Here is a 56952-nt window from a genome sequence, read left to right as displayed (position 1 = left end):
GACGGCCGCGGGGACCCTCGGGGACGCCTAGGGTTCGGGCGTGCGAGTGCTCCTGGTAGAAGACGACGAGTCGGTGGCGATGTCGTTGCAGCGCGGCCTGGTCCGGTACGGATACGAGGTCGAGTGGGTGGCGAGCGGCGCCGGGGCGCTGCGGGCGGGGCCGGTCGACGTCGTGCTGCTTGACCTGGGGTTGCCGGACACCGACGGGCTGGACGTGTGCCGGTCGCTGCGGGCCCGGAGCGACGTACCGATCATCGTCATCAGTGCGCGCAGCGACGAGGTCGACCGGGTTGCGGGCCTGGAGCTTGGGGCCGACGACTACGTCTCCAAGCCGTTCGGCGTGCGCGAGGTGATCGCCCGGATCAGAGCGGTGATGCGGCGGGTGAACCCCGGTCAGGGGTCGGCCGTCGCCGGCCGCTACGGTCGGGTCACCGTCGACCGAAGGTCGGCACGGGTGTTCCTCGACGGGGTCGAGGTGCCGCTCGCCCGCAAGGAGTACGAGCTCCTCGCCTTCCTGACCGAGCAGCCGGGCGCCCTCCTGACGCGGGAACGGATCATGGAGGCGGTCTGGGACGCGAACTGGTTCGGTCCCACGAAGACCCTCGACGTGCACGTCTCCGCGCTGCGGCGCAAGCTCGCGGGCGCGGTGACCATCGAGGCGGTGCGGGGCGTGGGCTTCCGTCTGGTCGTCGATGCGGCGGCCACGTCATGATCCGGCGCCTGACCATCAGCTACGCGGTCCTGGTCGCGGGGGCGCTCCTTGCCTTCAAGCTGCCGCTCTCGGTCCCCGTCGGCGCGCACCTGCGGGAGGACACGGAGGCGACCGTCCAGCGCGACGCCACGACGATGGCGCTCTTGCTCGCACACGGAGACGAGACGTCGCTCGATACCCTGGCCGATGCGATCCGGGCCTACGAGCTCCAGACACCTGGCAGCGTGGAGGTGCTCCCGTCGTGGAGCAGAGGCGCCGCGGCTGACTGGAGTGACGCCGCACTGGTCGTGACCGTCCCGGCTCACTCGAACGGTGCCGTCCAGATCAGCTACCCGACCAGCGCGCTGGACGAACAGGTCTGGGAGGTCTGGGGGCTGCGGGCCTTGCTGGCTGTCGGGATCCTCACGGTCGCGGCGGGACTCGGTGCGGTGGCGGTGCGCCGGCTGACCAGACCGCTGGCCGAGCTCTATGCCATGGCCAGCAGACTGAGCGACGGTGACCTCACGGCCCGCTGTGCCGTCACCGGCCCGTCGGAGACGCAGACGCTGGCTCGTGCACTGAACTCCGGCGCCGAGCGTCTGGAGACCCTGATCGCGGCCCAGCGGGTGTTCGTGGCCGACGCCTCCCACCAGCTGCGCACGCCGCTGACGGCGCTCCGGCTCTCACTGGACAACATCGCCGACGGCGCGGGTGACGTGACGATCCGGGAGGACGTCGAACGGGCGACCCGGGAGGTGGTCCGGATGAGCGGCCTGGTCAACGGGCTGCTCGTGCTCGCCCGCGCCGAGGCTCGGACCGGCGGCGCGGAGCCCGTGCACCTGGCGGACGCGGTCGAGCAGCGGCTCGCTCTCTGGCGCCTCGAGGCCGACGAACGCGGCATCCGTTTCCGGCAGACCGGAGCATGGGACGCCGAGCCGGTGATCCTGGCAGGCTTCGGGCAGGTCGAGCAGATCCTCGACAACGTGCTCTCGAACGCGCTCGCCGTCTCGCCCGACGGGGCAACCATCACCGTCGACGTGCAGGCCGGTGGCGACCGCGTGGTGCTCGAGGTGCGCGACGAGGGCCCGGGCATGACCGCGGCGGAGAAGGCGCGGGCGTTCGACCGGTTCTGGCGCGGGCCGGGCCACACGGGCCAGGCCGGCTCCGGCCTCGGCCTCGCGATCGTCAGGCAGCTCGCCGCCGACGCCGGCGGGGACGTAGTGCTCGACGACGCCCCCGCCGGCGGCCTGACCGTGCGGATCAGCTGGCGGCCGGCACCAGCGAGGAGTGGTGGTTGACGATCAGCCACCGGCCGTCCAGCTTCTCGTAGACGAAGGTGTAGCGCGCGTCCGCGAACGTCTGCGTACCGTCCGCAGCCGTGAAGGTGAACCGGTACAGGCCGGTGTCGATCGCCGTCGTCCCGTCGAGCACCTCCACGACGGAGCGGGTCCGCTCGCCGCTCGGGTTCTTTGCGAGGAAGTGCTCGAAGTAGTCCACGATCCCGTCGTGGTCCGTCCGGATCTCGGGCGAGAGCGTGGGCAGCAGCACGGCGTCCGGGGCGTAGAGGGCGGCCACCTTCTCCGGGTCACCGGTCTCGACCGCGGCGTTCCACCGGTCGAAGAGCGCGTCGATCTGAGCCTCGGTCGGCAGGGCGCCGTGGGTCGCCACCTGTGCATGGCGGGCGGTCTCGACGGTCGGCGCGGACGCCGAGGCCACCGCCGGTCCACCGAACGCGACGGCGGCCAGAGCGGCCCCTGCGCCGATGACCCAAAGCTTCTTCATGGATGTCTCCCTGGTCTGACGGAACCGGAACCATCACTGTCGCAATCGGTGGGTTAGCGGAGAGCCAGCACCGATCAAGCCGGCGGACAACGATGATCCGGCCTGAGCAGTGGGTGAAAAAACTTGCGTGTTCGGAAAAACTGCCAATCAGGCTTGACTTGCGTGTCACGCAGATGTCAGCCTCGAACAAGCCGAACCAGGGCGCTTTCACCCAGCTTCTGCCAGCCCCTGGCCTCCTTGGACAGGGGAAAGTCATGTCACACGCCGGAATCGGTCGCGCCCTGAAGCGACCCGACTCCACCCAGCGCGGCAGCTCTCCGACGCGCCGTCTGATGGTGGCCGTCGCGCTCGCGCTGGCCATCGTGACCCTGACCACGGCCGACGACGGCCTGGCTGCCCGGTCTCCGATCGCGGCGAGATACTTCGCGGTCATGGCCACGCCGTCGAGCACGCCCACCGCCGCCCCTTCGCCGACCGCCGTCCCGGCGGTCGAGGCCAGCGCCGAGGTCGCGACCGTGGTGGAGGCAGCCGGCGAGGCGCTCTCCGACTCCCAGTACCTGACCACCGAGGCAGCTGTGGACCGCGCCGACCGTGACCGGATCATGAAGGCGGCGTCCAAGCTGCGCACCCTGGTCCGCGAGGCCTTCACCGAGCCCGTCGCGCCCGAGCAGACGCGCGTCGCCCAGCGCGCCGGTGAGCGCTCACCCCGCCCAGAAGCCACCAGCCGCCCGAAAGCCACCAGCCAGAAGGAAGCCACCGGCCGGACGGCGGCCGATGCCCCGGCTGCGGTCGCCGATACGGCGGTTCCGTCCGGCAACGGCAGGACGTCGGCCGCCACAGGGGAGCCGGCCGACGTGCGAGACCGCCCCGTCGTGGAGCCGGCTGTTCCCGACGAGCCCGGCGAGGCGCCCGACCGGGTCCCCACGACAGCGACGCCGACTCCCGAGAAGGCCGGACCGGCGTCGGACAGCGCGCGGACGCCCGACGAGGCCGCAGCGGCGATCAAGAAGGCGACCGACGCGCTCCGCACGGTGCTCGATGCGACGCCCGCCGCCGCGGTGTCCGTGAAGCCCGCGCCTCCCACCCCGGAGGAGATCGCCGCCCAGGAAGCGGCCGCTGCGGCCGCCGCTGCCGCCGCCGACGCCGAACGCATCGCCCAGCTCGTAGCCGCCACCGCCGGCTACGGCAACGGACTCATTCCCCTCGAGCTCCTGTGCGAGCTCCGGTTCTCGCCCGGTCAGCGGCTGCGCTGCGACGCGGCCGCCCAGCTGGAGCACCTCAACGCGGCGTTTGCCGCCCAGTTCGGGCGAAACCTGGGCGTCAGCGACTCGTACCGGTCCTACGCGGCGCAGGTCGTGACCAAGGGGCTCAAGAAGGACCTGGCGGCCGCGCCGGGCACGTCCCAGCACGGGTGGGGTCTCGCCGTCGACCTCTCGGACGGGATCCAGAGCTATGGCACCGCCGAGTACGAGTGGATGCGCGCGAACGCGCCCGCGTTCGGTTGGGACAACCCCGGCTGGGCACGCCAGGGCGGGTCCAAGCCAGAGCCCTGGCACTGGGAGTACGACGCCCCGGCCTGAGGGAATGTCCTCGCCGGCCGAACGGCGGGGTCCTCGACCCACACCTAGCAGGGCGTGCCGGGCCGCTTCAGGCGAGCTCGCGGGGGTACGTGACGACGTCGACGAGGGCGCCGTGCCGCCACACGGTGACCTCGATGCGACGGTCGATCGCGCCCTCGACCATGGCCTTCTGCACAGCGGTCGTGGTGACCACCGGCACGCCGTCCAGCTCGACGACGATGTCGCCCGGGAGCAGGCCGGCCTCCGCCGCGGGGCTGCGGGGCGTCACCGCCGCGATCTGCAGGCCCGTGGGAGAGCCGAGACGCTCGGCGAGACGGGGAGGCAGCGGCGCCTGCGTCCCGGCGATGCCGAGCCATGCGCGCCGCACCCGGCCCGTGGTCATCAGGGTCGTCACGATCTCCCGCGTGGTCGCGTTGATCGGCACGGCCAGCCCGACGCCGATACCCGCCACGGCCGTGTTGACGCCGATCATCTGCCCGGTGCTGTCGGCCAGGACGCCGCCGCTGTTGCCGGGGTTGAGGGCGGCGTCGGTCTGGATGACCTCGTCGATCACGCGGCCGTTGCCCGTGGGCAGTGAACGGCCCAGCGCGGAGACGATGCCCGCCGTGACGCTGCCGGCGAGCCCGAGCGGGTTGCCGAGCGCGACGACGAGCTGGCCCACGCGCAGCCGCGCGGCGTCCCCGAGCGGCACGGGTGCGGGCACGTCGGCCCGGGCGTGCAGCACGGCGAGGTCCGACAGGGGGTCCCGGCCCACGACGTCGGCCCGCATGCGCGTCCCGTCGGCGAACGCGGCGTCGGCCACGTCGGCGCCGGCGACGACGTGCGCTGACGTGAGCAGGAACCCGTCGCCCGTGATCACGCTGGCGCTGCCGGCGCCCTCTCCCCGCCGGGTCGCGATGGTCAGGCTCGCGACGCTGGGCAGCACCGCGTCGGCGACCGCGACCACGGCGCGGGAGTACGCGTCGAGCGCCTCGGCGTCTACGGCGTCGGGGCCCGATGGCTCGGCGCCGTCGTCCGGCGGGGTATCGAGGGCCACACCTGTGCAGCGTCCGGGGCGCGGGCGTTGTGCCCGTGTTCGCCGAGGGCGGAGCCGAGCGCGGTGACCGGGTCGGCGTCAGGCCATCTCGGGGACGTGGAGGTGCGCGAACGCGATCTCCATCTCCTCGACGTTGTCGATGATGGCGCCGAGCTCGCCGGAGACTCGTTCGCGGAGGCGGGCCGCGGCGTCGCGGGTGGCCTCGAGGGCTTCCCGGCTGTCGAAGGCTGCCGTGCCGACGACCCGACCGGTCTCGCGGTCGACCATCAGGCTGGCGCTGCAGAATCCCCTCTGCTCCTGGAGCTGCGGCAGGATGACCATCCGGAACATGTCGATGGCGTTGTCGACCATGTGCAGGTCGCCGCCGCTCAGCCACGTGAGGCGGGCGCAGGCGCCGTCGGGCGTGGCGTGATCGCGGTGGACGACGGCCACCTCCCACTCGTGGACGTACCTGCCTCCGGTGCCACCCAGGGCGCTCTCTGCGCGGTCGCGCAGCGGTTGCACGGCGTCGGCGCTCGCCAGCATCGCGTCCTCGGACGACCACGCCGTCGTGGCGATGCAGCGGCCGCTCTGCCGGTCGACCAGCATCGACATCCCGATAGAGCCGTCCATTGCGGAAACTGCCGGGAAGATCTCTTCACGGACGAGCCTCAGCCCGCCGTCGATCATGGAGGGATCTCCTCGGAACTCAGTGGTGCGTATGTACATGGCGAACTCCCCGTGGTCGGGCAGCGTCCCGGCGGCGCTGCCGTCCCTACTCACACTCCGCCGCTGGGCGACCCAGGTCAAGTCGAGCGCCGTCGCCACGTCCGGAGCACCGGGGCACGGTCGTGACGCGAGGACGGTTCCCGTGAACGCCATCTTCACGGCTAGGCTGGATACATCGGATGTTTCCACCTAATGTCCTGAAGGGGGCAACGGTGCTGCACGACGTCGTGGACGCGCACCATCATCTGTGGGTGCGTGCGCGCACGCCCCAGGGCTGGATCGACCCCGTGACCATGGCCGCCATCGACGCCGACTTCACGCCCGCGGACCTGCCGGCGGCGGCGCAGGGTGTGAGCGCGACGGTGGTGGTTCAGTCCGCGAACCTGTGGTCCGAGAGCCGCGAGCTCCTGGCGATCGCCGCGTCCGACGAAGGACGCGCGGCCCGGATCCGAGGCGTCGTCGCCTGGGCGGACATCCTCGACCCCGGCGTGGGCGACCATGTCGCAGCGCTGCGGTCGGGGCCCGGGGGCGGCGCGCTGGTCGGCATCCGCACGCAGGTGCAGGCCGAGCCCGACCCCGCGTACCTGGACCGCGACGACGTGCGGCGCGGCATCGCCGCGGCCTGCTCGGCCGGCGCGGCGGGCACCGGCGGGCTCGTCTTCGACCTGGTGGTGCGGGCCGACCAGCTCCCGGCGTGCGCGCGGCTCGCCGCGGCGCTGCCCGAGGTCTCCTTCGTGCTCGACCACCTGGGCAAGCCGCGCCTCGGCGGCGCCGCGGACGCCGGTACCGACCTCGCCGCATGGAAGCGGGGCCTGACCGCGCTCGCCGCCCGGCCGAACGTGACGGCAAAGCTGTCCGGGCTCGTCACCGAGGCCCGCTGGGACGCCTGGGAGGCGGACGACCTGCGGCCCGCCGTGGACCACGCGCTCGAGGTGTTCGGGCCGGAACGGCTCATGTTCGGCTCCGACTGGCCCGTGTGCCTGCTCGCGAGCGACTACGGCGGGTGGCTCGACACGCTCGGCGACCTGCTCGCCGGGCTGGGCCCGGACGATTCCGCCGCCGTGTGGGCCGGGACCGCAAGACGTGTTTACCAACTGGAGGAGGACCACGCATGACTTCTGAGAACACAGCACCGACCGCTGTCGAGGCCACGCCGGCAGCGGAGCTCGCCGGCGTCCGCGCGATCGTCACCGGCGGCGCGTCGGGCATCGGTGCCGCCATCGTGCGCGGCATGCTCGCGCGTGGCGCGCAGGTGACGTCGATCGACCGCGTGACCGAGGGCGTCCCGCTGGGCGCCGGGGCCCAGGTGGCCGACGTGACCGACGACGCCGCCGTGCGCGCCGCCGTGACAGCCGCGGCCGAGGCCATGGGCGGCATCGACGTCGTCGCCAACAACGCCGGGATCGGCGCGCAGGGCACCGTCGCGGACAACGACGACGCGGAGTGGCTGCGGGTCCTCGACGTGAACGTGCTCGGGATCGTCCGCGTGACCCGCGCCGCGCTGCCGTACCTGCGCGAGTCGCAGCACGCCGCCGTCGTGAACACCTGCTCGATCGCCGCGTGGACCGGCCTGCCGAACCGGGCCGTGTACTCGGCGTCCAAGGGCGCGGTCCAGGCGCTCACGCTCGCCATGGCCGCGGACCACGTGAGCGAGGGCATCCGCGTCAACTGCGTCAACCCCGGCACGGCCGACACGCCGTGGGTGAGCCGGCTGCTCGACGTCGCCGACGACCCGGCCGCCGAGCGGGCCGCGCTGGAGGCCCGCCAGCCCTCGGGCCGGCTCGTCAGCGCCGACGAGGTGGCGCACGCCGTCTGCTACCTCGCCAGCCCGCTCGCCGCGGCGACGACCGGTGCGATGCTCGCCGTCGACGGCGGCTCGCACTCCCTGCGCACCCGTGCTCCCGAGCAGGGCTGAGGCCGGAACGGGGCGGGGCGACACGATGGACACGACGACGGTGCGCGCCACCGGGGTCCGCCTGACCTCGCTCGGCCTCGGCGCCGCACCCGCGGGCAACCTGTACCGGGCGACGACCGACGAGGAGGCGTACGCGACGTTCGAGACGGCCTGGGACGCCGGGGTGCGGTACTTCGACACCGCCCCGCACTACGGCCTCGGGCTCTCCGAACGCCGGCTCGGCGCGTTCCTGCGCACGCGGCCGCGCGACGAGCTGGTGGTGTCCACAAAGGTCGGACGACTGCTCGTCCCGTCGCCGGAGACCGCCCACCGGTCCGACCCCGACCTGTTCGAGGTGCCGGCCGCCGCGCGCCGGGTCTGGGACTTCTCCCGCGACGGCGTGCTGCGGTCGCTCGAGTCCAGCCTGGAGCGCACCGGCCTGGACCGGGTCGACGTCGTCTACCTGCACGACCCCGACGACCACTGGGAGCAGGCGGCGCACGAGGCCCTGCCCGCGCTCACGGAGCTGCGGGACCAGGGCGTGGTCGGCGCGGTCGGCGCCGGGATGAACCAGTCGGCCATGCTCACCCGGTTCGTGCGCGAGACCGACGTGGACGTGGTCATGTGCGCCGGGCGGTTCACGCTCCTGGAGCAGCCCGCGCTGGCCGACCTGCTGCCCGCTGCCGCGGAGCGGGGCGTGGCCGTCGTGGCCGCCGCCGTCTACAACTCGGGCATCCTCGCTTACGACGACCCGCCGCCGGACGCGACGTACAACTACGCCCCCGCCGCCGCGGACCTGCTCGACCGCGCCCGCCGGATCGCCGCCCTGTGCGCCGACCACGGCGTCACGCTGCCGCAGGCGGCGCTCGCCTACGTGCGCACGCACCCCGCGGTCGCGAGCACCGTCGTCGGGCTCGGGAACCCCGAGCACGTACGGCAGGCCGCGGACCGCGCCGCGGCGCGGGTTCCGGCCGGCCTGTGGCGTGCGCTGGCCGACGCCGGCCTGCTCGCCGAGGCCGCCGTCCCACCGTTCGACGGCCCCGCGAACCCGTTGCACCTGGACCACACCGAGAACCCGCACCACCCCGAGAACCCGCACCACCCCGAGAGAAGGTCATGATGCGTCTGCTCCGACTGGGCCCCGTCGGCCAGGAGATCCCCGCGGTCGAGGAGGGTGGCACCGTCCACGACCTGCGGCCGCTCACCGCCGACATCGACGGCGGATTCCTGGCGTCCGACGGGATCGCCCGTGCCCGGGCCGCCCTCGCCGCGGGCGAGCTGCCCGTGCTCGACGACGCCGACCGGCTGCGCCGCGGGGCGCCGATGGCGCGGCCGGCCGCGGTGATCTGCATCGGGCAGAACTACGCGGCACACGCCGCCGAGTCGGGCGCCGAACCGCCGACGTCCCCGATCATCTTCCTCAAGCACCCCAACACCGTGGTGGGTCCGGACGACGACGTCGCCATCCCGCCCGGCGCGGACAAGGTGGACTGGGAGGTCGAGCTCGGCGTCGTGATCGGCAGGCGGGCCTGGCGGCTGCCGTCGGCGGACGCCGCGCGGGAGCACGTCGCCGGCTACACGATCGTCGACGACCTCAGCGAGCGCGCCTGGCAGATCGAGGAGTCCGGCGGGCAGTGGTCCAAGGGCAAGTGCGGTCCTGGGTTCGCGCCCACCGGCCCGTACCTGGTACCAGGGGACGACGTCGACTCGACCGGCCTGCGCCTGCGGTCCTCGGTGAACGGCGAACCGCGGCAGGACTCGGTGACTGCCGACATGATCTTCGGCGTCGACCACCTGGTGCACCACCTGTCGCAGTACATGGCGCTCGAACCGGGCGACCTGATCTGCACGGGCACCCCGGAGGGCGTCGCGCTCTCCGGGCGGTTCCCGTACCTGCGCGCCGGCGACGTCGTCGAGCTCGAGATCGACGGACTGGGCCGCCAGCGGCACGCGCTCGTGCCCGAGGCCGTCGAGGGCTGAGGGGCGGACCCATGCTGAGCTACGAGCTGATCCACCCCGACCTGCTGCGGGCCCTGGCCGCCGCCGGGCACGGGTCGCGCATCCTGCTGGCGGACGCCAACTACCCGCACTCCACGGGCGCGCACCCCGCGGCGGCCCGCGTGCACCTGAACCTGCGGCCCGGGCTGGTGACCGTGGAGCAGGTGCTCGAGGTGCTGCTCGACGCCGTACCCCTGGAGAGCGCGGCGGTCATGGTCCCGGGCGGTGTCCCGGGCGACGTCGTCGCGGCCGACGAGGCGATCCCGGTGCACGCGGTCTACCGGGCCGCCCTGGGGGACGGCGTCGCCTGGGAGACGATGGACCGGTTCGCCTTCTACGCCGCTGCCCGCGGCGACGACGTCGCCCTGGTCGTGGCCACGGGCGAGCAGCGCGTGTACGCCAACCTGCTGCTGACGATCGGGGTGCGGCAGGCCGAGGGAGTCATCTGACCTATCGTCGTCAGAAGCCGGTCCGACGGGACCGATCATGCCGATACAGCGTCGATATGGCCCGGGATCTTGAGATGCATCGGATGTCTGGGGTATGAATGCGACTACACGTAGGCAAGGGAGCATCACGTGTCGGACAGTCCAACCCTTCTTCTTCGCGCCATGGGGATCAGCAAGTCCTTCCCCGGGGTCCGCGCGCTCGACGACGTCCACATCGACCTGCGGCACGGTGAGGTGCTGGCGCTCGTCGGCGAGAACGGGGCGGGCAAGTCGACCCTGATGAAGCTTCTCGCCGGCATCTACCAGCCGGACGCGGGGACCATGGAGCTGGAGGGGGCTCCGATGAGCCCCGCCGGCCCCCGGCAGGCGAACGAGCTCGGCATCAGCGTGATCCACCAGGAGTTCCACCTGATGCCCGACCTGACGGTCGCGCAGAACATCTTCATCGGCCGCGAGCCCCGGCGGGCGTCCCTCATCCGGGACGACGAGCTCGAACGCCGGGCGGGCCTCCTCTTCGAACGCCTCGGGATCCCGCTGGACCCGCGGCAGCCGGTGTCGCACCTGAGCGTGGCCGGCCAGCAGATGGTCGAGATCGCCAAGGCGCTCTCGTTCGACGCCCGGGTGCTGATCATGGACGAGCCGACGGCGGCGCTCACGGAGACCGAGGTCGCCACGCTGTTCCGCATCGTCCGCGACTTCGTCTCCCCGCGCACCGGCGTCATCTACGTCTCGCACCGCATGGAGGAGGTCAAGGAGATCTCCGACCGCATCACGGTCCTGCGGGACGGCCACTACGTGGACACGATGCCGACGGCGGAGACCGCTACCCGGCAGGTCATCGCGGCCATGGTGGGCCGGCAGCTCGAGGTCGGCGTGCGGCCCGATCCCGCGGCGCCCGACCCGGCCGAGCGCGAGGTGGTGCTCTCGGTACGCGGGCTGACCACCCGGAAGCTCCTGAAGGACGTGTCCTTCGACCTGCACCGCGGCGAGATCCTCGGCTTCGCGGGCCTCATGGGCGCGGGACGCACGGAGGTCGCCCGGGCCATCATCGGGGCGGACCGGTCGACCGGCGTCGTCGAGGTGAAGGGCAAGCGGGTCGCGGTGCGCAACCCCGCCGACGCGGTGCGGAACGGCATCGGCTACCTGTCGGAGGACCGTAAGCGGTACGGCCTGCTCCTGGACCAGGACGTGGTGCGCAACGTCATGCTGTCCTCGCTGCCCGGCATGACCCGGGCGGGCTTCGTCCGCGACCTCGACGGGCGCCGTGTCGCGCGGCAGATGGTGGACCAGCTGGCGATCAGGACGCCGTCGGTCACCCAGACGACCAAGAACCTCTCGGGCGGCAACCAGCAGAAGGTGGTCCTCGCCAAGTGGCTCGTGCGCGACTGCGACGTCCTGATCGTCGACGAGCCGACGCGCGGGATCGACGTCGGCGCCAAGGACGAGATCTACGGCCTGCTCACGAGCCTGGCCGCGCAGGGCAAGTCGATCATCGTGATCTCGTCCGAGCTGCCCGAGGTGCTGCGGCTGGCCGACCGGATAGTCGTCATGTGCGAGGGCCGGATCACCGGGACCCTCGCCAACGCCGACGCCACCCAGCACGACATCATGGAGCTCGCGACGCGGTTCGGTGCCGACCATCTCATCACGACCGGAGACGCAGAATGACTACAAAGACCACGGCGACCAAGAGGACCCCAACGCGGTTCGGCAACCGGCAGCAGCTGCAACAGATCCTCGCCTTCGCGGGGCTGGTCGTCATCTTCGGGTTCTTCTCCTTCGCCAGCCCGTACTTCCTCGACTGGGCCAACGTGAAGGGCATCCTGCTCGCCACCGCGGTCACCGGGATCATGGCGCTGGGCGCCACGTTCGTCATCGCAACGGGCGGCATCGACCTGTCGGTCGGCACGGGCATGACCCTGTGCTCGGTGATGACCGGCGTGTTCCTGGCGAACCTCGGCCTGCCGCTCGTCGTCGGCGTGCTGGGCGGCCTCGCGGTCGGCGCACTCATCGGCCTCCTGAACGGCCTGAACGTCTCGTACCTGCGGCTGCCGCCGTTCATCGCGACGCTGGCGATGATGATGGTGGCGCAGGGGCTCTCGCTCGTGATCTCCGGGACCAAGCCCATCTACTTCAGCGACGTGGCCGGGTTCGACGAGCTCGCTGGCGGCGAGCTGATCCCGGGGCTGCCCAACGCCGTCCTGATCTTCTTCGCCGCCGCCGCCATCGCGGGCGTCGTGCTGAGCAAGACGCTCACCGGCCGCTACGCGCTGTCGATCGGCTCCAACGAGGAGGCGACGGCGATCTCCGGCGTCGACGTGCGGCGCTGGAAGGTGGTCATCTACGTCGTGGCCGGGCTGTTCACCGGCCTCGCCGGCGTCGTCATGGCCTCCCGGCTCAATTCGGCGCAGCCCGGTCTGGGGCTCGGGTACGAGCTCGAGGCCATCGCCGCCGTCGTCATCGGCGGCACCTCGCTGCGCGGCGGCAAGGCAACGATCCTCGGCACCGTGATCGGTGCGCTCATCATGGCGACTCTCACCAACGGCCTGCGGATCATGTCGATCCCGCAGGAGTGGCAGAAGGTCGCCGTCGGCATCGTGATCGTGCTGGCCGTGTACGCGGACATCCTGCGCCGCGGCAAGGAAGCCTGATGTGACCACCGAAGGAGATGGACTTGCATGAACGTCAAAACCACCAACACCCGCAGACGGTTCGCCGCAGCCGCGGCGGCCACCACGTCCGTAGTCATGATGCTCGCCCTCGCCGCATGCGGCGAGGGTGACGGCGGCGGCGAGCCCGGGGGAGCGGGGGGCGAAAAGCCCTACGTCGCCCTGGTCTCCAAGGGCTTCCAGCACCAGTTCTGGCAGGCGGTCAAGCAGGGGGCCGACGACGCCGCGGCCGAGCTCGACGTGGAGGTCACGTTCGAGGGGCCCGAGACGGAGACCGAGGTCGAGAAGCAGCTCACCATGCTGCAGACCGCCCTGGACAAGAACCCGGACGCCATCGGCTACGCCGCCCTCGACTCCGAGGCGTCCATCCCGATGATGACGGACGCCGAGTCGCGCGGGATCCCGGTCATCGCCTTCGACTCCGGCGTGGAGTCCGAGGTGCCGGTGACCACCGTGTCCACCGACAACCTCGCAGCTTCGGCCGAGGCGGCCAAGCACATGGCCGAGCTGGTCGGCAGCGGCAAGATCGCCATCATCGGGCACGACCAGACGTCGCAGACCGGGCAGCAGCGGGTCGAGGGGTTCACCCAGTACATCGAGGAGAACGCGCCGGAGATCGAGATCGTCGACACGCAGTACGCGGCCGGCGACCAGCTCAAGTCCGCCGACGCCGCGAAGGCGATCCTGCAGGCCCACCCCGACCTCAAGGGCATCTACGGCACCAACGAGGGCTCCGCCATCGGCGTGGTCAAGGCGGTGCAGGAGACCGGCAAGTCGGGCAAGCTCACGGTGATCGGCTTCGACTCCGGCAAGGCGCAGACCGACGCGATCCGCGACGGGCTGATGGCCGGGGCGATCACGCAGGACCCGATCAAGATGGGCTACGAGACGGTCAAGGCCGCCGTGGCTGCCATCAACGGCGAGGAGGTCGAGCCGGTCATCGACTCGGGCTTCTACTGGTACGACAAGACGAACATCGACGACCCGGAGATCGCCGCGGTCCTCTACGAGTAGGTCTTTGGTTGTGGGCGCGATCATTGCGCCTAAAGCGGACGCTAAGTCGCAAAGATCGCGCCCACAACCAAGCCTTTCCGCGCAGGCGGGTCAGGACTCCTCGTCCAGGCTCCCCCGGCGGGGGAGCGAGTCCTCCACGCCCAGCAGGTGGCTCGCCATCCGGATCCGGGCCGCCGCGGGGTCACGCGCGGCGAGCGCGCGCCAGATGGCCTCGTGCTCGCCGTGCGTCCGCTCCTCGATGCCCTCGGTGTGCAGGGTGCGCCACAGCCGCGCCCGGACGGTGCGGGCGGCGAACGACTCTATGAGGGCCTCCAGCACCGGGTTGCCGGTGTGCGCCGCGATGACGCGGTGGAACGCGATGTCGATCTCGATGAACCTGTCGTGGTCCACCGGCGCGACGTGCAGGACCTCCGTGACCTGGTCCAGGATCGCCCGCGCCTCGGCGACCGCGCCGTCGGGCATCCGGGTGGCCGCCAGGCCGGCGGCCTCCGTCTCGAGCACGCGGCGCACGCTGTGGAACGCGGGCATGGCGCCGTCGTCCTGCAGGTCCAGGACCAGCGCCATGGGGGAGAGCAGCCGGGCTGGGTCGAGGCTGGTGACGTAGGTGCCGTCGCCCTGCCGGGTGTGCACGACGCCGAGGATCGACAGCGCGCGTACTCCCTCCCGGAGGGAGCCGCGGGAGACCTGGAGCGTGTCGGCCAGGTCCTTCTCGACCGGCAGGCGGTCGCCGGGCCGGAGCCGTCCGTCGAGGATCATCCTGCGGATGCCGTCGACGACCTCGTCAGTGCGGGACATGGACGGCATTATGGCGCAACCAGTACGTTCCGTGCGGAAACCTGAACTCCCCCAGGGACTCCTCGTACATCTGCGTGGAGTAGCCCGGCCGGGACGGCAGCACGTACGCGGTGCCCGCGCCGCGGTCCGCGACGATGCACGGGTCGGTGAAGTGCTCGTGCAGGTGGTCCACGTACTCGGTCACGCGGCCGGTGAGGTCGCCGCCGATCGCCACGTAGTCGAGCACAGAGACGTGCTGCACCATCTCGCACAGGCCGACGCCGCCCGCGTGCGGGCACACCGGGACGCCGAACTTCGCCGCGAGCAGCAGGACGGCGACTATCTCGTTGATGCTCGCGAGCCGCCCGGTGTCGAGCTGGCAGTAGTCGATGGCGTCTGCCTGGAAGAGCTGCTTGAACATCACGCGGTTGTGGCAGTGCTCGCCCGTCGCCACCCCGATCGGCGCGACGGCGCGGCGCACGGCCGCGTGCCCGAGGATGTCGTCGGGCGACGTGGGTTCCTCGATCCACAGCGGGTCGAACTTGGCCAGCTCGCCCATCCACTCGATCGCCTGCGGCACGTCCCAGACCTGGTTGGCGTCGATCATCAGCGCGCGGTCGGGGCCCAGCACCTCCCGCGCGATCGCCAGGCGGCGGACGTCCTCGTCGAGATTCGCCCCGACCTTGAGCTTCACGTGGTGGTACCCGGCGTCGACGGCCTCCTGGCACAGTCGCCGGAGCTTGGCGTCGCTGTAGCCGAGCCAGCCGGCCGACGTCGTGTACACCGGGTAGCCGGTCCGTTCCAGGTTGGCGATCCGCTCCTGCCGCGTGTCCTCGCGGGCGCGGAGGATGGCCAGCGCCTCGTCGCGGGTCAGCGCGTCGGAGAGGTACCGCAGGTCGGCGATGTCGACCAGCTCCTCCGGGGTCATGTCGACCAGCACACGCCACAGCGGCTTGCCCGCGCGGCGCGCCACCAGGTCCCAGGCCGCGTTGAGCACGGCGGCCAGCGACAGGTGCACCACGCCCTTCTCGGGGCCGAGCCAGCGCAGCTGGCTGTCGGCGGTCAGGTCGCGGTAGACAGCTCCCATGTCCGCGGCGAGCTCGTCCACGTCCCGGCCCACGAGAGCGGCCGCCTGCTGGCGCGCTGCCTCGGCGACTATGTCGTTGCCGCGGCCGATGGTGAACGTCAGCCCGTAGCCGCCGAGGGGGGCGCCGCCGGGGTCGGCCGGGTCGGGGGCGTCCGTCTCGAGGACGACGTAGGCCGCGGAGTAGTCGCCGTCCTTGTTCATCGCGTCGGAGCCGTCCGCGGTGGCCGACGTCGGAAACCGAACATCCTCGACCCGGACGCCTGTGATCGTAGCCATGCCGCTCCCTTGCCAAACATCCGATGAACTGCCTGCAATCTACGGACGAGCGGGGCGACGGTCAAGGCGCGAGCATCCCAGAGCCGGGCATTGGTTTGATCTATACGGCCCTCACGCGGGCCGTCGTCAGGCTGCGTAGGGCCCGGAGAGCTCCGCCATCCGGGCGACACCGGCGGGCGCATTCCGCTTCAGCCGCGCGACGGCGTCGGCCACGTCGGCCCGGTCCATGTCGTCAGGTCCGATCCGCGAGGGGTTGAGGACCGTCGTGTTCGCCCACGCGCGGATCTCCGGGACGGCGCCGAACGACAGGGACGCCCGGTTGCCCAGCACCTGCATCGCCATCCAGTCGGTCGGCGTGTTGCTGTACGGGGTCGGTGGGCACAGAGCGTTCTTCTCGGCGTCGTCGCCGCGAGTGGCTTCGACGAAGCCCGCGAGCGCGGCCCCGAAGCACGGGAACCCGGTCCGGATCGGTTGCAGGGTGATCGTCTCGTCCCAGATGGGAACGAGCGGCGAGTACTTCAGGCCCGGTGCGGCGCAGTGCACGACGACGGAGCCTCGTCCCGTGACGGCCTCGCCCCGGTCGAGCAGGAGCCGGTCAGGCATGGCGCGCCGGATGTGCCCGAGCCGGACGACGTTCTCGATGGTGCGCAGCTCGTCGAGCTCCCACTGTGCGAGCGTCGGCGTCTTGGCCATGGTGGGCGTCACGGAGCGGTCGACGCGCAGCACGATGCCGTGGTCCTCGAGCCGGAGGAAGAGGTCGTCGGGCGAGGTCGCCTCGGCCGCCGAGGCCAGGAGGTCCGCGGCCATGCCGAGGAAGATCGCCGGGTCGGGCTGGATGACGGCGCGGTTGAGCATCCACGGGTCGCGCGGCCGCACCCAGCAGATCGCGTCGGGGTCAACCCCCTGGGCGAGCAGCCAGATGCATGCGTCCGTCGCCGTCTTGCCCGAGCCGACGACTACCCACCGCGCGGGCATCCGGCTGAGCTCGAGCGACGGCAGGGCGCCGACCGGCACGACGCGTGCGCCGTCGTCGACCGCGAACGGCGGCGGCGTCGTGGCCGGGATGTCGGGCGAGAGGTATCGCGCGTCGACGACGCGCCGGACACGCACGTCGACGGTCTCGCCGGTGTCGAGCGAGCGTAGCGTCCCACCGCCGAGATGCTCGTGGCCCGGGTAGAACGCGACCCTGCCCGAGGCGAGCAGGCGGTCGTCGAGCACCTTCGCGTAGTAGGCGGTGACCTCGGCGCCCGTGGCGCGCTCGTGCAGACCCGCTTCAGGACCCGCGGTCTGGACCCGCCCTGTGCCAAGGTGCGTCGATGCGACGCCGTAGAACTCAGATGCCTGGTGCAGGCGTACGAACGGGTAGGCGTCAAGCCAGTGGCCCCCGGCGCCGGCGCGCCGATCGACGAGGATCACGCGCGCGTCGGGGTCGTGGTCGATGAGTGCGTCGACGAACGCCATCCCGGCGGCCCCGGCGCCCACGACCAGGTAGTCCGACTCCACGGCGTGCGCCATACCGTTCACTGCAACATCGCCACGCTGGGGAGTCAACGGGCGCCACGGGTGAAGGTGGTCGGACCTGGTTCAGTGACCCTCGCGGGCCAGGGCGGCCACCTCGCGCACTGATCCGGCGACGGCCAGGAAGTCCTTCTTCAGGATCGCACCGTGGTTGCTGGCGACCTTCGCGCCGATCCTGATGTTCGGGTTGCGGGCGGTCACCGCGTCGAGGCTGGCGCGGATCACCTCTTGTTCGTCGCCCTTGCTGCCGAGCGACGTCCCCGAGGCGACCACGTACCGCGTCGGGATGGTGATGCCGTCCAGCACCGGGCCGAGCTCGGCCGCCCGGGAGATCTTGCCGAGCTCGATGTTGCTGTCGGCCTGCTGGTCGGCGGTCAGCCGCGGGGCCAGGCCGGTGAGGCGCATCGGCACCGTGAGCCAGCGCAGCCGGCGGAACAGCTTGCGGATCCGCTGCTCCATGGCGTCGTCGAGCCAGTCGTGCGGGAACGCGCCGTCGACCAGTACCGCACCCAGCGCGCGGTCCGGATTGCGGGCTGCCCAGTGGGCCGCGACGACCGCTCCGTAGGACCAGCCCACCAGCACGGCCCGGTCCACGCCCCGAGCCGCGAGGACGGCGTCGACATCCCGGACGGCGGCCTCGAAGGAGTAGTCCGCCGAGGTCTTCGACTTCCTGCCGCGAGCCCGCTCGTCGTAGGTGATGTGGCGGAAGCCGGGGCCGAGCTCGGCGATGGTCCGCCGCCAGTAGCCCTGCGTGGCGAACTGGCCGTTGAGGTAGATCACGGGGATGCCTGGGCCCCCGGTGTCGGTGACGGCCAGGGCCGTGTCGTCGACCGGCACCAAGCCGGTCCACTTCGAGTCGGTCGAAAGAGCGTTGTCGTTGGTCATCTTCTTCTCCTGGTCGGGTGGGACGTGCCGGACGACTGGCCCGGGCCTGCTGGGTCGCAGGCCCGGACCGGCCTCAGAGGCTGCGGGCGGTGATGTCGCCCTGCATGGTGGTGGCGCGGATCTCGAGCTCGGCGGTACCGCCGTTCTTGAGGGCGTTGCTGATGCGGCCCAGGGTGGTGCCGGCGTCCAGGGCGGCGGAGACGCCGGCGGCGGCGTCGACCGAGATGTTGCCGGACTGGGTGCTGAGCACGACCGTGCCGCGCACCGCCTCGGCGATCCGGATGTCGCCCCGGGTGGTGGAGATCTCCGCGGGGCCGCCCAGCCGGCCGACCTCGACGTCGCCGTCGACCGCGCTGAGGCGGGCGCTCGCGGCCTCGTCGATCTTGATCTGGCGGTACACGCCTTCGAAGACGACGTCCCCCAGGCGGCCGACGCCGCGCAGCTCGGAGCTGGCGGACCTGGCCTCCACGTGGGAGCCGGCGGGCAGCTGGACCGTCACCTCGACGGAACCGGAGGGACCGACGAGCCGGCTCTTGGGCTCGGGGGTGCTGATCCGCAGGACACCGTCGGCGTAAGCGACGGTGGTCTGCTCCGCCACCTTCACGTCGCGGGCCTTGGCGGGGTCGGCGGGCCGGACCTCGACGGTGGTGTCCGCGCGGTCGGCGGCGATGAGCTGGACGCGTCCGGCGGGGATGTTCAGGACGGCGGAGATCGGGGCGGGCGTGTTGAACGTGTTCATGGCGATCGGCTCCTGTGCTTGGTGGTGCTCTGTGTTTCTGATATCGCAAACGCTACGTTGCGTTCGCGACACAGGCAACATAGTTGTTGCGCTGGAGTGACGTATGCGCAGGTCAAAGCATGGAAAATGTTGCAATGGATCAGAGAATAATGCAACGTTAGCCGCTTCGGGCGTTGCAATGAGGAGGAGTGAACGCTATGGTGGGCGAGCGGGGGGCACGACGAGGAACCACGAAGGAGATCGCGATGCCGGGAGGCAGGCTCACCAAGCAGGAGCGTCAGCAGATCGCGCTGGGGCTGGCCGACGACCTCCCCTACGCGGAGATCGCCAGGCGTCTGGACCGTCCGACCTCGACGGTCACGCGTGAGGTGATGCGCAACGGCGGCCCCACCACGTACCATGCCGACCTGGCGCACCGGGCCACCGAACGCCGCACGCACAAACGCCGGGTCGCGTCCGACCGAGGGCCCGGGCGGGCCACTCAGCCCTATGGGCGCGACGCCGACGCCGTGCGCGAGTTCGAGGAGGCCTTCACCACCCTCTTCATGCAGTCGGGCGTACCACGTATCGGAGCGGGGGTGCTGACCTGCCTCTTCACCACCGACGCGGGCAGTGTCACCGCGGCCGAGCTCGCCCAGCGCCTCGATGTCAGCCCGGCGTCCGTGTCCAAGGCGGTCTCGTTCCTCGAGGGTCAAGGCCTCGTCCGCCGCGAGCCCGGCGAGGGCCGCCGCGAGCGCTACGTCGCCGACAACGACGTCTGGTACCAGTCGATGATCTCCACCGCCCGGTCCAACGCCCAGCTCGCCGAGACCGCACGACAGGGCGTCAGCGTCCTCGTCCACGGCACCCCTGCCGCCGTCCGGCTCGAGAACATCGCACGCTTCATGGACTTCGTCAGCGAGAGCCTCGTCCGCGCCGCGGAGCAGGCCCGCGAGATCCTCCACACCAAACCCGGAGCCACGTCGGACGACACGGCCGTGCCGAGCCCGGGCCGCGGATAGACCACCGTCTCGGCTGTCGCGCGCACCTACTGCCTCCGGCGGTGGCGGTCTGCCTTCCCCGTCCAGTGCCCGACCCAGACCGCGCCGGCCAGTGCCAGCAGGCCGATCACTACCGGCGCGGCGGCGAGCGGCGCGACGGCCGCCACCGCGGAGACGAGCAGCGGCCCTCCGGTGTTGCCGATGTCCCCGCACAGCCGCCAGCCGCCGAGGAACTGTGCGCGGCCCTTCTCAGGCGCCGCATCGGCGCCGAGGGTCATCACGATCCCTGAGCCGAGCCCGTTGCCGAACGCGATGAGCGCCATCACCAGGCCGACGCCGAGCGCGGAGTCCGTCAGCGGCAGCAGCAGGCAGCCGACGCCGACGGCGAGGACCACCGGCACCGCCACCACCCGGCGTCCGCGCGTGTCCAGCAGCCAGCCGCCCGGAAGGGTGAGCGCGATGTCTATGGTCGCGGCGACCGCGAAGAGCAGGGAGACGACCGCGGCGGAGATGTGGATGTGATCGGCCCACAGCGGCAGCAGGCCGGTACGCACCGACCGGGACGCACCGATGATGACGACGGCAACGCCGAGGGTGAGCAGCGTGCGCCGGTGCTCCCACAGCACCGTGCGCACCGGCAGCGGGGTGATGCCGCGTCCCGCCCGTCCGAAGTCCGGCATCCGCGTCACGATCAGGGCCGAGGCGAACGATGCGCACGCCGCGAGCACGAACACGGAGCGGATCCCGAACAGGTGGATCAGCAGCGCCCCCAGCAGCGGACCGACCAGGACACCCAGGCGCATCGACCCGCCCAGCAGCGCCATCGCCCGCGCCCGGTGGGTGATCGGCACAGCGTCGATCAGGAACCCCTGGCGGCCCTGCAGGAACGCCGTCCAGCTCATGCCGCTGACGAAGACGCACACGCAGAGCAGCCAGACCGAGGGGACAAAGAAGGCGGCCAGCATCGCCACCGCGTCGACCAGCCCGGCGATCACCAGGGTGCGGCGCTCGCCGAGCCGCGCCACGATCGCGCCCGACGGAAGCGAGTTGGCCAGCTGCCCGATACCGAGGAGCGCGACCACCAGTGCGGCCAGGGCCGTGGTCGCACCCAGGTTGCCGGCATGGATCGCCAGCACCGGCAGCACGGCACCGTGGCCGATCGAGCTGACGACGGACGGCAGGTAGGCGACGACGGCGATATCGCGGAAGCGAAACATCGGATCTTCGCCTGCGTCGCCCGTTCCCGTCACGCTGTCATCCTGCCAGATAGTTAGCCGCGGCAACGACTCTCGCCGGACGACGGCCCGGCGTCGACGAGTCGTTCGTGCACGCCGTCATCGCGGCGGCTCGGCCCGTCCTGTCGACTCCCGCCAGACGATGCGCTGGAGGGCGGATGCACGCGGCGGTGGTTCTTCGCCGCGCAGCGCCGCGACGAGGAGGTGCATCGCGTGGCGTCCGGCCGCCTCGAAGTCGACGTCGACGGTCGTGAGCGACGGCGTGGTGTAGGCGCCGAACTCCGCGTTGTCCCATCCGGTCACGACGAGGTCGTCCGGTATCGACCACCCGCGCTCGGCGGCGCCGCGGAAGACGCCCACCGCCAGGATGTCGTTGCCCGCGATCACGGCGACCGGAGGCGCGTCGTCGGGTAGCGCGAGGACGGCCTGCCGGCCGGCCTCCGCGGTCCACTCCCCGCCGAGCACACCGAGTGATTCGACGCCGAGGCGCTCGACGCAGGCGAGGTAGGTCTCGGCGCGTGCGCGGCCGGAAGCGTAGTCCTGGGGCCCGGCGACGTGCGCGAACCGGCGGTGGCCGGCCGCCACGAGCGCACTGATGAACACCTCCAGCAGGCTGGCGTCGGCCAGCTCGCCAAGGCTGTGCATCTTGTCGTCGAACGCCGTCGCGGCCAGGACCGGAGGCGTGCCCGGGCCGTTCGACAGTGCCGCGGAAAGAACCGGGACGAAGGTCAGGATGCCTTCGTACTGCCCGCCGGCCGTCAGCTCGAGCACCCGTTCGGTCCGGTCCTCCACGGTGCCGTCGAAGCTATGGGTCTCCATGACGTAGCCGGCCTCGTTGGCCACGTGGGCCGCGCCGTTGAGCATGCGCATCTGGTTGTCGATGGCGACGCCGGTGATCGCGGCGAGGCGCCCGGAGCGGCGGGTACGCATCGACCGTGCCGCGAGGTTCGGGCGGTAGCCGATCGACTCGGCGACCTGCAGGACGTGCTCGCGGGTGGCGGGGGAGATCGAGCCTTTCCCGGTGAGGACGTAGGACACCGTCGTCTGCGAGACGCCGGCGATGCGCGCGACGTCGCGGCTCGTTGGTGGGAGTGACACGCTCACAATTCTCCATCCCCTTGACAGTGGCCCGCTCAGCCCACAACCATAGTGACACGTATCACTGGTGACACGTATCACCGACGTCGCCCGAATGCGGGCCGTGACCCCTCAAGGAGGAGGTGTCCATGTCTGTCGCTGAGCTACAACGGCTGGCACGAAGATCCCCACGCACCCCGCAGGCCACGCCGGACAACAAGGCGGCGCTCGCGTTCCTGGGGCCGTGGGTGCTCGGCGCGCTCGCGCTGACCCTCGGGCCGATCATCGCTTCCCTGTACCTGTCGTTCACCGACTACAACCTGCTGCAGAACGCGAACTGGATCGGGCTCGCCAACTTCGAGCGAATGCTCACCGACACGCGGCTGCACCACTCGCTGGTCGTCACGTTCGTCTACGTGCTGGTGGGGGTGCCGGGCCAGCTCCTCGTGGCGCTCGCTCTGGCGCTGCTGCTCGACCGCGGGCTACGCGGCCGGGCGATCTACCGCTCGGCCTTCTACCTGCCCAGCCTGCTCGGCGCCTCGGTGGCGATCGCGGTGCTGTGGCGCCTGGTGTTCGGGGGACAGGGTCTCGTCAACGCGATGCTCGGCCTCGTCGGCATCCACACCACCACGAGCTGGATCGGCAGCCCCGACACGGCCCTGGGCACGATCATCCTGCTGCACATCTGGACGTTCGGGTCGCCGATGGTGATCTTCCTGGCCGGCCTGCGGCAGATCCCGGTCGAGCTCTACGAGGCCGCCGCCACCGACGGCGCGGGCCCGTGGCTCCGGTTCCGCGCCATCACGCTGCCGCTGCTGACCCCGATCATCTTCTTCAACCTCGTGCTGGCGATCATCAACTCGTTCTCCTCCTTCACCCAGGCGTTCATCGTCTCGGGGGGATCAGGAGGGCCGTCCGACTCGCTGCTCTTCTACACGCTCTACCTCTACCAGGAGGGCTTCTCGTCCTTCCGCATGGGGTACGCGTCGGCGCTCGCCTGGCTGCTCGTCCTGATCATCGGCGCGCTCACCGCTGTCAACTTCTGGCTCTCGAAGTACTGGGTGCACTATGACAACTGAGTCCACGACCCGAAGCGCGCAGCACGACGTCGCCGCGACCGCCAGAACCGCGCCGCCGGAGGCCGCCCCGCGCAGTCCGGACGGCCGCCAGGTCAGGCAGGCGCTCCGCAGGGGTGCCAAGCACGTCCTGCTGATCCTGGGCGTCCTCACCACCCTGTACCCGGTGCTGTGGATGGTCGTCAGCTCGCTGCGGCCCGACGGCCAGATCTTCGGCAACCCGTCGCTCCTGCTGACGACCCTCCACGTGGAGAACTACACCTACGGGTGGACGGCTCTGGGCAGGCCCTTCAGCGCGTACCTGCTCAACTCGGCGCTCGTCGTGATCGGCTCGATCATCGGCAACCTCGTGAGCTGCTCGATGGCCGCCTACGCGTTCGCCCGCCTGCGCTTCCGGTTCCAGCGGCCGGCGTTCGCCTACATGCTCATCACGATCATGCTGCCCGTGCACGTCGTGATCGTGCCGCAGTACATCCTGTGGGCGCAGGCGGGGCTCGTGAACTCGTTCCTGCCGCTCATCGTGCCCAAGCTGCTGGCCACCGACGCGTTCTTCATCTTCCTCATGGTCCAGTTCATCCGCGGGCTGCCCCGCGAGCTGGACGAGGCCGCCCGCATCGACGGGGCCGGGCACGGCCGGATCTTCTTCCTGATCATCCTGCCGCTGATGAAGCCGGCCCTCGCCACCACCGCGATCTTCACGTTCATCTGGACGTGGAACGACTTCTTCTCCCAGCTCATCTACCTGACCGACCCGCAGCTCTACACCGTCCCGATCGCGCTGCGCTCGTTCATCGACGCGCAGTCGACGTCGTCGTTCGGCGGGATGTTCGCGATGAGCGTCGTCACCATCGTGCCCCTCGTCCTCGCCTTCGCCCTCGGCCAGAAGTACCTGGTCCAGGGCATCGCCACCACCGGGCTCAAGTAAGCCCCCACACGAGAAGGAACCCGCCATGAACCGGATCCGTCGTACCGCCGCCGGCAGCGTCGCCGCGGCCCTGACGCTGACGCTCGCCGCGTGCGGCGTGGCTCAGCCCCAGGGATCGGCCGAGCTCGCCGACGAGCCCGTCACCCTGCGCGTCACGTGGTGGGGCGGCGACACCCGCCACGCCCGCACCCAGGAGGTCTTCGACCTCTTCGAGGAGCAGTACCCCAACGTCACGATCGAACCGGAGTTCTCCGACTGGAGCGGCTACTGGGAGAAGCTCGCCACCGCCACGGCGGGCGGCAACGCGGCCGACGTCATCCAGATGGACCAGCTCTACCTCTCCTCGTACGCCTCGCGCGGCAGCCTCACGGACCTCGGCTCCCTGTCCCAGCTCGACACGTCGGGTCTGGAGCAGCCCGTGCTGGACATGGGTTCGTGGAACGACACCCTGTACGGGATGCCGATCTCGACCACCTCGACCGGCCTGCTGGTGAACACGGACCTCGTCGAGGAGATCGGTGTCCCGCTGCCTGACACCTCGACCTGGACCTGGGACGAGTTCGAGGCCTGGGCCCAGGAGGTCACCGAGAAGTCGCCGGAGGGCACGTACGGCACGAACGTCATCTACAACGAGTTCTCCCTGCAGCTCTTCGCCCGCCAGCACGGAGACCAGCTCTTCTCCGAGGACGACATAGTGATCCGGCCCGAGACACTGGCCGACTACTTCCAGCTCGCGCTCGACTGGACCAAGAGCGGCGCCGCGCCGTCGGCGTCGACCACCGCGGAGACCATCAGCCTGCCGCTCGACCAGACCCTCTTCACGACCGGCAAGACCGCGGCGATCTTCACGCCCTCGACCATGATCACGGCGTATGCGGCGGCCAGCGGGGCCGAGCTCGAGCTCGTGCCGCTGCCGACCCCCGACGAGGACACCGCCAAGTACGACTACTACAAGCCGGGGATGTACTGGTCGGTGTCGTCCAAGTCCGAGCACCCCGCTGAGGCGGCGCTGCTCGTGGACTTCCTGGTCAACGACCCCGAGGCGGCCAAGATCATCGGCACCGAGCGCGGCATCCCGGCCAACGCCAAGTCGCTCGAGTCGCTCGGCGAGGACCTCACGGCCGAGGAGCGCAAGGCCGCCGACTTCGCCGAGCAGCGCGAGCCGCACCTGGGCGACGCGCCGGCGATCGTCCCGAACGGCGCCTCGGACATCGAGACCATCCTGCTGCGCTACCTGCAGGACGTCGTATTCGAACGCCAGACACCGCTGGACGCGGCGAACGCCCTGATCGCCGAGGTCCAGAGCTCCACCAACGCCGCCAAGTGACCGGAGGAACAGTGCTCAAGATCGGCATCATCGGGACCGGCGGCATCGCCGCCGCCCACATCGACGGCTACCGGCGCTTCGCGGACGAGTGCGAGATCGTCGCCCTGTGCGACGTCGCACCCGGCAGGGCCGCCGCACTGCGCGCCCAGCCCGGCCTGACGTCGGCGCGAGCGTACGAGCGGGTCGAGGACATGCTCGCGGCCGAGAACCTGGACCTCGTCAGCATCGCGACGCCGCCGTCGACCCACGCCGAGCTGACGATCGCCGCCCTGCGAGCCGGCGTCGACGTGCTCGTCGAGAAGCCGATGGCGCCGTCGCTCGAGGAGTGCGACGCCATGATCGCGGCCGCTACCGAGAACGACCGGATCCTGTCCGTCGTCGCGCAGAACCGCTTCCGCGACGACATGGCCACCCTGAAGGAGGTGCTGGACTCCGGCCTGATCGGCCCCGTCTCCCACGCACAGGTCTCCTCGGCCTGGTGGCGCGGTACCGCCTACTACGACCTGTGGTGGCGCGGCACGTGGGAGTCCGAGGGCGGCGGGTGCACCCTCAACCACGCGATCCACCACCTGGACCTCACCCTCTGGCTGCTCGGCGCGCCCCGCGCCGTCACCGCGGTGCTGACCAACGCCGCACACGAGAACTCGGAGGTCGAGGACCTGTCGGTGGCCGTCCTCCAGTACGACCGGGCGCTGGCCGAGGTCACCAGCTCAGTGGTGCACCACGGGGAGGAGCAGGCGATCGTCGTGCACGGGCGGCATGCCCGCGTGTCCCAGCCGTGGAAGGTCGTCGCCGACGCCGCCGAACCCAACGGGTTCCCCGTCCCCGGCGGAGACCCCGGTCGCGTCGCCAAGATCGAGGCGCTCGCTGCGTCGCACCGCGCCCTGGAGCACGTGGGCCACCCCGGGCAGATCGGCGACATGCTCGGGGCGGTTCGCGAGCGCCGTCGGCCCGCCGTGGACGGCACGGACGGACGCCGTGCCATCGAGCTCGTGACCGCTATCTACCAGGCGGGCATCGAGCGGCGCACCGTCGACCTGCCGGTGTCGGCGGACGACCCGTACTACCGCGCGGGCACGCTCGTCGAGCGCGCGCCGCACTTCTTCGAGAAGACGACGGCGGTGGCCGACCTGCCCGGTGCGATCACCGTCGGCAGCAGCTCGGCCATCGACGACTGACGACCCCTCCCGCGAGAACAGGACCAGAGACTTCATGACGACGACCAGCGGCGCCGCCTATGCGCCGGAACCCATACCCGCACCCGTCGTGGGTCCCGGAGACTTCCACTTCGCCGCGGTGCGTCTCGACCACGGGCACATCTACGGGATGAGCGAGGGGCTGGTCTCCGCCGGCGCGACGCTCAAGTGGGTCTACGACCCGGACCCCGCGAAGGTCGCCGAGTTCTGCGAGCGGTTCCCCGACGTGCGAGTCGCCCGGAGCGAGGAGGAGGTGCTCGACGACGAGGACGTCCGCCTCGTCGCCGGCGCCGCGGTCACGTCGGAGCGCTGTGCGCTGGGCCTGCGTGCCATCGAGGCGGGCAAGGACTACTTCACCGACAAGGCGCCGCTCACCACCCTCGACCAGCTCGAGGCGGCCCGGCAGGCGACCTCGAGGACCGGGCTCAAGTACGCCGTGTACTACTCCGAACGGATCCATGTCGAGGCCGCCGTGCTCGCCGGACAGCTCATCGACCAGGGGGCGATCGGCCGCGTCCTGCAGGTGATGGGACTCGGTCCGCACCGGCTCGGCACCGGCCGCCCCGACTGGTTCTTCGAGAAGGAGAAGTACGGCGGGATCCTGTGCGACATCGGCAGCCACAACTTCGAGCAGATGCTTTTCTACGCGGGAGCGAAGGACGCCGAGGTCGCGTACTCGGCGATCGCGAACTACCACCATCCCGAGCATCCCGGCCTGGACGACTTCGGCGAGGCGTCGATCGTCATGGACAACGGCGCCACCGGCTACTGCCGGGTCGACTGGTTCACCCCGGACGGCCTCAGCACCTGGGGGGACGGGCGGACCTTCGTGCTGGGTACCGAGGGATACCTGGAGCTGCGCAAGTACGTCAACGTCGCCACGGAACAGGGGCCCGGCCACGTGTTCCTCGTCGACGGACGCGGGGAGCACCACCTGGTGGCCGACGGGAACGTGGGCTACCCCTTCTTCGGCCGGCTCGTCCTCGACTGCCTCGAGCGCACGGAGACCGCCATGACACAGGAACACGCGTTCAAGGCCGCCGAGCTCAGCGTCCTGGCCCAGCAGAGCGCAAGACTCCTCACCCCGTAACCGTTTGTTGTGGGCGCGATCGTTGCGCCTAAACCGGGCAGGTAGTCGCAACGATCGCGCCCACAACAAACCCGGGGGTCAGCGGTGCGCCGCGACCGCGTCGCGGATCGCCTCGAGCGTCGCGTCGTCGACCGCGGGGAGTGCCATGCGGCACGCCCACGGCGCGCCGTCACGTGCGGACATGGCAGCTTTGAGCCGCGGGACCGTGGAACCGGCGAGCGGGACGATTTCCTCGACCACGGCCTGGACGGCTTCGGCCTCGGGGCTCCCGGCGTCGAGCGCCCGGGCGAGCGCGGCGAACGTCTCGGGGAACGCACTCGACACGCCCGAGACGACTCCCGTCCCGCCCAACGCGAGCACGGCCGGGAGCGTCGAGTCGTCGCCCGAGTAGAGCTCATGGTCGGGACCGAGCACCGCGGCGTAGTCGGGCAGCTGCGCGGCTGCCCCGCCCGACAGCTTCACGCCGACCAACCCGGGCAGCGCGAGGACGCGCGCGAGCGTCTCGGGCGGGACGTCCATCCCGGTTCGCTCCGGGAAGATGTAGGCGTAGACCTCGGCCTGCGGGTGCGCCTCCGTGAGAGCCCGGTAGAACTCGACGACGCCGTCGTCGTCGGTCGGCAGGTAGTACGGGCTGAGTAGGGCGAGGCGACGGATCCCCGTCGCCGCTGCGGCGTCGGCCAGTCGCAGGACCTGGCGAGTGCTCCCGTGCCCCAGGTGTGCGATGACGCGCTCCGTGCCCAGCACGTCCGCGGCCCGCCGGAACAGCTCGACGCGCTCGTCGTCGTCGAGCGCGGGGAACTCACCCATGGTCCCCGCGACCAGCGCGCCGCCCACGTGCGGCGCGAGCGCGGCGAGCGCGGCGTCGTAGGTGGCCAGGTCCAGCGAGCCGTCGGTGGTGAACGGGACGGGTACGGCGCTGATGATGCGAACGGGCATGGCATTCCTTCGGTGTGGGGGAGCAGCGCGGGTTGGCTCAACCCCGCGCGGCGCTCGCCGCCCGTTCGTAGCCGGCAGGCTCGATCGTGAGCTCGGCACGGCCCCCGGTCAGCGACCGCAGGTCGAGGACGTAACGGCTGAGCTCCGCCTCCGGCACAGTCGCGACGAGGCGCGCTCGGCCGTCGTCGGCCAGCTCGGTCGCCGAGACGCGCCCGCGGCGCCCCGACAGGTCGGTGAGCACCGCACCCTGGTGCTCAGGCGGGAGGGTCACGGTCACGGTCGAGACGGGTTCGAGCAGCACCGTCCCGGCGTCGGCCAGGGCCGCCCTGACACCCGCGGCCGTCGCGATGCGGAACGCCATGTCGGAGGAGTCCACCGAGTGCGCCTTGCCGTCGTACACCTCGACGCGCAGGTCCACGACGGGGTGGCCCTGCGGCCCTCCGGCGGCCATGGCGTCGTGCGCCCCCTTCTCGACGGCCGAGATGTACTGCCGGGGCACCGCGCCGCCGACCACCGAGTCGACGAACTCGAACCCGCCCTCACGCAGGGGCCCGACCCGCAGCTGGACGACGGCGAACTGGCCGTGCCCGCCCGACTGCTTCTTGACCTTGCCCTCGGCCTGCGTGGGCCGCGCGATCGTCTCCCGGTAGGCCACGGGCACCGGCCCGGTCTCGACATGGACGCCGAACACCCGCGCGAGCCGCTCGACCGCGACGTCGAGGTGCGTGTCACCGAGGCCGCGCAGCACCGTCGCATCCCCGACGCGGTCGACGACGAGCGTCGGGTCCTCGGCGACGAGCCGGGCCAGCGCCGTCGACATGTGCTCGTCGTCGGACTGGGAAGCCGGCACCAGCGCCGCGGCGTAGACGGGCTGGCGCGGCGGTGGAAGGAAGGGCCGGGCACGGCCCGAGGGCCGCGACCAGAGCAGCGTGCCCGTCGGCGAGCCGCCCAGCTTGGCGACGGCGCCGACCTCGCCCGCGGCGAGCTCGCCGACCGGGATGTGCTCCTTGCCCTGCAGCCGGAACAGGCCGTGGATGCGCTCGTCGGCGCCGGTGGTCGCGTTGCGCAACCGGTCGGAGGTCCGTACGACCCCGGAGAGCACCTTGAGCATCGAGACCTGGCCCACGAAGGGGTCGACCACGGTGCGGAAGATGTGCACGAGCGGCTCGCCGGACGGGTCGGCGGCCACCGCGACGGTGCGCCCCGCGTCACCGGCGCCGCCGTTGCCGTTGCCGTTGTCGGAGCCCGAGCCGACGACGATCCGGCTGTCGCGGTCGGTCGGCGCCGGCGCCAGCTCGCACAGCAGGTCGATGAGGCGGTCGACGCCGGTGGCGGTGACGCCGGACGCGACGACGACGGGCACCGCCTCGCCCGTGGCGACCTCGTGCGCGAGCGTCCGCTCGAGGTCGGCAGCGGCCGGCTCATGTCCCGACAGGTACGCGTCGAGCTGCTCGTCGTCGTGCGACACGAGCTCCTCGGTCACGTCGACGTGCATCCGGTGCTCCTCGTCGACGACCTCGGCCGGCAGGTCCTCGTCGTGGTGGCGGCCTGCGTCGTCGTAGACGAGGGCGTGCTCGCCGAGCACGTCGGCGATGGAGCGGAACGCTTGCTCCTCGCCGAGCGGTAGCTCGATGGGCCACAGGTGCCCGCCGAAGGCCTCGCGCAGCTCGGCGAGCACTTGCCGGAAGTCTGCGCGGGCCCGGTCCTCCTGCGTCACGACGACGAGGCGCGGCACGCCGAGCGCCTCGGCGGTCGCCCACGCGGCCCGGGTGCCCGGCTGCACGCCGTCGACCGCGCTGACGACGACGAGCGCGAGGTCCGCGACGGACAGGGCAGTGTCGAAGGCGCCCGCGAAGTCCGGGTGCCCCGGCGCGTCGGCCAGTGTCAGCGTGCGCACGGTGCCGTCGGGACACGTCCAGGTCAGCGTCCCGAGCGCGAGGCCGAGCGAGATCCCGCGCGCGACCTCCTCGGGCTCGTGGTCGGTCACCGTGGTGCCGTCCTCCACGCGGCCGGCGCGGGGGATCGCGCCGGCGCGGTGCAGAAGCGCCTCGGTGAGCGTCGTCTTGCCCGCGCCCGACGCGCCGACGAGGGCGACGGTCCGGTGGGTGGTTGTCGATACCGGCTCCATGAGGCCTCCCGCCATTGGGTGCTACCCGACATGATGGCGCGTCAGGCGGCGAGAATGCACGTCCAGGCGGGGGCGGTTTCAGTCGCCGCGTCCGACGCCGCGGTCGGGCGCGGCCATGTCTCCCGTCGCCGGCGTGCCGCCGGCGAGCTCGTAGCGCAGGTACACGGTGCCCTTGGGGCTGGCCACAGGTGGTTCGAGGAGGGTGACGTTGGTGGGAACCTCGCCGCCGTCGAACACCTTCTTGCCGACGCCGAGCATGATCGGGTGCACCCAGAGGTCGAGGCGGTCGAAGAGCTTTTCGCGCAGGAGGGTCTGGACCAGGTTCAGGCTCCCGACGACCTTCACGTGCTCGTGCCGGTCGCGGATCTCGCGCACCGCGCTCGCCAGGTCGGGGCCGAGCTGCGTGGACCCGGCCCACGGCAGGCTGGGCGTGCCGCGGGAGGCGACGTACTTCGGGACACGGTTGAAGAGGGTGGCGATCTCGTTGTCCTCGCCACCCTCCTGGTGCGGCCAGTAGGCGGCGAAGATGTCGTACGTCCGCCGGCCGAGCAGGAGGGCGTCCGTGCCCTCGTACGCGGCGCCGACCTGCGCCCCGACGACGTCGTCGAGCAGGGGTGCCTGCCAGCCGCCGAACGGGAACTCGACCGGGTCCTCCTCGGGGCTGCCGGGCGCTTGCCCGACGAGGTCGAGGGTTGCGAACAGCTCGATCTGGATGATGCCCATGGTTCGTTCACTCCCGATGAGTGTGTGTGCTTGGTCAATCGGTCAAGAGGGAAGACCTGTGGGCACCGGCAAACTCATCTGCCCCGGCTCCCGCTCAGGTGGCTCGGACCTTCAGCATCCGTTCCTCGCGGAGCGCCACCTCCAGCACCATGAAGGCCAGCACGTCCAGGAGGAGCCCGAACGCCGCCGTCCACTGCACCGCGCGGAACACCAGCAGCTGGGTGAACAGCAGGCTGATGAGCACCGCACGGCGCACCCAGACCGCACCACCGAGGTGGTCCCGACGGCCGACGACGACGCCGACGGCCAGCAGCACGACGGACGTCCCGACGGCCGCGAGGATCGCGATGCCGGTCCACTCCGGCAGTCCGGGCACCAGCCCGCGCACGACGCGAACGCCCACTCTCGCCTCGATCGCGCCAACCAGCAGGAGCACAGAGATCACCAGCCACGCCGCCCACGCCCGGTCCACGAGCGCGTCCAGCCACCGCACGACGCGGTCGACGCCGCCGCGGACCGGGTCGGGCACGTCGGTGTCGTCGTCGGGCACGGCGTCGATCAACCCGGCGACCAGGTCGGCGCCGGGCTCGCCGGCGCCCCTGGCGGCGAGGGCCCGCGCCTCGTGGCGTGCGGCCGGTGTGAACCCGCCGGCCAGACCAGCGGTGAGCCGGTCGGCCGCCACGGCGAGGTACTCGGCCGGGTGGTGTGCCCGGCGGCCGTGCATCCCCTCGACGACCAGGACGAGCAGCACGGTGACGAAGTAGATGATCGCGGCGGTGGGCGCATAGAAGTAGTCGTTGTCGGACGTGACGAACTTGCCGACCTCGTCGATGAACAGTCCGAAGCCGATCCCGCCGAGCACCGCCCCGAGCGACCGCGGCGCCGGCCCCACGTACGACAGCAGCAGCATCATCGCCAGAGCCATGAGGAGCCCGCCCCACAGGACGTGGGCGAGGTGCAGCCCGCCTCCGCCGATCTGCGGGTAGTCCATCGCGGCCAGGTAGGCACGCGTCACCAGAACGGTCACGACACTCGCCACGAGGAAGGTGACCAGGTGCCGCACGGCCGCCGTGTCACGCGGCGCACCGAGGCGCAGCAGGTGGCCGCGGCCGGCGAGGCCGCCTGGTTCGGTCGTCAGCTCGTTCGTCACGCCGTCTCCCCTCGCGCCGGCCGCACAGGGGCCGGCTTCTCCACGGTGCATCCTTCCGCACGGAGAACGCATCCGGGCGGCGGATTCCACTCTCCACGAACGCGACGACCGCCGTGCTGCCGCGCTCTCGGCGAGGGCAGTTGGGCCGGATATGCAACCTTTGGGTAGGTTCGCGACGTCATACTCCGTGCCGGCCCACAACGGGTTGAGCCACACACCCTGAGGAGGACCTGCCCCTATGAGCAGGAGATTTACTCGTTCGTCAGCGTTCACGAGCGCGCTGGCCATGGTGCTGGCCGGCGCCGTCTCGGCGAGCCCTGCCGACGCCGCGACCGCCGGCTCGGAGCAGGATTCGCCGCGGGTGCCGACCTCGATCGGCTATGGCGGCGCAGTCAGCTCCCTCGACCCGGTCGTGTCCGACGTGGGCCTGAAAGTGCTGCGTCAGGGCGGCAACGCCACCGACGCCGCGGTCGCTATGGCCGCGGCGATCGGGGTGACCGATCCGTACAGCGCCGGAATCGGCGGCGGCGGGTTCTTCGTGCACTACGACGCCGCGACCGGCCAGGTCGAGACGATCGACGGGCGCGAGACCGCGCCGGCGGCGATGGAGCACGACGCGTTCGTCGACCCGGCGACCGGAGAGCCGTACCCCTTCTACCCGGACCTCGTCACCGGCGGCGTCAGCGTCGGCGTCCCGGGCACGCCTGCCACGTGGGAGCGCGCGCTGGAGCGGTGGGGTACGACATCGCTGAGCCAGGCACTCCGGCCTGCGACGACCGTTGCGGAGGAGGGCTTCGTCGTCGACCAGCTCTTTCACGACCAGACCGTGGTCAACCAGGGGCGGTTCGAGGCACTGACCTCGACGAGCGAGCTGTTCCTGCCGGGCGGCGAGGCGCCCGAGGTCGGGTCGGTCTTCCGCAACCCGGACCTCGCGGCGACGTACCGGACGCTCGCCCGCGGAGGTGTGGAGGCGTTCTACGAGGGGGAGCTCGCGCAGGATGTCGTGGACGCGGTGCAGGCGCCGCCTGTCACGGACGACACCGAGCTCCCGGTGCCGGTCGGATCGATGACCGCCGAGGACCTCGCGTCGTACGAGGTCGTGGACCGGGACCCGACCGCCGTCTCGTACCGCGGGTACGACATCTTCGGGATGGCGCCGCCGGCGTCGGGCGGGACCACCGTGGGTGAGGCGCTCAATATCCTGGAGCAGTTCGACCTGGGGTCCCTGGAGGACCCGGCCGCGATGCACCACTACATCGAGGCGAGCGCTCTGGCATACGCGGACCGCGCTGCCTACCTGGGCGACGGCGACTTCGTGGACGTTCCGGTGGCCGGGCTGCTCGACGACACGTTCGCAAAGGAGCGGGCCTGCCTGCTGAACCCGGAGGTTGCGGCTGCCAAGCCGGTGGCGGCCGGCGACGCCAGGTCGTACGACGGAGTGTGCGCGGAGCCCGCCGCGGAGGGCATCAACCCCGAGGACACCGAGAGCACGTCGACCACGAACCTGACGGCCGTCGACCGGTGGGGCAACGTGGTCGAGTACACGCTGACGATCGAGCAGATCGGCGGGTCGGGGATCGTGGTGCCCGGACGCGGGTTCCTGCTGAACAACGAGCTCACGGACTTCAGCATCGAGTACGACGCTGAAGACCCGAACCGGATCGAGGCGGGCAAGCGCCCGCGTTCGTCCATGTCGCCGACGATCGTCCTGGCCGACGGGCGTCCGGTGCTCGCACTCGGTTCGCCGGGCGGGTCGCAGATCATCAACACGGTCACGCAGATGCTGATCAACCGGATCGACCTCGGCATGACGATCGAGGAGGCGATCGCCGCCCCGCGGGCGGCGCCGCAGAACTCGGTGCGCACGACGGCGGAGCAGGCGTTCGTCGACAGCTACGGCACGGCGCTGACCGGGTACGGGCACACACTCCGACCGACCGCGAACGCGATCGGCGCGGCGACCGCCATCGAGATCGGCCCCGGCGGCCTGCTCACCGCCGTGGCGGAGCCGACGCGGCTCGGCGGCGGATCCGCCCGCGTGGTGTGGCCGGCGGGGCACTGACCTAGTTCGAGTGGCCGGTGCGTCGACGACGTGCCGGCCACTCGCATCTGTCGCGGAGTAGACGGTTCGGGCATACCACTACCAAAGTTACAGAACCGTGATTGGGCGTGCTTGACCGGACGAATGCCACGGCCTACCCTGATGTTCACGTTAACTGTTATCGTTAACATCGGCGAGCGACGACGCTCGGTAGGGCCTTCAACGGAGAGTGGCACATGAAAGACAACCCGGTCAGCGAGCCGGCTGAACAGCGATCGCCATGGTTGCCGCGCTGACGCCGGCGCGCGTCCAGCTGCGCGAGGCACCGACGACAGACAAGCCGAGGTCGCTGCTCAGCAGGATCAGCCGTAACAAGACGCTGCTCCTGATGTGCCTGCCGGCCATCGTGTTCTTCATCGTCTTCAACTACATCCCGCTCCCGGGGGCGTGGATCGCATTCACGAACTTCAACTATCGGGACGGGATCTTCGGGAGCCCCTTCGTGGGCATGCGGAACTTCGAATTCCTCATCCAGTCAGGGCAGCTGTGGCTGCTGACGAAGAACACGCTGCTCTACAACCTGGCGTTCATCGTCCTGGGAAACATCCTTCAGGTCGCGCTCGCCATCATGCTGAACGAGATCAGGTCGAAGTACTTCAAGAAGATCAGCCAGGCTGTCATGTTCTTGCCGTACTTCATCTCGGTCGTCCTCGTCGGCGTCATCGCCTTCAACCTGCTCAACTTCGACACGGGTGCCCTCAACGCGCTCATCGAGCAGACCGGCGGGGACCCGATCAAGATCTACAGCATCGCCGGGGCCTGGCCGATCATCATCATTGCCTTCCACCTCTGGCAGAGCACCGGGTACGGATCCATCGTCTACTTCGCCGCGATCATGGGCATCGACAACTCCCTGTTCGAGGCGGCCGCGATCGACGGGGCCTCGGCCTGGCAGCGCATCCGGTACATCATCCTCCCGAGCCTGAAGCCCACGTTCATCATCCTTCTCCTGTTCTCGCTCGGCGGGATCATGAAGGGGAACTTCGGGCTCTTCTGGAACCTGGTCGGAAACAATGCGGCGCTCTATCAGACCACCGACATCATCGAGACCTCCGTGTACCGCATGATCATTTCTCAGAACAATTTCACGTCATCCGCAGCGGTCGGCCTGTACCAATCCCTGTTCGGGTTTGCGATCGTCATGCTGGCCAACTGGATCGTCCGAAGGATCAACGAGGACTATGCGTTGTTCTAACAGAGAGGGGGCGTGATGAGCGCCGCTGTGGCAACGAAGCCGCGGAAGGTCAGGCTCGACAGGAGCGACTATGCGCTACGGGGCATCTCGTACGCCTCGGTCGCAGTGTTCGCCGCCTTCTGCGCGCTGCCCTTCATCCTGATCGTCTCGGCGTCCTTCTCCAGCGAGGCCGCGATCATGAAGGACGGCTTCGGGCTGCTGCCCAAGGAGTTCACGTTCGCTGCGTACGAGTACATCTTCCAGGCACCCAGGCAGATCATCGGCTCGTACGTCGTCACGATCGTGATGACGGTCTCGGGTACGGCGATCGGGCTGTTCGTCATCGCCATGACGGGTTACGCCCTGCAGCGGAAGGACTTCCCGTTCAGGAACAGCATCTCGTTCTTCATCTACTTCACGACCCTCTTCTCGGCGGGGCTCGCGCCCACCTACATCTGGGTCGCGCGCTACCTCGAGCTGAAGGGTAGCTACCTGGCGGTGTTCCTCCAGCTGTTGATGACCCCGTGGCTCATCATCCTCATGAAGAACTTCGTGCGGTCCGTCCCCTACGAGGTCGTCGAGTCGGGAAAGGTGGACGGGGCCGGCGACTTCCGGATCTTTCTCCAGCTGGTGCTGCCCATGATGAAGCCCGCGCTGGCCACCTGCGGCCTTTTCCTGGCCTTGGGGTACTGGAACGAGTGGTATCTGTCCTCGCTCTACCTCGGCAGCACCGTGGAGTTCAAACCACTCCAATACCACCTGTACAACATCATCAACACGGCCAATGCGCTGAGGAATTCCGTTGCCGGCTCGAACGTCAGCATCACGGATCTTCCGAGCAACACCCTGAAGATGGCGAGCGCCGTGGTGGCGACAGGGCCGATCGTCCTGCTCTACCCGTTCGTCCAGAAGTACTTCGTCAGCGGTATCACCGTCGGCGCGGTCAAGGGCTGACCGCCCGCGACGGCAAGGACTGCAGCACCGAACTAATCACCGAACGAATCACCGAACGAATCAGATCAAGGGAGTCTCAACGATGAGGAAGTCTCTCGCCAGGGCCGGCGCCGCCGCCCTCACCCTGGCCATGAGCGTGACGGCCCTCGCTGCCTGTAGCCCGGGCGAAGCCGAGGAGTCCGGGGAACCGACAACGATCACGATGCTCGTGCTGGGCGACAAGCCCACCAACGGTCGCCTGGAGGCGATGCTGGAGAAGCTCAACGTGCGCCTCGAGGAGGAGGCGAACGCCAACCTCGACCTGTTCTACGTGGAGTGGGCCGACTGGCAGACCCAGTACAACACCCAGCTCCTCTCCGGCGACGACAGCATCGACCTGATCACCACCGCGACGGACTGGCTCTTCGCCTGGGAGAACGCCGAGAAGGGCGCCTTCCTCCCGCTGTCCGAGGAGATGCTGCAGGAGCACGCGCCGAGGACCTGGGAGCAGGTCGACGCGGAGGGGCACTGGGAGCTGACCAAGCTCGACGGGGAGATCCAGTTCATCCCCGAGGACAACTTCACCCAGTGGACCAACCATGGGTTCTTCTACCGCGGCGACTGGGCCACCGAGGCCGGCTTCGAGGACGGCACGATCACGAAGTTCGAGGACTTCACCACCTACTTCGAGTGGGTCAAGGAGAACCAGAAGGAGGCCTACCCCTGGGACGCCGCCGCGGGAGCCAGCGACGTCGCGCTGACCGGGTACCTCCAGGGGCACACCGACGGCCAGACGATCCAGCAGGTCAGCGCCGGCAACTACTTCCCGTTCCAGACCACTGAGTCCGACCCCAACACCGTGGGGTCCTGGTACATGGAGGGTGACGAGCTGCTGGAGGCTGCCGAGCTGGCGAAGGAGTGGAACGAGCTCGGCGTCTGGCGCGAGGACGCGCTGAACTATGACGGCGACACGCGCGAGGAGTTCTACGCGGGCCTCTCCGGAACGGACCAGCACCACACGCAGACCTTCGTCGGCTCGATCGTCGACAACATGACCAAGAAGCAGCCCGGGTCGGACCCGAAGTTCTTCTACTGGGGTCAGGAGAACGGGAACTACTTCAGGGACATCCTCACGCACGGCGCCATGGCCGTGAACGCCACCTCGCAGAACCCCGAGAAGGCGCTCGAGGTCTACGACGTCCTGCGGAACGACGAGGAGGCCTACAAGCTGCTGAACTTCGGCATCGAGGGCACTGACTACGTCATGACCGACGACGGCAAGCTCGGCTACCCGGAGGGCTACGACTCTTCCACCGACGCCCTGGGGTCTAACTTCTGGGCCGGCCGCATGGACGAGTTCGAGCCGGACCGGGTCACGGACGCGCCGAACAAGCAGGAGATCTACGACCAGCTCGACGCCTCGGCGAAGGACTACCCGTACTCGACCCTCATCGTGAACAAGGATCTGATCGATCCCACGCTGGCGGCCATGGGCGGGGTGCTCTCCGAGTACATCCCGCAGCTCCAGTACGGGAAGTTCGACGACCCGGCCGCCGCCATCGACGAGATGCGGCAGAAGCTGATCGACGCGGGCTACGAGGACGCGCGGGACTCCATCCAGACCGACCTGGACGCCTGGGCGGAGTCGCAGGGCTAAGCCGCTGCCGATTCCATGACGCTGTGCGGGCCCGCGTGCGCAGACCGCGCGCGGGCCCGCACAGCCCGTACCTACAGCCGTTCCGACAGACAGGGCGATCGTGCGCAGCATCTTCGACGCGAACTCACCGCTCCTGCGGTTCCTGACCAGGGTCGCGGACCTGATGATCCTCAACGTGGTGTTTGTCGCCACGTCCGTCCCGGTCGTCACGCTGGGGGCATCGCTGACCGCCCTCAACTACACCGCCATGAAGATCGGCTCGAACGAGTGCGAGTCCGTGACGGGCGACTACTTCAGGTCGTTCCGGGCGAACTTCAGGCAGGCGACCCTCCTGGGGCTGGCCGTGGCGTTCCTCGCGCTGGTCCTCGCAGCCTGGTACGTGGCCGTGGAGATTCTTGACCTCTCCGCCGTCGCTCGGTTCCTCCTGCAGGCGATCTGTTACCTGGTGGCTTTCAGGGTCGTGCTGGTCGCCCTGTATGCGTTTCCCTACCTGGCGAAGTTCGACAACAGCGTGCGGGACGTGCTGAACAACTCGCGCCTGATGTCGCTCCGGCATCTGTTCGCGTCGCTGACCGTCCTCGTCGTCACCGCGCTGCCCGTCGTCATCACGGTCTTCTATCCGGCGGCCACGGTCTACGGCCTGCTCTGGTTCCTGATCGGCTTCGCGGGAACGGCCTTCGTGAACGGGTCCGTGTTCACGAGCATCTTCGGCAAGTACATCGAACCCGAGGCGACCGTCTCCGTGGAAAGCGCAGGAGTGAATTGACCGAGATCACCGCGACCGCCGTCACCCTCGGCCCGTCGGGGCTCGTGCTCGACGGCGGCGAGCAGGTGCGCCTGTGCGCCTCTCTGTTCTACTTCCGCATCCCGCGCGAGTCGTGGGCCTCACGCCTCGAGGCCGTGCGGGCGTCGGGCTACGACCTCGTCGACGTCTACGTCCCCTGGAACTTCCACGAGATCGCCCCCGGGCGGTGGGACTTCGAGGGGCGGCGCGACGTCGCGGCGTTCCTCGACCTCGCGCACGCCGCGGGCCTGCGGGTGATCGCCCGTCCGGGCCCGTACATCTGCTCGGAGTGGGACGGTGGCGCCCTGCCCGCATGGCTCACCCTCGAGGAAGGGCTGCGGCTCCGGCAGGCCGAGCCGCGCTACCTTGCCCACGTGGAAGCCTGGTTCGACCAGGTCCTGCCTCTGATCGCCGCGCGCGAGCACGGGCGCGGCGGCGCGGTGGTGGCGGTCCAGCTCGAGAACGAGCTCGACTTCTTCGACTGCGCGGACCGCGCCGGGTACGTCGGCCGGCTGCGTGACCTCGCCCTGCGGCACGGGATCAGCGTCCCGCTCGTCGCGTGCGCGGGCCAGGGCGACCTGAACGGCGCCACGGGGGACGTCGACGACGTCGTGCCCGCCTTCAACTTCTACCCGGACGACCGCTCGGCGTTCATCGAGCCCGAGGTCCGGCGCTACGCGGACCTCGTCGCGGACAGCGGTCTGCCGCTCCTCGTCACCGAGACGAACCGGCTGCACGCCACACTCCGGCGGCTGGTCGTCAGCGGGGCCAAGGTCGTCGCGCCGTACCTGCAGGCGTCCGGATTCGACTTCGGGTACACGCCCTCGGTGGGCAACTGGGGCGACCCCGGCGGCTTCATGTCGCACGACTACGACTTCGGCGGATACCTCGACCCCGTCGGCGGCGCGCGCCCCGAGCACGCGGAGGCGCGCGTCCTGTCAGCCGTCCTGCGCACGCTCGGCCCGGCCCTCGCCATGGCGACCACCGCCCCCGCCGACGACGCGTACACCGCCGACGTCGCCACCAGCGCCTCACCGTCGCGGCTCCTGCTCGACGGCGGTGGCGAGCTGATCGGCGTCCCGAACCTGACCGACGACGCCGGGACGGCGACGCTCCTGGCCTGGCCCGGCGGCCCCGAGGTGGCGGTGCCGCTGCCCGCGGCGTCGTGCCTGCTGGTGCTCCGCGACCTGCCGCTGGACCGGTTCGGGCTGCCGGGGACCCTGCGACTGGCGAGCGCCGACCTCGTCGGTGCCGGGCCGGACGGGCTCGAGCTCTCGGCGGCGGGCGCTAGCGCGATCGTGCTGGCGGCCCCGGACGGTGAGCCCGTGCTGGTGGAGCTCGGCGCCCCTGCGCCCGGTGCGCCGGTCCAGGCCCGGGTCGAGGCCGGGGCCCCCGGCGTGGCGTGGGACGTCGTCGTCCGCCACCCCCGGGACGTGGCCGCGCCGTCGGGCGGCGCTGCCGATCCGGTCGGCGCTTCCGGCCCGGCAGGGGCGGACGCCGGTCCGGTGGCGGCCGAGCACCCGCCGGTCACGGCCCTGACCAGGCTCGATCTCGCCACGCGCAGCGGGTTCACCACCCGGCACGACTTGCCGCCGTCGTCGGAGGAGCTGGGCGTCCACCGCGGGCGCACGCACTACGCGGCCGGCCTCGCCGGAGTGGACGAGCTGCTGGTCGAGCGCGCGTCCGACATCGTCGACATCGCGCTCGACGGCGCGGCGCTGCCCACGATCGCCCGCTTCGGGGCCACGTTCCTCCTGCCCGTGGCCGGGGCGGGACGCCTGGACGCGACCGTCGAGACCTGGGGGCACGCGAACTTCGACGACGTCCGGCTACCGGCCCTGCAGCTCGGGTCGCTGCGCGGGCTCGGCCGAGTGTGGTCGGTCGTCGGCCGGTCCGACGTGTCCGCTCTGTGGCATGTGAGCGCCGCGGGCGGCTGGCCGGGCGAGCCGGCCCCGCTGCGCTCGCTCGCAGGATGGAGCAGCACCCGTGCCGGAGAGTCGACCACATACTCGCGCGGCCTTCCCGTGGACGGGATGCACCACCATGCGTTGCGCCTGGGCGGGGTCGCCGGGTCGGTCCAGATGACAGTGGACGGCGCGGCGCGCACCGTGACCGAGGATGACCCGTGGCTTCACCTGGCACCCGGCGAGGGCCACGACGTCGCGATCACCGTGCCGCACCTGCCGGGGGGCTCGCTGGTCGCCGAGCTGTTGCGGCTTGAACCGGTTCTCGGCTGGGACGTGGAACCGCAGCCGGACGAGGCGATCCTCGACCTCGCGCGCGCCGACGCCGCAGGTGCGACCGTGCCGCTGCCGCTGGAGCTGGAAACCGGCGAGGAGCGGTGGTTCGACGCGGCGGTTCCCCCGGGCGGGCTCTCGCTCAGGTTCGAGGGTGCCCAGGTCCGGGTCAGCGCGTTCGCCGGCGGGGAGCTCCTGGGCAGGGTCTGGCTCGACGATCCTGCACGGCCACGCTTCACGGGCGGCGACGCCGGCCGGTTGTGGCTGCCTGCCGCGTGGAATGCCGGGTCGATCCGGTTCCTGGTCCGCGGCACGGTGGGGGAGGAGTCCCCGGTCCTGAGCAGCGTGCGTCTCGCGGCCACCCAGGAGTGAGCTGCCCTGGGCTGGTCGCGGTCAGTCGAACAGGCGCCGGAACACGTTCGTGTCGGCGAGGTCGACGAGCTCGTCGCCGCACCCCGACATGATCGTCCGGATCGCGTACAGCGTGAAGCCCTTCACCTGCTGGGCCGAGATCGCCGGCGGGATCGACAGTTCCTGCCGGGCGGTGACGACGTCGACGAGCGCCGGGCCGTCGTGGTCGAAAGCCGCGCGCAGAACGACCCGATCAGCCGGCGCGCGCCGTTCATCTCCAGATAGCGGGCCGCCCAGACGACGGGGGAGCCGACGTCCGGGATGAACACCGCGTCGTCGCTGGCCAGCTCGCTCACCAGCCGCGCGAGGTACTGCGGATGGATCGGCTCGCGGTTGCGGTCGTTGTCGGCTAGCTCGTCGAGGTCCTTCCGCGCCTTCGCGTAGTGCTTGAGCGACGTGTCGAGGTGCTTGCGGTTGGCGCGGTCGTCGAGCAGGGGCAGCAGGGCGTCGATGGTGTCGCCGACGCCGCCCACCAGCCCTAGGTCGATCGGCGTGCGGCGCCCGAGCTGCTCGCCCCGGATGTCGACCTGCACGATCTTCGCCTTCGACGGATAGAACTGCTGGTAGGGAAAGTCGGTGCCGAGCATCAGCAGCGCATCACAGCTCTCCATGGCGCGGTAGCCCGAGGCGAAGCCGAGCAGCCCCGTCATGCCGACGTCGTAGGGTTGTCGTACTCGAGGAACTCCTTGCCGCGCAGCGCGTGCACGATCGGCGCCTTGAGCTTCTCGGCGATCTCGACCACGCGCCTATGGGCGCCCTCCGTGCCGGCGCTCTGCGTGCGCCTCGCTCGTCATCAGGTTCGGCACTTCGATGTCAGGGAATCCGTTCGAACCTAGACCGGGTGGGATGCCGTCGCAATGTCACGTGCGACAGCTACGACCAGCTGCCCACCACTCTGCTCAGCGGCGCGGGCGGCGCATCCCGGTGACCCTGGAGATCCACGCGATGAGTGCCGCACGCCGTGCATCTCACGTACAGCACGTATCCCACCGACGTCGGGTGGCGTGACTCCGTCGCCCACGAGTGCTCGTGCTGGGCATCGCGGGCGCTGATGAGCCGTGTCGGGCAGGTATCGATCGTGGTCATGCACCCCACGATGATGTAATGGCATTGTGCATCTCAACCCTTACGGTGAGTACGCGGTCCTGCTTGCCGCATCGCTCGCCAACGAATGGCCCGACGACCGTGCGGGGATCGAGGAGCGGACGCGCGAGTTCGGCATGACCATGGAGTTCCAGGCGGAACCGGAGGACCACGCTCGCTCGCGCCTCGTCATCGACGACTGGCTGCGCATCGTAGATGCGTCCGATCCCGGTCGGCGTGCCGCGCTGCTGAACGCCCAGATGGCCGCCACCGCGGCCTATCCACGTCTCACCGATCACGACGGCGAGGGGTGGCACCTGCACTACCGGGACGAGAACCAGGTTCTGTCCTCGGTCCTGCGCGCCGTGATCAGCGTGGGGACCTCGCTCCACCTGGTCACGCGTGGGATGCACCGGCTGGGGCGCTGCGCATCCGAGCCGTGCACCGCGGTGGTGGTCGACGTCACGCGCAACGGGCGACAGCGGTACTGCTCGGTGCGCTGTGCCAACCGAGCAGCCGTACGGAGGCACCGCGAGCGAGCTCTGCCGTGACCAGGCTCTAGTGGTGCAGCGACAGCTTCAGCACGATCATGGCGACACCAAGCAGCCCCGCGATGGCCGTCGACCACAGGCGGCGGACGCCCGTCATCCCGCCGGCGGTGCTCATGCGCCACCCCACGACCAGCAGCAGTGCGAGGTTGACCATGAGGGCCACGTCGACCGCGACCGAGGTCCGCACGCGCAGTAGTGCCTCGACCAGCAGCACCACAACGGGCACGGCGCAGGCGGCGACGAGCGGCAGCCCTTCGGCGAGCAGCTCCCGGCGTTCGGTCGCGAGCAGGGGCCGGCGCGCGCGAGTTCGCGCGGTGATCAGGTCGGCGTAGGTCTCGGCGCACCAGTAGACGACCAGGGTGCCGCCCAGCAGCGCCACGATCCGGACGAGTCCGCTGTCCTCTGGCGCGGCTGCGAGGACCGAGCCGGTGATCACCAGTCCGTACAGGTAGGCCGAGCGGTGCTGGTACGACTCGTCCGGTGTGTGGACCGGGTCGATGCGGCGTGGATCTTGCCTGTCGGTCGGCACGGTGGCGCGCCTACTGCCGTGCCAGCATCGTGCGGACGTGCGGGTCGGGACGCATGGTTGGCTCCGCTCCATCGCGACGGGCAGATGGGACCTCTCCACTCTGGGAGCGGTGGTGCGGGGGTACCTCACCCGAAAACGGTGAGGCCGGGCGCGGGCATAATGGGTCGGTGATCTCTACCGAGCTCGCCGCGAAGCTGCGCGACGCCGGCCTGGTCTGGAACCCGGTCGACGGCGATCAGTTCCGCATTGCCTCGCCCGAGCTCGCGAGCGACGTCTTCACCGTGAGCACCATGACCATCGAGGCGCACGCGTACCCGACGGGCACGATCCTCGGCTTCAACGGCACCACCGAGTGGGCGCTCGACTCGGTAGCGATCGAGGACGCCCTCTGGCTGCCGCGCGAAGACCAGCTGCGCGCGCTCCTGCGATCGAGCTTCCGCGCCCTGCGCCGCACCGACGGCGGCTTCGAGGTCGAGGTCGAGACCCTTGGCCGGCGTCAGGTCTTTGCCGACCCGGAACCCGCCGACGCCTACGGGCAGGCCCTGCTCGCGCTGATCGAGCTCAGCCGCTGACCGTCATCGGAGCGGGGCGACGCAGGCCACCGCTCACGCTTTGCTGCAGACGTAGAAGTCGTTGAACGGATCGTCCTCGATCTCCCGTATCTCGACGGATGCGAACCCGGCGTCGTGCAGCATCGACGTGGCGAGCTGACGGCCCCACACCGTGCCCAGGCCGACCCCTCCGAGGCCCAGCGAGACGCTCAGGCAATGGAAGACCGAGAACGCGTAGAGGCCAGGGGCGAACGGGTTCTCGATGTTGTCGTCGACGCTGCTCGACGCCTTGATGTCGACCATCAGGAACGTTCCGCCAGGGCGCAATGCACGAGACACCTCGGCCAGCACCCGCGCGGGGAATGCCTGGTCGTGGATCGCATCGAACGCGGTGACCAGGTCGAAGCGCCCCGGCTCGTCCAGCTCGGCGACGTCGCGCACCTCGAACCGTGCGTTGGTCAGTCCGAGCTGGGTCGCCTCGGCTCGCGCCCGGGCGATCGCCTCCTCGGAGAAGTCGTAGCCGACCAGCCGGCTCGCCGGGTAAGCCTGGGCCAGCACATTGATCGCGTGTCCGCTGCCGCACCCGACGTCAGCGACGTCGATCCCGGCCCGAAGCCGCTCGTCGAGACCGGGTACCAGCGGCACTACGACGTCGAGCAGAGCCACGTCAACCGTCGCACGACTCTCGGAGTCCATCCAGGCGTGGAACCGGGGGTACCTGTCGTAGGACAGGCCTCCGCCGTCGCGGAAGCAGGTCAGGATGTCCTGCTCGACCTCGGCCAGCATCGGGACGAACTGCAGGGTGCGCGCCATGTTGTTGGGGCCGGCGTCGGCGGTCAGCCACGCGGCGTGCTCGGGCGGCAGCCGGTAGGTGTCCGCCTCTGGGTTGTGACGCACGATGCCGGACACGGTCAAGCCGCCCAGCCACTCGCGGACGTAGCGCTCGTCGCAGCCCGCAGCCTCGGCGAGCTGCGTACTGGTTGCCGGCCCGATGGCCGCCAGCGTGTCGAACAGCCCAGCTTGGTGGCCGAGGCTGACCAGCAGCCCGGTGAGGGCCTCGTTCAGCATCTGGACCATGCGGTCGCCGAACGCCTCGACGGCCGTCGGATCGGGAGAGGTCTCGAGTGCAGTCATGTCGGCTCCTCGGTCGGGGCCCGCCGTTTGCGGGCCGTCGACTTCGAGCGTCGTCCACCAGGTCTCCCGGGCGCATCGACCATACGGTGAGTCCTGGTCCGGGCCCATGGTCCGGATGATGTATGCCGGACCCCGCGGGACCGATCCAGGCCGTCAGGCGCGCGCCTCGGGGACCAGCCCGTGCCGGTACGCCCAGGCGGACGCCGCCGTGCGGGTGCGGACCTCGAGCTTGAGGTAGATGTTCGCCAGGTGCCGTCGGACGGTCGCCTCGCTGATCGACAGCGACTCCGCGACGTCGCGGTTGGCGGCGCCGGTCGCGACCCGGGCCAGGATCTCCGCCTCACGGGCGGTCAGCACACCGTCGAGCTCGCTGCGCGGTCGTGGCATCACGGTGGGCGTGGGCATCCCCAGCCGGTGGAACACGGCCACGGCAGAGTCCCGATACTGCTCGGCCTTCGCGGCGTCGCCGAGGGTGGCGTGCACGTCGGACAAGAGCAGGTCCGCCGCGGCGGCGTCGCACCATGCGCGCATCCGGCGGAAGTCCGAGGAGGCGCGCACCAGGGGAGCGAGCGCGCCGGCCGCGTCGCCGCGCGCAAGGGCGACGACGCCGTAACAGTGAGCGGCCCAGGCCTGGAAGCCGGGAGTTCCGAAGGTGTCGGCGAGCTCGCGCAGCCGCACCGCGGCATTCGCTGCTGCGTCGGGGTGCCCGGCCGCCACGCCGATCTCCACCAGTGCACGTAGCAGCCTGGCGCTCCGGAACGGGTCCGTGGCCGCGCGGGCAGCCGCGTCGCAGACCGTCTCCCAGGCAGTCGCCACGTCACCGCGCGCCAGCGCGAGGAGAGCAGTGCCCGGCTGGGGTTCGCAGCCGAGCGCCGCCGCGCGCCCGTACGAGACCTCCGCCTCGTTGTACTCACCGCGCAGGCGATGACACTCGCCCCGCTGGTACTCGACCTCGGCGACCGCCTCGACATTCAGGTCCGCCAGGTCTCGCACGACCAGCTCCGCCTTGCGCTCGGCCGCAGCCCAGTCGCCCTCGATGACCAGCAGGTCGACGTCGTGCGCGCGGCATACGCCGGTGAACATGACAGCGTGCTCGAAGTCCTCGAGCCACCTGTACGCGGCCTCGGAGCAGAGCCGCGCACGGTTCAGGTCCGCGACGTCCAGGCACGCGGACACGATCATGCAGCAGATGTGACCGGCCCATTCGGGGTCGACCTGGCCGCCGACGACGAGCAGCATCGCCTCGTCCATCTGCCCGAACGCCTCTGTCACTCGGCCGCGGCGGAGCAGGACGAGTCCTTGGCCGAGGTGGCCGAGCGCGACGTACTCGTCATGGCCGTGCGCCTGACCCAGCCGACGCAGCTCCTCCGCCGTCCGCGCGGCTTCGTCGAGCCGGCCCTCCTCGAGCGCGAACGACAGGTCGACGTACCAGAGGGTGCCGTGCGCAGGCCCGACCGGGAGCCCTTCGAGCAGGCGGCGCGCCCGGCTGAGCCAGGCGGACGCGAGGGCCGGCTCGCCGCGCATCGCGAGCATGCCGCCGATGTCGAGCGCCTGGGTGGCGGCCCGGTCGAGGTGCCCGGTAGCGAGGAAGTCCCGGTGCGCCAGCTCCGTGAGGCGCAGGCACTCGGGCAGAAGGCCCAGCCACCACGCGGCGTCGGCGAGCCGGTGCACGTCTTCGGGGCCCAGGGCGCCGAGCTCGCGGGCGGCGCGCAACGCGTCGTAGGCCACGTCATACCGGTGCTCCCGGTGCGCGGCGCGTGCCTGCTCGATCAGAGCTCGCTGGTCAGGACCTTTCGACCCCACACGTCCACGGTAGACCGCCGCCCGCCGGACGGCGGCCGCACGTCATGAGACCAGGTTCACGATCGTGGCCTTCGGTTCCGTCATGGCCTCGACGGCGAACTGCACCCCTTCTCGTCCGATGCCCGAGTTCTTGAAGCCGCCGAACGGCATGGAGTCCACGCGCAGGTCGCTCGTGCCGTTGACGACGACGGCCCCCACGACCAGCCGAGCGGACACAGCGAACGCCGTCTCGACGGACTGGGTGAAGACCCCCGCCTGGAGCGCGTACTCAGTGTTGTTGGATGCCGAGATCGCGATGTCGAGGTCCTCGAAGGGGATGATCGTCACGACCGGGCCGAAGACCTCGTCGGTGAGCACCTGCGAGCCGTCGGCGACGCCGGTGAGGACCGTCGGCTCGTAGAAGGCGCCGCGTCGGATCCCGCCCGCGTGGACCGTCGCTCCGTCTGCGACCGCCCCGCCGACCCACAGCTCGACGCGTTGTGCCTCCGCCTCGCTGACGAGCGGACCGACGTCCGTCCCCGGGTCATGCTTGCTGCCGACCCTGAGCCGCCTGGTTCGGGCGACGGTGTCCTGGAGGAACTCCTCGTAGACCGAGGCATGGACGTAGACACGCTGGACCGACAGACAGTTCTGCCCGGCGACGCCGAACGCGCCGTCGACCACAGCCTCGACGGCGTCGGAGAGGACCGCGTCCGCGCACACGATCGTCGGGTTGTTCCCGCCGAGCTCCATCAGCATCTTCCGCGGTCCCGCGGCCGCGGTGATCTTCGCCGCGGTCCTCGGCCCACCGGTGAAGGACACGAGCGCGACCCGCTCGTCGGTAACCAGTGCCTGCCCGGCCCGGGCGCTCCCGCAGACCACGGCGACTCGTCCCGCCGGCACGCCGGCCGAGAGCAGGAGATCGACGAACGCCAACGAAGTGAGCGGCGTGTGGTCCGAGGGCTTGAGGACGACGCCGTTGCCGCCGATCAGCGCCGGCCCGAGCTTGTGCGCCACCAGGTTGAGAGGGTCGTTGAACGAGGTGAGCGCGGCGACCACGCCGACGGGCTCGCGGGTGAACCAGCCGACCCTGCCGCGACCGCTCCGGCTCGCCGAGAACGGGATCGTCTCACCGGTGAGGACCGGCCCGGCTTCGGCGGAGAGCCGCAGGGTCTCCACACAGCGGACCACCTCGCGCCGCGCTTCCGCGAGCGTCTTGACACCTTCGGAGGCGATGAGGTGGGCGAACCGGGCCGAGTCCTGCGCCAGCAGCCGTGACGCCTGGTGGAGTGCCTCGCTGCGGGCCCACAGCGGCCAGTCCTCTCCTCCGAGCGACTCCTGGACGCCGGACACCGCAGCCGCGACGTCCGCCGGGGTCGAGTCAGCGACGTACCCCAGCAGCCGACCGTCCTCCGGATCGGTAACCGGAAGCCTGAGGTCGTCGCGCTGCCAGGAGCCGTCGATGAAAGCCCCGCCGGGCACGGACAGGTCGGGGGCAGGATCGCTGACGAGCCGAGGCTCGGCGGCGACGTCCTCGGTCACCACCCACTGGTTTGATGCGCTCATGTCTGGACTCCTCGTCAGCTGAACCGGTCGACGACCTTGGCGTACCCGCCGATGATCGGAAGGAACCAAGGCGGTCCGAAGTGGCCGGGGACGGCGGGGTACGGCAGGTGCTCCCACAGGTTCCGCGACGGCTTCCCGAGCATCGACAGCGCCATCTGCTTGCCCATGTAGGTCGCCATCTGGACCCCGTGGCCGCTGTAGCCGAGCGAGTAGTGCACCCCGTTGCGCTCCCCGGCATGCACCATCTGGTCCATGGTGAGGTCGACGAGCCCGCCCCAGGTGTAGTCGACGCGCGCCGAGGAGAGATAGGGGAACAACGTGCTCATTGCGCGCTTGAGGATCTCGGCACTCTTGAGGTCGGAGTCCGGGCTGGACAGCGCGAACCTGGCCCGGCCTCCGAAGAGCAGGCGGTTGTCCGGCGTCAGGCGGAAGTAGTACGTGAGCATCTTGTTGTCGGCGGCCTGCCGGTTGCGAGGCAGGATCCGCTGGGCCGTCTCGAGCGGCAGAGGCTCCGTCACGATGATGAAGCTGCCGACCGGGATGGTCCGCCGCTGCAGCCACGGCGTCAGCGATCCGGTGTAGCCGCTGGTCGCGACCAGGACCCGGTCGACGTCGATCACGCCGCGCGTCGTGCGGACCGCGTGACCGCCTCCGGGACGGGCGGCCAGCTCGGTGACCTGGGCGTCCTCGCAGATCGTGACCCCTGCCCGGGTGCCGGCCTCGGCGAGCCCGTGCACGAACTTGCCGACATGGACCCCAGCCCCCAACGGGTCCACCATGCCGCCGGCGTAGAAGTCGGTGCCGATCTCGCTGTGGAGGTCCGGCTTGTCGACGACGGTCACGGAGTAGTCCGCGAGCTTCGCCAGCGTCTCCTGCGTCTGACGCATCTGGCCGACCTGCTTGGCGTTCATGGCCAGCGTCAGCTTGCCGGAGCGCTGGAAGTCGCAGTCGATCGAGTGCTCCTTCACCAGCTCCTCGATCGTGTCGATGGCCTGGTTGTACTCCGAGAACATCTCGAGGCCACGGGCCTGGCCGTATCGCTTGATGGCCTTGCCGAGCCCGATCGCGAGACCGGTCGTGGCCATACCGCCGTTGCGACCGGATGCGCCCCAGCCGACCGTGTGCGAGTCGAGCACGACCACGGATGCGCCGTGCTGCGCGGCCTCGAGGGCAGCGGACAGGCCGGTGAAGCCGGCGCCGACGATGGCGATGTCCGCGCGCTCGGGCACGGGGGTCCGGCGGTAGTCACCGGACGGCGTCGCGGTGTCGAGCCAGTAGGGCGTGAGCTTCACATTTCCTCCTGAGGTGCGCCGGGTCAGATGCCGAGGAGCGAGTTGAGCTCGTCCAGGGACTTTACGGTGGTGTAGTTGTAGGCCGGGCTCTGAACGTCGTAGCCGCGGTCGAGGTAGACCTTGTTCGTGAACCCGAGGTCGTCGGCGGGCATCAGGTCGTAGCGCACGTGCGAGGAGACGTGGAGGAAGTCCTCCGGCTTGGCCCCGAGCTGGTCGAGCATGTACTCGAACGCCTGGTAGCGCGGCTTGTAGAAGCCGGCCTGCTCCGCGGTGTAGACCGCGTGGAAGTCCGCCCCCAGCTTGGGGACGGAGACGTCGAGGTACTTGGTGTCGGCGTTCGACAGGATCACGAGGGCGAAGTTGTCGCCGAGCTTCTTCAGCGGCGCGGGAACGTCGTCGTGCGGCTCCCAGGAGTACACCGCGGCGGCCAGCTGCTGGCCGGCGTCCTCGTTGACCTCGAGCCCCCACTTCTTGCAGGTACGTGCGTAGGCGTCGTGCAGGACCTGGTCGTAGGCGTAGAACTCGCCGCAGACCTGGTCGTAGCGGTACTTGCGGAAGTCAGTGAGGAAGATTTCGATCTGGTCCTCGGTCAGACGGTCGCCGAGCAGGCGACGGGTGGTGCTGACGATCTCGAAGGAGATCAGCGTGCCGTAGCAGTCGAAGGACACGTACTGCGGGCGGGGGATTGAGGTCGACATCGTTCGTTCCAGTCGGTGTGCGGAGCGGTCGTGCGGGCGCCGTCGTCGGCGTGCACCGAACATAGCGCAAGACCTGACGATTGTCGACAGTCGGCAGAACGCTGTTGACAGTTGCCTGCTGGGGGCAGAGAATGCTGGAGGCAACGTGGCGGCGGCCGACCAGCGGTGCCGGCGGTGACCGAGGGGAGTCGATCGTGGCTGTGTCGGGTCTAAGTGGGCTGAAGACGTTCGAGCGGAAGTCGACCTCTGATCGCATCAGCGAAGAGCTGCGGCAGATGATCATCGAGGGGCGGCTCAGGCCCGGCGAACCGCTGGCTGAAACTCGGATCGCCGAGCTGCTCGACGTGTCCCGTGCCCCGGTGCGCGAGGCGCTCCAGCAGCTCGTCCAGCAGAAGCTGCTGGTCTCTGCGCGCAACCGGGGTGTCTCGGTGGCGGCTTTCACGGCTTCGGACATCTGGGAGATCTACGACGCACGATGCGCGATCGAGAGCCACGCTGCCGGAAGGATCATCGACGGCGGGCCGGGCACTCGGGCCCGTGCGACTGACGCCTTGCGGGCGGTGCTGGACAGGCTGCGCATCGCTCTGAAGCAGGGCGATCGCCGGAAGATATCGGCCATTGACCTGGAGTTTCACACCACGCTGGTTGCCTCTGCGGGCAACTCGCGCCTCGACGACGCCTACTCGATCCTCTCGGCTCAGACCCTGGCGTGCATCAACAGGCTCGAGATCGCACTCCCGTCCGGCGAAGAGCTCGTCGACGAGCACGGCGTCCTCATCGACGCCCTCGCGGCCGGTGAGCGAGAGACGTTGCTCAAGGCCATCAACGACCACCTGACCCTGGCCGCGAGCCATCTCACCGGGTCGCAGCCCTCTAGCAACTGACCCCGCGCGCGAACCTGGCTGCCCCGGCGCTCGCCGGGCACTGATCCGCGTAGGCGCGACTCGTGCGCGAGCCACTACCACGACGCCCGTCCCCGGAGATCCTCAGTTTTCTGTCGATCTCCCGGTGACGGGCGTCCGTCGTTCGAGTGGCGTAGGGCTGCTCCCGAACTCCGGGCGCGCTCAAGCTCCAGTGAAACGAGATGTTTACAGGCGAGTGTCGACAATCGGCGATCATCATGGTTGTATGTGGCAAGCCATTCACCGCCTGAAGGGAAACGACATGAGAGTGCAACGAAGCAAGCTCGCCGCGTCAGTCTTTGGCGCCGCGCTGCTGATGACGGCCAGCGGGTGCAGCGCCCCCGCCGCCACCCAGGAGGCGCCTGGCGCCGACGCCGGCTCCGCCGAGGAGCTGCCGCAGGTACAGCCCGACCCCGAGGCGATCAAGCTGCTGCCGGGAGACCTGCAGGAGGGCGGCACGATCACCATGGCCGCGGACCTGCACTACCCGCCCACCTCGTTCCTCGCCGAGGACAACAAGACGCCCGTCGGCTACAACGTCGACGTCGCCCACCTGTTGGGTGAGGCGCTCGGGCTCGAGGTCGAGGTCAAGAACGTGACCTGGGACGGAGTGATCCCCGGCATCGCCGCTCACCGCTACGACTTCACCGCCACCAACATGAGTCCGACCCCCGAGAGGCTCGAGGTGCTGGACATGATCACCTACTGGGAGGCCGGGTCGTCCCTCATCGTGGCGACTGGCAACCCCCAGGGCCTGAGTCTGGCCGACCAGTCCATCTGTGGCAAGAAGATCTCGGTGATGTCGGGCAGCACGCAACAGGAGACGTTCCTGCCCGAGATCTCCCAGACGTGTGAGGCCAACGGCGAGGACGCTGTCGACGCCGTGGTCCTGGCGGACATCCAGGGTGCGCTCACCCAGCTCGCGTCGAAGCGCATTGACGGCATCTTCTCCGACACCTCGCAGCTGGCCTGGGCGGCGCAGCAGCAGCCGCAGGCGTTCGAGCTGCTCTCGCCCCAGTACCAGAAGAAGGAGGGCGACTCCATCGTCGCCCTCGGCCTTCCCAACGACTCCCCGCTCACCCCGGCGTTGCATGCCGCGATGCAGCACCTGATCGACAACGGGGCGTACCAGGCCGCGCTGGACCGGTGGGGGCTGGGCGCGGGGGCCATTCCCACCTCGAACATTCTGAACTAGACCGATGGCTCCAGATACCGGCCTGGTCGAACGCGACCGAACTGAGGAGGCGAAGGCTATGGATGCCACTGACAAGCCGCGGCTGCACAGGCGCGGACCGCTCGAGTACGTGGCCTGGGCGGTGTGCGTGCTGGTTGCCGGCGGGCTGGCCCATACCCTGGTCACGAACGAGAACTATCAGTGGGACGTGGTGGGCCAGTACTTCACGGCTCCGACCATCTTGGAAGGCCTACGGCTGACCATCGTTCTGACGATCCTGGCGATGCTCTTCGGGGGCATCCTGGGCATGGTCGTCGCAGTGATGCGGGCCTCGACGGTGCGCCCGGTCCAGCTCCTGGCGTCGGGCTACATCACCTTCTTCCGGGGAACCCCGGTACTGGTGCAGCTGATCTTCTGGTTCAACATCGCCGCGTTGTACCCGAACATCGCGGTCGGGATCCCGTTCACCGGCATCTCGCAAGCGGTCGACGTGAACGCGCTGATGAGTGCGACCACCGCGGCGATCATCGGCCTGTCGCTCAACGAGGCGGCCTATCTCGCAGAGATCATCCGGGGTGGCTTCGCGTCGGTGGACAAGGGCCAGATCGAGGCGGCCGACTCGCTCGGGATGAGCGCCCGGAAGAAGCTGTTCCGGGTGATCATCCCGCAGGCGATGCCCACCGTCGTCCCGGCGACCGGGAACCAGATGATCGGGATGTTCAAGGAGACGTCGTTGGTCAGCGTGCTGGGTGTGGCCGAGCTGCTGCAGAGCACCCAGCTGATCTATGCCCGCACCTACCAGACCATCCCGCTGCTGATCGTGGCCTGTCTGTGGTACCTCATCATGACGCTGGCCCTCAGCTACCCCCAGTCCTTGATCGAGAAGAGGTATTCCCTCGTGAAATCCCGGGTGAGCAGCGAGGCCGCGGTCGACCCTGTGCCGCTGGGTGGTGAGGCGCGATGAACGGCGACGGAACCGTCTACGCCCGCGGGCTGCGCAAGTGCTACGGCGACCGGGTGGTGCTCGGCAGCATCGACCTGGACGTCAAGTGTGGCGAGATCGTGTGCGTCATCGGCCCCAGCGGGTCGGGCAAATCCACGCTGCTCCGTTGCATCGACGGGCTCGAGGAGGCCGACCGGGGGATCCTCAGGGTGAACGGCGAGGACCTCGGGTTCGTCGAGACCGAGACCGCCTACCGCGCGCGCAACCGCAAGGAGGTGGCGATGCAGCGCACCCGGATCGGCATGGTCTTCCAGCAGTTCAACCTGTTCCCGAACATGACCGCGCGGGAGAACGTGATGGCCGGCCCGGTGCTGGTCAAGGGTGTCGCCAAGAAGACGGCAGCCCTGCGAGCGGACTCGCTGCTGGCAGACGTCGGCCTGTCCGGACACGGCGACCACTATCCGTGGCAGCTCTCGGGCGGCCAGAAGCAGCGCGTGGCGATCGCCCGTGCCCTCGCCATGGATCCGAACGTGATGCTCTTTGACGAGCCGACCAGTGCCCTGGACCCGGAGCGGGTCGGGGAGGTCCTCGCCGTCATGAAGGGCCTGGCCGAGCGGGGGATGACCATGCTCGTGGCCACTCACGAGATGGGCTTCGCCAAGGAGGTGGCCGACACCGTGATGTTCATGGACGGCGGCGTGGTCGTGGAGCAAGGACCGCCCACTGAGGTGCTGGGCAACCCCAAGGAACCACGGACGCAGAAGTTCCTGGAAAAAGTGCTGTGACGTCGGACGGTCCGCTCGCAGTCATCGGCGTCGGCAGTGTCGGCACCATGGCGCTGTGGCAGGCCTCGAAGCTGAGCGTCCCCGCGGTCGGCTTCGAGGCTGCGTCGCCGGCGCACACCCCCGCAGCGCCGTGGGCGGCGACACTCGGCTGTTCCGGATGACACTCCGAACGGTGCGGGGGTGGTCAAGGACGCGCGGGTTCGCGCGGTCCGTGAGCTCCCCGGCGGTGCCCGGTCAGGAGCTGTGGGAGATGCGTCGTCGGAGCTGACTGATGCGGATGGTGCCGATGACCATGGCGACGATCCCGACGCCGATCCCCGCGATGAGAAGGGCGAGCGCAAGGGGCACCGATCCCTGCATGCCGAGGAACGTCACCAGCACCAGCTCGGTGTTCTGCAGCATGAAGATGATCAGAGCGACCAGGACGAGGGCCGCGATGCAGACCCCTACCCAGGCCGCGCCCGCACGAGTGCGTGGAGCCCTCCGGCCGGCACGCGGCACAGCGTCTCGACCGGGGACTGCTCTGCCGGGATCACCGTTGGTGGCGGCGCCGAGGGGGTGGGTGGCCAAGATGGCCTCCTTGCGGTTCCGGGCCCGCGCACCTCAGCTGGGGCGCGTTCGCCCGGATAGTCCGATCCTACGCCCGGTGCGCGGCCGGGCGTGGGGGCCTCAGCGACCGTACATACCCGCGACGGGGCAGGTGAAGGGGTCGCGGGCTTGTCGCTCCACGTTGTTCAGGTAGGAGATGACGATCCGGTAGGACGTGAAGAATCCGACCTCGGTGTAGGCCACGCCGAGCTGGGAGCAGTACTCACGCACGAGGGACTGAGCGTGCTTGAGGTTGGGCCGGGGCATGCTGGGGAACAGGTGGTGCTCGATCTGCCGGTTCAGCCCGCCCATCAGGAGGTCGATCACCCAGCCGCCCCGGATGTTGCGGGACATGAGCACCTGCCGGCGGAGGAAGTCGATCTCGGCGGTCGCCGGGACGATCGGCATGCCCTTGTGGTTCGGGGCGAACGCCCCGCCCAGGAGCACGCCGAACACGGCGAGCTGTACCGCGAGGAACGCGATCGCGAGCCGTGGTGGCAGCAGGAGGAAGAGGACGCCGACGTACATGGCGAGCCGCGTGAGCAGGACAGGTGCCTCGACCCAGCGATGGGGCAACGGTTCGCGGCCCAGAACTGTGCGTACGCTCGCGACGTGGAGGTTGAGGCCCTCCAGCGTGAGCAGGGGGAGGAAGAACCAGCCCTGGCGGCGAGCCAGCCATCCCCGCCAGCCCCGGCGGCCGGCCATGACCGCGCGAGTGAACGCGATGACCCCTGGTGAGATGTCCGGGTCCTGTCCCTCCTGGTTCGGCGCAGCGTGGTGCGCGTTGTGCTTGGTCGTCCACCATCCGTAGCTCAGCCCCACGAACGCGTTCGCCAGGATGCGCGCGGCCCAGTCGTTCCACGCCCGTGAGCGGAAGACCTGCCGGTGCGCGGCGTCGTGCCCGAGGAACGCGAGCTGCGCCAGGACGAACGCCATCGCTGCCGCAAGGGCCAGCTGCCACCACGACTCGCCGAGCAGCACGATCCAGACCCACACACCCGCCAGGGCGCCGATCGTCAGGCCGAACCGCGTCCAGTAGTAGCCGTGGCGCCGTCGCAGCAGGCCGGACTCGCGGACGATGCGCGCGAGGACCGAGTAGTCGTTCGTCACCCGACGCGCGGCCCGGCGTACGCG

At 70.2% G+C, this 56952-nt stretch carries 52 protein-coding genes and 1 pseudogene (1 of these 53 running past the window's edge); 30 read left to right on the top strand and 23 right to left on the bottom strand.

Annotated features, from left to right (window positions below; all coding sequences use genetic code 11):
* The first annotated feature begins 40 nt into the window (after positions 1-40).
* Together IE250_RS02330 and IE250_RS02325 are read left to right on the top strand one after the other, a co-directional pair.
* Positions 41-712 carry a response regulator transcription factor gene (locus IE250_RS02330; RefSeq protein ID WP_189667643.1) on the top strand — a complete coding sequence of 224 codons (672 nt, stop codon included), beginning with the start codon at positions 41-43 and terminating at the stop codon, positions 710-712.
* Entirely contained in the window at positions 709-1989 is a 1281-nt protein-coding gene (locus IE250_RS02325) for a sensor histidine kinase (protein WP_189667642.1), read from the top strand. Before IE250_RS02330 ends, IE250_RS02325 begins: the two co-directional genes overlap by 4 nt.
* On the opposite strand, the gene IE250_RS02320 is transcribed toward IE250_RS02325, so the two are convergent.
* Entirely contained in the window at positions 1952-2473 is a 522-nt protein-coding gene (locus IE250_RS02320; RefSeq protein ID WP_189667641.1) for an SgcJ/EcaC family oxidoreductase, read from the bottom strand. The genes IE250_RS02325 and IE250_RS02320 overlap by 38 nt on opposite strands.
* Positions 2474-2727: 254 nt before the next feature.
* On the opposite strand from IE250_RS02320, the gene IE250_RS02315 reads away from it, so the two are divergent.
* Complete coding sequence (locus tag IE250_RS02315) at positions 2728-4053, top strand: M15 family metallopeptidase (protein ID WP_189667640.1); 1326 nt, start codon at positions 2728-2730, stop codon at positions 4051-4053.
* 67 nt (positions 4054-4120) lie between these two features.
* Here IE250_RS02315 and IE250_RS02310 read toward each other — a convergent pair whose 3' ends face one another.
* Both IE250_RS02310 and IE250_RS02305 read right to left on the bottom strand, forming a co-directional pair.
* Positions 4121-5089 carry a S1C family serine protease gene (locus IE250_RS02310; RefSeq protein WP_189667639.1) on the bottom strand — a complete coding sequence of 323 codons (969 nt, stop codon included), beginning with the start codon at positions 5087-5089 and terminating at the stop codon, positions 4121-4123.
* Between the two features lie 78 nt (positions 5090-5167).
* On the bottom strand, positions 5168-5950 hold the full coding sequence (locus IE250_RS02305) for a hypothetical protein (RefSeq protein ID WP_229872064.1): 783 nt from the start codon (positions 5948-5950) through the stop codon (positions 5168-5170).
* Between the two features lie 26 nt (positions 5951-5976).
* Here IE250_RS02305 and IE250_RS02300 point away from each other — a divergent pair, with 26 nt between their 5' ends.
* From IE250_RS02300 to IE250_RS02265, 8 genes are all read left to right on the top strand, one after another.
* Positions 5977-6912, top strand: coding sequence for an amidohydrolase family protein (locus IE250_RS02300; RefSeq protein WP_189667637.1), 936 nt, complete (start codon positions 5977-5979; stop codon positions 6910-6912).
* Positions 6909-7712 (top strand): SDR family NAD(P)-dependent oxidoreductase, encoded by an 804-nt coding sequence (locus IE250_RS02295; protein ID WP_189667636.1) that lies wholly within the window; start codon positions 6909-6911, stop codon positions 7710-7712. The genes IE250_RS02300 and IE250_RS02295 overlap by 4 nt, the downstream gene beginning before the upstream one ends.
* Before the next feature lie 25 nt (positions 7713-7737).
* Positions 7738-8811 carry an aldo/keto reductase gene (locus IE250_RS02290; RefSeq protein WP_189667635.1) on the top strand — a complete coding sequence of 358 codons (1074 nt, stop codon included), beginning with the start codon at positions 7738-7740 and terminating at the stop codon, positions 8809-8811.
* Positions 8811-9671 carry a fumarylacetoacetate hydrolase family protein gene (locus tag IE250_RS02285; protein WP_189667634.1) on the top strand — a complete coding sequence of 287 codons (861 nt, stop codon included), beginning with the start codon at positions 8811-8813 and terminating at the stop codon, positions 9669-9671. Before IE250_RS02290 ends, IE250_RS02285 begins: the two co-directional genes overlap by 1 nt.
* 11 nt (positions 9672-9682) lie before the next feature.
* Complete coding sequence (locus tag IE250_RS02280) at positions 9683-10138, top strand: RbsD/FucU family protein (protein ID WP_189667633.1); 456 nt, start codon at positions 9683-9685, stop codon at positions 10136-10138.
* A 129-nt stretch (positions 10139-10267) separates the two neighbouring features.
* A complete protein-coding gene (locus IE250_RS02275; RefSeq protein ID WP_229872063.1) occupies positions 10268-11806 on the top strand; it encodes a sugar ABC transporter ATP-binding protein in 1539 nt (512 codons plus the stop codon).
* Positions 11803-12789, top strand: coding sequence for an ABC transporter permease (locus IE250_RS02270; RefSeq protein ID WP_189667632.1), 987 nt, complete (start codon positions 11803-11805; stop codon positions 12787-12789). Before IE250_RS02275 ends, IE250_RS02270 begins: the two co-directional genes overlap by 4 nt.
* Positions 12790-12816: 27 nt before the next feature.
* A complete protein-coding gene (locus IE250_RS02265) occupies positions 12817-13821 on the top strand; it encodes an ABC transporter substrate-binding protein (protein ID WP_229872062.1) in 1005 nt (334 codons plus the stop codon).
* Between the two features lie 90 nt (positions 13822-13911).
* Here IE250_RS02265 and IE250_RS02260 read toward each other — a convergent pair whose 3' ends face one another.
* The 5 genes from IE250_RS02260 to IE250_RS02240 all read right to left on the bottom strand — a co-directional run bounded on the left by IE250_RS02260 (position 13912) and on the right by IE250_RS02240 (position 19100).
* The gene (locus tag IE250_RS02260; RefSeq protein WP_189667631.1) at positions 13912-14616 is read right to left on the bottom strand and encodes a FadR/GntR family transcriptional regulator; all 705 of its coding nucleotides are present in this window, start codon (positions 14614-14616) and stop codon (positions 13912-13914) included.
* Positions 14603-15958, bottom strand: a complete 1356-nt coding sequence (locus IE250_RS02255; protein WP_189667630.1) for an enolase C-terminal domain-like protein — start codon at positions 15956-15958, stop codon at positions 14603-14605. Before IE250_RS02255 ends, IE250_RS02260 begins: the two co-directional genes overlap by 14 nt.
* A gap of 126 nt (positions 15959-16084) precedes the next feature.
* Complete coding sequence (locus tag IE250_RS02250; protein WP_189667629.1) at positions 16085-17473, bottom strand: NAD(P)-binding protein; 1389 nt, start codon at positions 17471-17473, stop codon at positions 16085-16087.
* Between the two features lie 69 nt (positions 17474-17542).
* Entirely contained in the window at positions 17543-18361 is an 819-nt protein-coding gene (locus tag IE250_RS02245) for an alpha/beta fold hydrolase (protein WP_189667628.1), read from the bottom strand.
* A 73-nt stretch (positions 18362-18434) separates the two neighbouring features.
* Positions 18435-19100, bottom strand: a complete 666-nt coding sequence (locus IE250_RS02240) for a DUF4097 family beta strand repeat-containing protein (RefSeq protein ID WP_189667627.1) — start codon at positions 19098-19100, stop codon at positions 18435-18437.
* Positions 19101-19345: 245 nt separating this feature from the next.
* Between IE250_RS02240 and IE250_RS02235 the strand changes: the two genes are divergently transcribed.
* Entirely contained in the window at positions 19346-20101 is a 756-nt protein-coding gene (locus IE250_RS02235; RefSeq protein WP_189667626.1) for a GbsR/MarR family transcriptional regulator, read from the top strand.
* Positions 20102-20127: 26 nt separating this feature from the next.
* On the opposite strand, the gene IE250_RS02230 is transcribed toward IE250_RS02235, so the two are convergent.
* Together IE250_RS02230 and IE250_RS02225 are read right to left on the bottom strand one after the other, a co-directional pair.
* Complete coding sequence (locus IE250_RS02230) at positions 20128-21297, bottom strand: MFS transporter (RefSeq protein WP_189667625.1); 1170 nt, start codon at positions 21295-21297, stop codon at positions 20128-20130.
* A 117-nt stretch (positions 21298-21414) separates the two neighbouring features.
* A complete protein-coding gene (locus tag IE250_RS02225; RefSeq protein WP_189667624.1) occupies positions 21415-22413 on the bottom strand; it encodes a LacI family DNA-binding transcriptional regulator in 999 nt (332 codons plus the stop codon).
* Positions 22414-22541: 128 nt separating this feature from the next.
* Between IE250_RS02225 and IE250_RS02220 the strand changes: the two genes are divergently transcribed.
* Genes IE250_RS02220 through IE250_RS02200 form a run of 5 tightly spaced genes read left to right on the top strand, consistent with a single transcriptional unit; the run spans position 22542 to position 28006 of the window.
* Positions 22542-23471, top strand: a complete 930-nt coding sequence (locus IE250_RS02220; RefSeq protein ID WP_189667623.1) for a carbohydrate ABC transporter permease — start codon at positions 22542-22544, stop codon at positions 23469-23471.
* A complete protein-coding gene (locus tag IE250_RS02215) occupies positions 23461-24393 on the top strand; it encodes a carbohydrate ABC transporter permease (protein ID WP_189667622.1) in 933 nt (310 codons plus the stop codon). The genes IE250_RS02220 and IE250_RS02215 overlap by 11 nt, the downstream gene beginning before the upstream one ends.
* A 25-nt stretch (positions 24394-24418) precedes the next feature.
* Entirely contained in the window at positions 24419-25720 is a 1302-nt protein-coding gene (locus IE250_RS02210; RefSeq protein WP_189667621.1) for an ABC transporter substrate-binding protein, read from the top strand.
* A complete protein-coding gene (locus tag IE250_RS02205; protein ID WP_229872061.1) occupies positions 25717-26898 on the top strand; it encodes a Gfo/Idh/MocA family protein in 1182 nt (393 codons plus the stop codon). The genes IE250_RS02210 and IE250_RS02205 overlap by 4 nt, the downstream gene beginning before the upstream one ends.
* A 34-nt stretch (positions 26899-26932) precedes the next feature.
* Entirely contained in the window at positions 26933-28006 is a 1074-nt protein-coding gene (locus tag IE250_RS02200) for a Gfo/Idh/MocA family protein (protein ID WP_189667620.1), read from the top strand.
* Between the two features lie 78 nt (positions 28007-28084).
* On the opposite strand, the gene IE250_RS02195 is transcribed toward IE250_RS02200, so the two are convergent.
* From IE250_RS02195 to IE250_RS02180, 4 genes are all read right to left on the bottom strand, one after another.
* Positions 28085-28942: a dihydrodipicolinate synthase family protein gene (locus IE250_RS02195; protein ID WP_189667619.1), complete on the bottom strand. Its 858-nt coding sequence runs from the start codon at positions 28940-28942 to the stop codon at positions 28085-28087.
* A 37-nt stretch (positions 28943-28979) separates the two neighbouring features.
* Positions 28980-31070, bottom strand: a complete 2091-nt coding sequence (locus IE250_RS02190; RefSeq protein ID WP_189667618.1) for an elongation factor G — start codon at positions 31068-31070, stop codon at positions 28980-28982.
* A gap of 78 nt (positions 31071-31148) precedes the next feature.
* Positions 31149-31793, bottom strand: a complete 645-nt coding sequence (locus IE250_RS02185) for a dihydrofolate reductase family protein (protein ID WP_189667617.1) — start codon at positions 31791-31793, stop codon at positions 31149-31151.
* A 94-nt stretch (positions 31794-31887) separates the two neighbouring features.
* The gene (locus tag IE250_RS02180; protein ID WP_189667616.1) at positions 31888-32943 is read right to left on the bottom strand and encodes a hypothetical protein; all 1056 of its coding nucleotides are present in this window, start codon (positions 32941-32943) and stop codon (positions 31888-31890) included.
* Between the two features lie 238 nt (positions 32944-33181).
* On the opposite strand from IE250_RS02180, the gene ggt reads away from it, so the two are divergent.
* The 6 genes from ggt to IE250_RS02150 all read left to right on the top strand — a co-directional run bounded on the left by ggt (position 33182) and on the right by IE250_RS02150 (position 42201).
* Positions 33182-35005 (top strand): gamma-glutamyltransferase, encoded by a 1824-nt coding sequence (gene ggt / locus IE250_RS02175; protein WP_189667615.1) that lies wholly within the window; start codon positions 33182-33184, stop codon positions 35003-35005.
* Positions 35006-35264: 259 nt separating this feature from the next.
* Complete coding sequence (locus IE250_RS02170; protein ID WP_189667614.1) at positions 35265-36239, top strand: ABC transporter permease; 975 nt, start codon at positions 35265-35267, stop codon at positions 36237-36239.
* Between the two features lie 15 nt (positions 36240-36254).
* On the top strand, positions 36255-37172 hold the full coding sequence (locus IE250_RS02165) for a carbohydrate ABC transporter permease (protein WP_189667613.1): 918 nt from the start codon (positions 36255-36257) through the stop codon (positions 37170-37172).
* Between the two features lie 82 nt (positions 37173-37254).
* Positions 37255-38808: a DUF3502 domain-containing protein gene (locus tag IE250_RS02160; protein WP_189667612.1), complete on the top strand. Its 1554-nt coding sequence runs from the start codon at positions 37255-37257 to the stop codon at positions 38806-38808.
* A gap of 100 nt (positions 38809-38908) precedes the next feature.
* The gene (locus tag IE250_RS02155) at positions 38909-39574 is read left to right on the top strand and encodes a YesL family protein (protein ID WP_189667611.1); all 666 of its coding nucleotides are present in this window, start codon (positions 38909-38911) and stop codon (positions 39572-39574) included.
* Positions 39571-42201 (top strand): beta-galactosidase, encoded by a 2631-nt coding sequence (locus IE250_RS02150; protein ID WP_189667610.1) that lies wholly within the window; start codon positions 39571-39573, stop codon positions 42199-42201. The genes IE250_RS02155 and IE250_RS02150 overlap by 4 nt, the downstream gene beginning before the upstream one ends.
* Positions 42202-42222: 21 nt before the next feature.
* Here IE250_RS02150 and IE250_RS02145 read toward each other — a convergent pair.
* Positions 42223-43009, bottom strand: a pseudogene (locus IE250_RS02145) (hypothetical protein); the annotation flags it as partial.
* Positions 43010-43352: 343 nt separating this feature from the next.
* Between IE250_RS02145 and IE250_RS02135 the strand changes: the two are divergent.
* Positions 43353-43874 (top strand): CGNR zinc finger domain-containing protein, encoded by a 522-nt coding sequence (locus tag IE250_RS02135; RefSeq protein ID WP_189667608.1) that lies wholly within the window; start codon positions 43353-43355, stop codon positions 43872-43874.
* A 7-nt stretch (positions 43875-43881) separates the two neighbouring features.
* Here IE250_RS02135 and IE250_RS02130 read toward each other — a convergent pair whose 3' ends face one another.
* The gene (locus IE250_RS02130; protein WP_229872060.1) at positions 43882-44403 is read right to left on the bottom strand and encodes a hypothetical protein; all 522 of its coding nucleotides are present in this window, start codon (positions 44401-44403) and stop codon (positions 43882-43884) included.
* Between the two features lie 167 nt (positions 44404-44570).
* Between IE250_RS02130 and IE250_RS02125 the strand changes: the two genes are divergently transcribed.
* Positions 44571-44975 carry a pilus assembly protein CpaE gene (locus IE250_RS02125; RefSeq protein WP_189667607.1) on the top strand — a complete coding sequence of 135 codons (405 nt, stop codon included), beginning with the start codon at positions 44571-44573 and terminating at the stop codon, positions 44973-44975.
* A gap of 33 nt (positions 44976-45008) precedes the next feature.
* Here IE250_RS02125 and IE250_RS02120 read toward each other — a convergent pair whose 3' ends face one another.
* The 5 genes from IE250_RS02120 to IE250_RS02100 all read right to left on the bottom strand — a co-directional run bounded on the left by IE250_RS02120 (position 45009) and on the right by IE250_RS02100 (position 51426).
* Positions 45009-46088 carry a class I SAM-dependent methyltransferase gene (locus tag IE250_RS02120; protein WP_189667606.1) on the bottom strand — a complete coding sequence of 360 codons (1080 nt, stop codon included), beginning with the start codon at positions 46086-46088 and terminating at the stop codon, positions 45009-45011.
* Between the two features lie 153 nt (positions 46089-46241).
* A complete protein-coding gene (locus IE250_RS02115; RefSeq protein WP_189667605.1) occupies positions 46242-47891 on the bottom strand; it encodes a LuxR C-terminal-related transcriptional regulator in 1650 nt (549 codons plus the stop codon).
* Between the two features lie 42 nt (positions 47892-47933).
* A complete protein-coding gene (locus tag IE250_RS02110) occupies positions 47934-49436 on the bottom strand; it encodes an aldehyde dehydrogenase family protein (RefSeq protein WP_189667604.1) in 1503 nt (500 codons plus the stop codon).
* Between the two features lie 14 nt (positions 49437-49450).
* Positions 49451-50728 (bottom strand): NAD(P)/FAD-dependent oxidoreductase, encoded by a 1278-nt coding sequence (locus IE250_RS02105; RefSeq protein ID WP_189667603.1) that lies wholly within the window; start codon positions 50726-50728, stop codon positions 49451-49453.
* Positions 50729-50751: 23 nt separating this feature from the next.
* A complete protein-coding gene (locus IE250_RS02100) occupies positions 50752-51426 on the bottom strand; it encodes a haloacid dehalogenase type II (RefSeq protein ID WP_189667602.1) in 675 nt (224 codons plus the stop codon).
* An 80-nt stretch (positions 51427-51506) separates the two neighbouring features.
* Between IE250_RS02100 and IE250_RS02095 the strand changes: the two genes are divergently transcribed.
* The 5 genes from IE250_RS02095 to IE250_RS02075 all read left to right on the top strand — a co-directional run bounded on the left by IE250_RS02095 (position 51507) and on the right by IE250_RS02075 (position 55391).
* On the top strand, positions 51507-52310 hold the full coding sequence (locus tag IE250_RS02095; protein WP_189667601.1) for a GntR family transcriptional regulator: 804 nt from the start codon (positions 51507-51509) through the stop codon (positions 52308-52310).
* 280 nt (positions 52311-52590) lie between these two features.
* Complete coding sequence (locus IE250_RS02090) at positions 52591-53523, top strand: ABC transporter substrate-binding protein (RefSeq protein WP_189667600.1); 933 nt, start codon at positions 52591-52593, stop codon at positions 53521-53523.
* A gap of 58 nt (positions 53524-53581) precedes the next feature.
* Positions 53582-54466, top strand: coding sequence for an amino acid ABC transporter permease (locus IE250_RS02085; protein WP_189667599.1), 885 nt, complete (start codon positions 53582-53584; stop codon positions 54464-54466).
* Positions 54463-55230: an amino acid ABC transporter ATP-binding protein gene (locus IE250_RS02080; RefSeq protein WP_189667598.1), complete on the top strand. Its 768-nt coding sequence runs from the start codon at positions 54463-54465 to the stop codon at positions 55228-55230. Before IE250_RS02085 ends, IE250_RS02080 begins: the two co-directional genes overlap by 4 nt.
* Complete coding sequence (locus IE250_RS02075) at positions 55227-55391, top strand: hypothetical protein (protein WP_229872059.1); 165 nt, start codon at positions 55227-55229, stop codon at positions 55389-55391. The genes IE250_RS02080 and IE250_RS02075 overlap by 4 nt, the downstream gene beginning before the upstream one ends.
* 73 nt (positions 55392-55464) lie before the next feature.
* On the opposite strand, the gene IE250_RS24315 is transcribed toward IE250_RS02075, so the two are convergent.
* Together IE250_RS24315 and IE250_RS02065 are read right to left on the bottom strand one after the other, a co-directional pair.
* Complete coding sequence (locus IE250_RS24315) at positions 55465-55800, bottom strand: LapA family protein (protein ID WP_229872058.1); 336 nt, start codon at positions 55798-55800, stop codon at positions 55465-55467.
* A 99-nt stretch (positions 55801-55899) separates the two neighbouring features.
* Positions 55900-56952, bottom strand: the 3' portion of a protein-coding gene (locus IE250_RS02065) for a fatty acid desaturase family protein (RefSeq protein ID WP_189667597.1). It continues 45 nt past the right edge of the window; the window shows 1053 of its 1098 coding nt (coding positions 46-1098); the start codon falls outside the window, past its right edge; the stop codon is at positions 55900-55902.

The organism is Promicromonospora soli (assembly GCF_014653785.1).
In the GTDB taxonomy this organism is placed as follows: Bacteria; Actinomycetota; Actinomycetes; order Actinomycetales; family Cellulomonadaceae; genus Promicromonospora; species Promicromonospora soli.
This window is presented reverse-complemented; position numbering and strand designations above follow the sequence as displayed.

What these genes read in the sequence shown, in the direction of transcription:
- IE250_RS02325 (WP_189667642.1), top strand. Translation starts at nt 709, where the DNA reads ATGATCCGGCGCCTGACCATCAGCTACGCGGTCCTGGTCGCGGGGGCG.
- IE250_RS02320 (WP_189667641.1), bottom strand. Translation starts at nt 2,473, where the DNA reads ATGAAGAAGCTTTGGGTCATCGGCGCAGGGGCCGCTCTGGCCGCCGTC.
- IE250_RS02315 (WP_189667640.1), top strand. Translation starts at nt 2,728, where the DNA reads ATGTCACACGCCGGAATCGGTCGCGCCCTGAAGCGACCCGACTCCACC.
- IE250_RS02305 (WP_229872064.1), bottom strand. Translation starts at nt 5,950, where the DNA reads ATGGCGTTCACGGGAACCGTCCTCGCGTCACGACCGTGCCCCGGTGCT.
- IE250_RS02300 (WP_189667637.1), top strand. Translation starts at nt 5,977, where the DNA reads ATGTTTCCACCTAATGTCCTGAAGGGGGCAACGGTGCTGCACGACGTC.
- IE250_RS02295 (WP_189667636.1), top strand. Translation starts at nt 6,909, where the DNA reads ATGACTTCTGAGAACACAGCACCGACCGCTGTCGAGGCCACGCCGGCA.
- IE250_RS02290 (WP_189667635.1), top strand. Translation starts at nt 7,738, where the DNA reads ATGGACACGACGACGGTGCGCGCCACCGGGGTCCGCCTGACCTCGCTC.
- IE250_RS02285 (WP_189667634.1), top strand. Translation starts at nt 8,811, where the DNA reads ATGCGTCTGCTCCGACTGGGCCCCGTCGGCCAGGAGATCCCCGCGGTC.
- IE250_RS02280 (WP_189667633.1), top strand. Translation starts at nt 9,683, where the DNA reads ATGCTGAGCTACGAGCTGATCCACCCCGACCTGCTGCGGGCCCTGGCC.
- IE250_RS02270 (WP_189667632.1), top strand. Translation starts at nt 11,803, where the DNA reads ATGACTACAAAGACCACGGCGACCAAGAGGACCCCAACGCGGTTCGGC.
- IE250_RS02265 (WP_229872062.1), top strand. Translation starts at nt 12,817, where the DNA reads ATGAACGTCAAAACCACCAACACCCGCAGACGGTTCGCCGCAGCCGCG.
- IE250_RS02260 (WP_189667631.1), bottom strand. Translation starts at nt 14,616, where the DNA reads ATGTCCCGCACTGACGAGGTCGTCGACGGCATCCGCAGGATGATCCTC.
- IE250_RS02255 (WP_189667630.1), bottom strand. Translation starts at nt 15,958, where the DNA reads ATGGCTACGATCACAGGCGTCCGGGTCGAGGATGTTCGGTTTCCGACG.
- IE250_RS02250 (WP_189667629.1), bottom strand. Translation starts at nt 17,473, where the DNA reads ATGGCGCACGCCGTGGAGTCGGACTACCTGGTCGTGGGCGCCGGGGCC.
- IE250_RS02245 (WP_189667628.1), bottom strand. Translation starts at nt 18,361, where the DNA reads ATGACCAACGACAACGCTCTTTCGACCGACTCGAAGTGGACCGGCTTG.
- IE250_RS02240 (WP_189667627.1), bottom strand. Translation starts at nt 19,100, where the DNA reads ATGAACACGTTCAACACGCCCGCCCCGATCTCCGCCGTCCTGAACATC.
- IE250_RS02235 (WP_189667626.1), top strand. Translation starts at nt 19,346, where the DNA reads ATGCCGGGAGGCAGGCTCACCAAGCAGGAGCGTCAGCAGATCGCGCTG.
- IE250_RS02230 (WP_189667625.1), bottom strand. Translation starts at nt 21,297, where the DNA reads ATGTTTCGCTTCCGCGATATCGCCGTCGTCGCCTACCTGCCGTCCGTC.
- IE250_RS02220 (WP_189667623.1), top strand. Translation starts at nt 22,542, where the DNA reads ATGTCTGTCGCTGAGCTACAACGGCTGGCACGAAGATCCCCACGCACC.
- IE250_RS02215 (WP_189667622.1), top strand. Translation starts at nt 23,461, where the DNA reads ATGACAACTGAGTCCACGACCCGAAGCGCGCAGCACGACGTCGCCGCG.
- IE250_RS02210 (WP_189667621.1), top strand. Translation starts at nt 24,419, where the DNA reads ATGAACCGGATCCGTCGTACCGCCGCCGGCAGCGTCGCCGCGGCCCTG.
- IE250_RS02200 (WP_189667620.1), top strand. Translation starts at nt 26,933, where the DNA reads ATGACGACGACCAGCGGCGCCGCCTATGCGCCGGAACCCATACCCGCA.
- IE250_RS02195 (WP_189667619.1), bottom strand. Translation starts at nt 28,942, where the DNA reads ATGCCCGTTCGCATCATCAGCGCCGTACCCGTCCCGTTCACCACCGAC.
- IE250_RS02190 (WP_189667618.1), bottom strand. Translation starts at nt 31,070, where the DNA reads ATGGAGCCGGTATCGACAACCACCCACCGGACCGTCGCCCTCGTCGGC.
- IE250_RS02185 (WP_189667617.1), bottom strand. Translation starts at nt 31,793, where the DNA reads ATGGGCATCATCCAGATCGAGCTGTTCGCAACCCTCGACCTCGTCGGG.
- ggt (WP_189667615.1), top strand. Translation starts at nt 33,182, where the DNA reads ATGAGCAGGAGATTTACTCGTTCGTCAGCGTTCACGAGCGCGCTGGCC.
- IE250_RS02170 (WP_189667614.1), top strand. Translation starts at nt 35,265, where the DNA reads ATGGTTGCCGCGCTGACGCCGGCGCGCGTCCAGCTGCGCGAGGCACCG.
- IE250_RS02165 (WP_189667613.1), top strand. Translation starts at nt 36,255, where the DNA reads ATGAGCGCCGCTGTGGCAACGAAGCCGCGGAAGGTCAGGCTCGACAGG.
- IE250_RS02160 (WP_189667612.1), top strand. Translation starts at nt 37,255, where the DNA reads ATGAGGAAGTCTCTCGCCAGGGCCGGCGCCGCCGCCCTCACCCTGGCC.
- IE250_RS02120 (WP_189667606.1), bottom strand. Translation starts at nt 46,088, where the DNA reads ATGACTGCACTCGAGACCTCTCCCGATCCGACGGCCGTCGAGGCGTTC.
- IE250_RS02110 (WP_189667604.1), bottom strand. Translation starts at nt 49,436, where the DNA reads ATGAGCGCATCAAACCAGTGGGTGGTGACCGAGGACGTCGCCGCCGAG.
- IE250_RS02100 (WP_189667602.1), bottom strand. Translation starts at nt 51,426, where the DNA reads ATGTCGACCTCAATCCCCCGCCCGCAGTACGTGTCCTTCGACTGCTAC.
- IE250_RS02090 (WP_189667600.1), top strand. Translation starts at nt 52,591, where the DNA reads ATGAGAGTGCAACGAAGCAAGCTCGCCGCGTCAGTCTTTGGCGCCGCG.
- IE250_RS02085 (WP_189667599.1), top strand. Translation starts at nt 53,582, where the DNA reads ATGGATGCCACTGACAAGCCGCGGCTGCACAGGCGCGGACCGCTCGAG.
- IE250_RS02080 (WP_189667598.1), top strand. Translation starts at nt 54,463, where the DNA reads ATGAACGGCGACGGAACCGTCTACGCCCGCGGGCTGCGCAAGTGCTAC.